Source organism: Algoriphagus zhangzhouensis (genome assembly GCF_900148515.1).
GTDB lineage: Bacteria > Bacteroidota > Bacteroidia > Cytophagales > Cyclobacteriaceae > Algoriphagus > Algoriphagus zhangzhouensis.
In genome coordinates this window covers 1-57,671 of sequence record NZ_FRXN01000005.1, presented here as the reverse complement: position 1 = coordinate 57,671, position 57,671 = coordinate 1, and the positions used below count along the sequence as shown (strand labels likewise).

The window sequence follows — 57,671 nt, the reverse complement described above, 5'->3', positions numbered from 1 at the left end:
GGAAATTCTTTTATGATCTCGGAATAGATCTCAGGATCGTGCTGCCCACTATCTCCAAATAGGATGAATTTCATCTCTGGATAAAAAGATAATAGGAACCGGATTTTGTCAGATTTATGATGATGACTACCTCCTCCCGACTTCCAGATATTTTTCAGATTGATATGCTTGTCTTTGAGCAAAATCGGTCCCAAAGGTATATTTCTATATTCCAGAAAGTCCTGAATCAAGTCAAATAGAGACCAATCGCTACTACTTACATAAAAAACCTCGTTTCCTCCTTCGACTTTCAATCTGTGATAAAATTCAGAAACACCTGGAAAAGGTCTTCGCGTATAGGCGTTTTTGGAAATGGATAGCCAGAACTTCTTTCCAATCTCTGTCGCATGAGAAATCAGAATCGTATCATCAATATCTGAGATCAAAGCATGATCTGCCTCGATCAAATCAACTTTTAGCTGTGTAGGAACCGCATTGTATTCATCTTCTTTTGAATCAATGTGAAAATTGACTTTTCTTTCCCCGTCGTAAGGCAAAAGGCACTCAAATACACCATCATGATCCGTCATTACATTCGACTCTTTTCCACCTGAAGAAACGACAACTTGAATCCCCTGAATACTGGTTACTGAGTACCTTCGAATCGCAGCCCAAATATTTGAAAGAGAATTGTTTTTGGCCTTAGGAAGGCTTTGCTTTTGCAAAGTGATCACTCTTCCCTTCACAAAGACCTCTTTCCCATTAGAAATAGCCAAAAATGGCTCAATTTCAATCTTTGAGGTTGTTCCGAATAAGCTGGAGAGAGGATTTAAAAAAGACATACTAAAAAGGTAATAGGAATAAAAGAAACAAAAAAGCCCTGAGTATGTTTCAGGGCCTTTAGTTTCTTTTAATGTTTCCAGTCATATTTATCGACCTGTTCCAAACAGGCCACTAAAAGAGATATTGAATCTGCTATATCTTTTTTGTGAGCCATTTCAATCACTTGATGAAGGTGTCGGGTTGGGATAGAAATAGCCCCTGCTATTGCTCCTTGTTTCCCCATTCGCTGAACTCCAGCAGTATCTGTACCTCCTGCAGTCAAGATTTCTGGCTGCCAAGTGATGTCAGCTTCATTTGCTGTTTGCTTCATAAATTCCACCATTCTATAATCACAGATGGTACTAGCATCCATGATCTTGATGGCAGTTCCTTTACCCAACTCTGTCACTTTCTCATGAGCCTGAGCTCCAGGCACATCAAACGCAATGGTAGTATCCAATGCAATCCCGAAATCAGGGTTAATGCTATGCGCTGCTACATTTGCGCCGCGAATCCCAACTTCTTCCTGCACTGTAAATGTCGCATAAACATCGTATGGAGGGTTTTCTAACTTTTTCAAAGCTTGAATCAAAATGAAAACTGCCACACGATTGTCAATGGATTTACAATTAACGCAGTCACCCATTTCTATCAACTCTCTATCACGGGTAACAGGATCACCGATTGAGATGTATTTTTCAACCTCCTCTTTGGACATTCCCAAATCGATGAAAAAGTCGGTTGTCTTTGGTAATTTGGTTCTTTCTTCCGGACTCATCACGTGAATAGGCTTAGATCCCATCACTCCGACCAAATCCTTTTTCCCATGAACAATCACTCGCTGAGCAGTCAATGTTTTGGGATCAAAACCTCCCAAAGTATGGAAACGCAAAAAGCCATTGTCATTGATATGGGTAACAATAAATCCAATCTCATCCATATGGGCAGCTACCATGACTCTTTTGCCATCAGGGTTGCTTTTCCCTCTTTTGATTGCAATCACATTTCCCAAATTATCTGTCTTGACTTCATCGGCCAATGGTGTCACCAAATCCACAACCAAGTCACGAACTCTTTTTTCAAATCCCGGTGCACCGGCTATTTCACAAATCTGCTTTAAAAGGGCTACGTCAATATTCATAATTCACTAATTAGATGCTCTAAGTTAAATTTTCCTTTGGTCTTTGCTAGGCCTAAAAACACAAAAGGCGCAAAGTATTCTCTGCGCCTTTCAAATATTATATCAATAATTAATATGCTCTGACAGTTTTGCCTTCCATGAAGTTGACAAAAGATCTGTTCACTACTCTTGTACCTCCTGAAGTCGGATAGTTACCGGTGAAATACCAGTCACCAATATGATCAGGGGTACATTTATGAAGATTATCTACAGTTTGGTAAATCACTTGAACCTCTGCCTCGATCTCAGGGTTAGTTACAATCTCCCCGATTTTCGCAGAAATCTCATCATCTGTAAATTGCTTATAAACCCATTTTACAAAATTCTCTGATCCTGCAGGATTTACTAAACAAGCTTCATATGTTTCATCCAAGATATTATCCAACCCTCTTTCTTTCAACAAAGCAAGAGCAGCTCTAAAGGCAATAAATTCCTTCATTCTGGACATATCGATACCGTAGCAATCAGGGAATCTAATCTGAGGAGCTGAAGAAACGATAATGATTTTCTTTGGCTTCAGTTTATCCAAAGTCGTCAAAATACTCTTTTCCAAAGTGGTTCCCCTTACGATACTATCATCAATCACAACCAAAGAATCAATTCCTGGCTTGATCACTTCATAAGTCGTATCATACACAGAAGAAACCATCACATCTCTATCATCATCATTGGTGATAAAGGTTCTCAATTTCACATCCTTGGAAACCAATTTCTCAACTCTTGGACGGAAGTTCAAAAGATCTTCCAAATCACCCATATGAGGTTTTCCTTCCAAGAAAACTTCTTTTCTTTTGGCTACCAAGTAGTCTTCCAAACCTTCGATCATACCCAAGAAGGCAGTCTCAGCAGTATTTGGAATGTAAGAAAATACAGTGTTTTTTAGGTCGAAGTCGATTGCTTTCAAGATTTGAGGAATCAAGGCTTTACCCAAATTCTTTCTTTCTTGATAAATCGCCGGATCAGTACCTCTTGAGAAATAAATTCTCTCAAATGAGCAAGAAGTCTTCTTTCTTGCAGGCATGATCTCAGATTCAGCATAAGAACCATCTTTATTGATCACTAATGCATGACCAGGCTGAATCTCTTTAATAGCGTTGAAATCTATATTGAAGGCAGATTTGATAGCTGGCTTTTCGGAAGCTACCACAATCACCTCATCATCTGCATAATAATATGCTGGTCTAATTCCGGAAGGATCTCTCACAACAAATGAAGATCCGTTACCGATCAATCCAGCCATTGCATATCCTCCATCGAAGTCTCTGCAAGATCTTCTCAAGATTCTGGCAACATCTAATTCATTTTCGATCACGTGAGTGATCTGCTCATTGGAATATTGATGCTTGTACTTGTCAAAAATTCTTTGGTTTTCCTCATCTAGGAAGTGACCGATTTTCTCCATCACAGTGACTGTATCGGTTTTCTCTTTCGGGTGCTGACCCAATTGAACCAATTTGTCAAACAATTCCTCCACATTGGTCATATTGAAGTTACCTGCCATCACTAGGTTCCGGCTTCTCCAATTGTTCTGCTTTAGAAAAGGGTGACAGGTTTCGATACTGTTTTCTCCGTGAGTACCATATCGAAGGTGTCCCAACCAAACTTCACCTGTGAAGGCAATGTTTTCTTTCAACCAACTAGCATCACTCAAAGCATCATGACCACCTAGTTTTTTGGCCTTTTTATACTTCTTGTTGATTTTGTCAAAGATAAAATTGACTGCTGAAGGCTCGATAGAACGATATCTGGAGATATATCTCGTTCCCGGCTGGGTATCGATTTTCACATTTGCGACACCGGCACCATCTTGACCTCTGTTGATTTGCTTTTGCATCAGGACATACATCCTGTTTGAAGCATAAGCGGCCGTACCGTATTTGTCAATGTAATATTGAGGAGACTTACGGAGCCTTACCATGGCTATCCCGCATTCATGTTTGATCGCGTCGCTCATTACCTGGGTGAGTGTTTAATAATGACAGTTCAAAGTTACAGGTTTTTAGAAGATATTTTGGGTTAAAAAAGTTCGCTTTCCTATAATTTACCATTCCTTTTTGATTTAAAGCAAGTTATAGTCACAAATCGAACGATTTATGATTTTTTAGGACCATGTTGACCAGCTAATCCTCAACATTTCCTCAATCAAATCTCCCCAAAATTGCTTTCAGGAGCTATTGAGCCAGATGGCACACCAATGGCAATTCATATATCAGCCGACACTAAAATCGGTGAACGGGTCCAGACCCTACCATTTACTTTAACCAATTTAATAAAACCACAATGATTATGAAAAAGTCAATGTTAATTGCCGCAATGTTCGCTGCAGGTGTAGCCTTTGCAGCCCCTCTTCAAGCTTCTAATCTGACTCCTGTAGGAATCGAAATCCAAGAGGGAAAAGTCAAAATCGAACCGGATACATTACCTGACCCTGTCAAGACAAGCATCGCAAATGACGAGGAGGTCAAATCCTTGACAATAACAGAAGCTTGGCAATGGACTTTGCCAGATGGCAGCTTCCAATTTGAAGTAGTCTTCGATAATGGAACCGAAGAAAAACTAAGTAAGAAGTACGATAAAGATGGAAATGAAATAAAAGATTAAGTTGTTCAATCCCCCTAATTTGAAAGCACCGGAATCATGTCTGGTGCTTTTTTTGTTTTAATTGGCATAAGAAAAAATTCCTATGAAAAAGATACTACTGGTAGAGGACGATTTGACCTATTCTAGAATTGTCAAAACCTTTTTAGAAAAGAACGGATTTCAAGTAGAGACCACCACGAAGGTCAAGGAAGCGCAACAAATGATGGGAGGAGGAAAATTTGACCTCATCATTGCCGACTTCCGACTTCCTGATGGCACAGGCATGGAGCTTCTCCAATGGTCCAAAAAGGAATTTCCTCAGACTCAGGTCATTTTGATTACTCATTATTCTGACATCAGAATTGCAATCAAAGCCATGAAGCTGGGAGCCTTTGAATACATCACCAAGCCAATCAATCCAGATGAGCTTTTGGCGACTGTCAAAGAATCTCTTTCTTCTCAACCTGAAGCCCCAACTAGCTCTTTTTCAGAAGTAAAACAGGAGTATTCTTCTCCTAAAATTAGTCAAAAAACTACTTCTCCCAGCCCTTCCTTTTATGTAGTAGGAGATTCTCAGGAGGCTGAAAAACTCGAAAAACATATTCATCTGGTGGCCCCAACCGATCTGAGTGTTTTGGTACTTGGCGAAACTGGAACCGGTAAGGAATTCATTTCCAGAAGAATCCATGATAATTCTGAAAGAAAAGATGGCCCATTTATCGCAATTGACTGTGGAGCATTACCAAAAGATCTTGCTGGAAGTGAGCTATTTGGACACGTAAAAGGTGCTTTTACAGGCGCTTTGGAAAATAAGACAGGCCACTTTGAAATGGCCCACGGCGGAACCATCTTTTTGGATGAGGTAGGAAACCTTAGCTATGAGGTTCAAATTCAGCTTTTGAGAGCGATTCAGGAAAGAACTATTCGAAAAATCGGAGGAAATAAGGAAATTAAAATAGATGTAAGAATCATCGCTGCTACAAATGAAAACCTCTTGCAGCAAGCTGGAGAAGGTGCTTTCAGGGAAGACCTTTATCATCGATTGAATGAATTCACATTGAACGCAATTCCTCTTCGCAGAAGAAAAGACGATTTGGAAGTCTTTGCAGATCAGTTTTTGGAAGAGAGCAATGAGCGCCTCAACAAATCCGTAAAAGGCTTTACATCAGAAGTTTGGGAAATATTTTTAGGCTATGATTGGCCTGGAAACCTTCGCGAATTCAAAAACATCATCAAGAGGGCAGTTCTTTTGACCAATGGACCTTTGGTAGAAAAAGAGGCTTTACCAGCTGATTTACACGATCCAGAGCAAGCTTTTGCAACTCATAGAAGTGTGGCAGTTAGCCCGGTTGGGTCTGATTTACCTTCTCCGAGAGATTATAAAAGTCAGTGGATCGAGCAAGAAAAAGAATTGATTCAGCAAGTGCTTCAGGACACTAAATTCAACAAGTCCAAGACTGCCAGAATCCTAAAAATGGACCGCAAGACATTATATAGCAAAATGGAAAAATATGGCCTAAACTAGGTCTTTGCAGGGGCTTTTGATTCGATGAATTTATTCAACTCGGTCAAAAGCTCCTTTATTTTTTCTTCCAAAACAACCAACTGAGAACCAACACCTTGCTTGTTTCCAATTTTTAAACTGTTCTCTATTTTTCTCGCCATATCTCCTGTTTCGGATTTGATCTGACCCAATCGACTGCCTAATTGATGGCAAATCTCCAAAACAACATCATACTTCTCGTTCAATCTGGCTTTTTGAAGTTGATCCACATTCTTCTTCGTTTCCTGGATAAGGTCCTTCAAAATATCCTTCAACAAGGACTCATCACCCATACAGAATCGATTCAAATCTCTCAAATCGAAAAGCTCTGTATTGACCACTTCTTCCTCTGATTCATCAGCCTGAATCTCAGTAACACATTCTGGGAAAAAGCGGCCCAAAACGCCCACAAGGGACATTTCTTGAAATGGTTTGAACAAAATATCACTAAATCCAATCTGCTTCATCTTCTCTTTTTCCTCTACAAAGACATTGGCTGTCATAGCCAAAATAGGCTGACCAAGGTAAGTTTGATGATTTTTCAACATTTCAATGACATCAAAACCCGAGAACTCAGGCATCTGAATATCCAATATTGCTAAGTCAAAGTCCTCACCATTAAACTTATCCCTAAAAGCAGCGCCACCATCATACAAAGAAGTCTCTGCACCGAAGTAGTTCAAAATCTGAGAAAGGTATTGGATCCCTACAGGATCATCATCGACCAACAATATCTTTTTGCCAGTCAAATTCAACACAAACTGTTGATTATAAAGTGGTTTTGTAGACAAAGCTTCAACACTTTCCATTGGAAGGACAATCTTCATGGAAGTCCCCTTCCCCTCTTCGCTTTTCGCTTCGATGGTACCTCCCATCAACTGTGCAAGCCTGTGAACGATCGCCAAACCTAGCCCTGTACCTCCATATTTTCTGGAAATAGAGGTGTCTGCCTGATCAAACTCTCTGAACACTTTGGACAAAACTTCCTCACTCATACCTATCCCACTGTCCTCAACTTCCACAGATAGTGTATTTTCTCCCCAATCTACTCTCACCTGAATCCAGCCATGAGAAGTAAATTTGAAAGCATTACTCAATAAATTATTGACGATTTGTTTTAACCTCAATTGATCTCCTACCAACCATTTTCCTTCAGGGAGATTGAGTTTCCATTTGAAATCCAAATCTTTTTCCTGGGCTTTCAGATCAAAAAAATCTTGAAGAGCACTGAATAATTGCTCAGGATCAAATGGCTCAGTTTCTAACTTCAATTTTCCTGCTTCGAGTTTAGAAAAGTCCAATACCTCATCAACAATCTCCATCAAGGTCTCAGAGGCAAATCCAATCATTTTCAGTTGAGACTTTTGTCGATCATCCAGTTGAGTCTTTTCCATCACAGATCGATAGCCCTGAATGACGTGAAGCGGATTTCGGATCTCATGGCTCATGTTTGCCAAAAACTCCTGCTTTGATCTAGCCAATTGTTCTGACTTTAATCGAGAAGCTTCCAAGTTTTCTTGGTATTTACGATTAAGTCTAATCTCTTTCAAGATAGAATAAACCATAAACCCACTTCCCAAAACGGCCAAAACCACCATGATCACCAAGAAGAATGTTACATCATTTGCCAGACCCAAGGCTTGGCTATTTTGCTCTGTGGATTCTTCCAAAACCCTTCTTTGCAACAAAGTCAAAAGGTCCTGAATCGTAGTAATTACATCACTCTGCTTAATGGAAAGGTCCGTTTCTATCTGAGCCAGATTCTCCCTCTGCCTTCTTTCTTCTCTATAGATTCGATTGATCACCCCACGGATATTGAAAAGAATGCTATCCAATGTCCCTGAACCGGAATTGGAACTGGTACTAGTCCCTTGTTGAAGGGAACTGATCAATTTATCCAATTCTGGAGTTTGGGAAATCGGTAAGCTTGGGGTTGGCTCCTCGATTGGAGTCGGAGTAACTGGTACTGCTTTATCCTTTTTTCTGGAGCTGGACTTTGATGTTTCTACTTCAGCCGTGGGAAGAGTTGTTGTAACAGACTTGACGGTCGTTTGTTGCTTGATATCATTGATGATGATATCTCTGGGATTCAATTCATGAAGCGGCTGATTTTCCAATATCTCAGCTCTTCTCCTGATCCCGATCTCTACATTTCGAAGTGCTTCTCTAGTAAAATTTCGATTGGCTAGATTTGTTTTTACCTCATAGAGATTTTCATATCCAGCTATTAAAGAATCTAAATTGGTGCGGATCAACTCGATATCATCCTGCTCCTCATCATCGGCGGCAAGAGATTCTAATTCGTCTAGTTTCCCTTCAAGATAATTCCGGGTAGAATCCGTAACCCTAAAATCTCCCTCAGGACCTAATCTATCAATTTGAGTGATTTGGATGATTTCAGCCTGCAAATCATTGAGAGCATCCAGCTTTTGATTAGGCGCAGACAGCTGACTCATCGTGTCGAGGAGCCGATTTAGCGTATAGTACGTCAACCCAGCTACCCCGACGAGGAATATAGCTGCCAGAAAAAAGCCTAAAACGACTTTGATCGCGGCGGTGGTATTGGGAGTATTTTTTTTCATAGAGATGCCCCCAAAATCCCCAATAATTATTCCAAGTCCTTAGAACTTGAGCAAAACGTATCCTTGGGGAACGTAGGTGGTAAAGGTAGTCAATGCGGAATGGGCAATTTGAGCACCTTCCCAAATATCTTCTTTCTTCAAACTTCTAGCTCTCATAGATTGGCCACAAACGTAAAATTCCACGCCTGCATCCTTCAATGCCTCATAAACAGGAATATTCGGATTATCCACTTGATGCCTTTCTTTGTATTTCGCATCACCAAGAGCAGTATAGATTGCTCCTCCATGAACGACTACTTTCACATGAATGTTTTCTTGTGACACTCCTGCCAAAGCATGCAAATTCACCATTCTGGCGATATTATCCACCCATCTGCTGATCTGAGCAGGGTCATCTGGACCGGAAGTCATATCAACAATGATCTTATATTCTTTAGTAGGATCCGGTCGCTCTGTTGCTTCAGGGATTTCATAGATTCCCCCATACTTTTTGATGATGGGAAACTGAGGTTGGTTTTGAGCAAATAAAGCGGTAGTACCTAGGAAAAACAGGAATAGAAGGGAAAGCAGATTTTTTCTCATTTTGAAATATTATTAAGCTTGAAAAGTAAGGAAATAATCTGCGAATAGGAGTCCGTTGATGGAAAAAAATACGATTGATCCATGGAGAATTGTCAAGGATCAATTTTCAAAATCAAGGATAAAAAGGCTTCCTCCGTCATTTGTGACTTTACAAATGCGCGTTTCTGAAAATGCAGATGGAGATTAATCCTTCTTTATTCTGCTTATGCAAATAAAATAAGGGAAGGCTGAACCCTTTTGAGCCAACTGGTCTTGAAGTTTAGCCTGAAATTCAGAATTAAAATTGGAGTCGAAAAAGACATCTGACCCCAATTTTTCACCATAGATAGGGAAATAAAGTTTATTATCCTCTGTTAGAACCTGAGGACTATCAAAAAGCCTGAAAATCGGATTTTCAGAACTGTAGGCAAACACTTTAAACTCAGAATCCTGCTTATCCAGAATCCCAGATTTGAAGGTAGAATAATCCAGAAAATTAAAGACAACAAATCCATCATTTTCCAAATAAAAGTTCCCGTTCATCGATTCCCCTCCTCGTACAGATTTAACCAAAGTTTCTGGAGATGCTAAAGCCTTAAAATCCCTTTGATTTTCTTTCATAAAAGGACTTAACAAATCGGTATAATACCTGGCTTTAAAATCTTTCCCTAATGGATCGTAAGTATAAACGGTATCATGAAAAGGTTTTGAAAAACTCACATTTTGGCCTGTCCTATCTAAAAATCCAGAAATAGTTATAATACTTTTTTCTTTTTCAGGATCATAGATAAAATAAGAATCCAATATTGCACCATCACTCCCAATTAGATGGACATTGAATGAACCCTTTGCAGAATTATGATTCACATAAATCAAAAGCTCCCCATTCCCGGCAGAGACTAACTTGTCACCAAACAAACCGGTATTAATTTTTTCCACAAAATTACCCGACTCGACATCATAAACGAATACCGCCCGACTTCCCCTTGACATCAGGTAAACTTTACCATTATCAACCTCAAAGTCTGAAACATCCAAGAACTCCCCAGGCCCTTCACCTTTAGAACCAATTGTTCTCACAAACTCTCCTGATTCATCAAAAAGGAAAACATTAGACTGTTTTTTATCCAAAACCAAATAATCATCTCCTACCAACTTGACTTTTGAAATTGTGGATAAAAAAATTGAATCAGGAACAGCTAACGGAATCAAGTCTTCAAATTCAAATAAATCATCAATTTGATTGATAGGATTCGGCAAATCATCATAAATAAGAAGAGGCTGAGGTCCTGCTATTTCATTTTTAACTTCTTTCTTTCCTGCTGTACACGAAATCAAAAAAAGGAATACCACCCATTTAAAAAACTTCATAAATGCTCAATTTAAATTTGAATTAAAAATCAACTAGAATGCATTAAGGAACAACTTCTAAGACGTAACGCTTTAAACTGGGAAAAATTGAACAGTAAAAAAGCTGAAACAAAAAAAGCCCTGAATTAATCAGAGCTTTCCGTGCGCACGAGAAGATTCGAACTTCCACACAACTTAATGCACCACCCCCTCAAGATGGCGTGTCTACCAGTTTCACCACGTGCGCGGCATAGGGTCAGCAAAAGTAGAAAGCGAATCCTTTCTACGCAAACCCTTTTTTAGGCTTTTTGGCCTTAATTATAAACTTTTTTCTCAGCAGCTAACAAGGTATTGTATAGCAATGACGCAATAGTCATCGGACCAACACCACCCGGAACCGGAGTAATCGCTGAAGCTTTGGCAGATACCTCTTCAAACTGCACATCTCCTACCAATCTGAATCCTGATTTCTTGCTTGCATCTTCGATTCTGTGAATTCCCACATCAATCACCACTGCCCCTTCTTTCACCATATCTTCTGTCACAAAATGAGGCTTACCCAATGCAACGATCAAAATATCCGCAGTCTGAGCAATCTCTTTCAAGTTCTGAGTACGGCTATGAGTCAAAGTCACAGTAGCATTTCCTGGATATCCATTTCTAGCCATTAGGATACTCATTGGACTACCTACGATATGGCTTCTTCCGATGACCACACAGTGCTTTCCGGAAGTTTCGATATTATATCTCTTCAGCAATTCAACGATACCGTAAGGAGTTGCGGCTACATAAGCCGGCCAGTTCAAAGCCATTCTTCCGACATTGGCAGGAGTAAATCCATCCACGTCTTTCTCAGGCTTGATCTTATCGGTTACCTTCTCTACAGAAATATGCTTAGGTAAAGGAAGCTGAACGATCAATCCATCTATATCAGGATTTTCATTTATATCCTCCACAACTTTTAGCAATTCCTCTTCAGAAACCGTTTCTTCCAATCTTACCAAAGTAGATTCGAAGCCGATCTCATGACAAGCTTTTACTTTTGCTCCCACATAGGTTTGGCTCGCCCCATCATTTCCTACCAACACAGCAGCCAAATGAGGAATTTTCCCTCCCTCCTGCTTGATTTCCGCTACTCTCGCAGCAATTTCAGATTTGATTTCAGCAGAGGTTTTTTTACCGTCGATTAGTATAGCCATGTGTTTACTTTTTATTAGATCAAACTTCGGATTTCATCATTCGATGTTCGACATTCATTATTCAATAATTATTTCTACCCGCAGTTTCGATACTTTTAACAAAAATCGAAATCAACTGGTTGCATTCATCGATTAGCTTCTCAATTAAACTTGGATCCTGATGTAGCTTAGATTTTGATATTATTTTCAAAGCCACTCTACTTTCACGAAGCTCTTTAAGTACTATTTTCAGTTTATGAATAAAGTCTTTTCTAGATTCTCCCGACTGAGCCTCTCCATAATTCAAGGCTGGGGAAGTTCCACTTCTCAAAAGCTGATTAGACATGTGATTTCCCGCTTTTGAGGAAATCATAGAATCCGTAAACGAGATCACTTCAGAAGCGAAAGTTATCAATCTGGACTCAAGGTCATATTTCCTTTCCATTCAACATTCCAATTATTAGTAATCTTTTAAACTAATAATTTCTGAAGTCATATTTTTAAAATAATGAACATCGAATGATGAATATTGAATAGCAAAGGACCTACATTAATCGAGCTTCAATACCGCCATAAACGCTTCCTGAGGCACCTCGACGTTACCGACTTGTCTCATTCGTTTCTTACCTTTTTTCTGCTTTTCAAGCAATTTTCTCTTTCTGGAAATATCACCTCCATAACATTTCGCCAATACGTTTTTTCGTAGAGCTTTCACTGTTTCACGGGCAATAATTTTCTGACCGATAGCTGCCTGAATAGCGATTTCGAACATTTGACGAGGCACCAATTCTTTCAGTTTCTCACAAAGTCTCTTACCCCATTCATATGCTTTATCTCTATGTACTACAGCCGAAAGTGCATCTACAGGTTCACCATTCAACATCACATCCAATCTCACCATGTGAGAAACCTGGTAACCAATCAGCTCATAATCCAATGAAGCATATCCTCTGGAAATGGTTTTCAATTTATCAAAGAAATCAAATACGATCTCAGCCAAAGGCATATCGAAAGTTAGTTCCACTCGCTCAGCAGTCAGGTAAACCTGATTTTTAATCTGACCACGCTTCTCCATACAAAGGGTAATCACAGAACCCACATACTCCGCCGCCGTGATGATGGAAGCTTTGACATAGGGCTCCTCGATATGCTTCATCTTGGTAGGGTCTGGCATATCAGAAGGTGCATTGATAACCTGATAGGTATCATTAGTCATCAAAGCCTTGAACTGCACCGATGGAACAGTGGTGATGACTGTCATATCAAACTCACGCTCCAATCGCTCTTGGATAATCTCCATATGAAGCATTCCCAAGAATCCACATCGGAAACCAAAGCCCAAAGCCGCAGAAGTCTCTGGCTCCCAAACCAAGGAGGCATCATTCAGCTGAAGTTTTTCCATGGAAGCTCTTAACTCCTCATAGTCAGTAGTATCTACAGGATAAATACCCGCAAAAACCATTGGTTTTACGTTTTCAAAGCCTTGGATTGCTTTTTCGCAAGGTCTCTTGATATGCGTGATGGTATCCCCTACTTTGATTTCTTTGGCAACTTTCACCCCAGAAATCAAATAGCCTACATTACCCGCAGACATGGTATTTTGAGGAATTTGATTCAAGCCCAAAATCCCGATTTCATCAGCCTCGTATTCTCTACCCGTATTGACAAATTTGATTTTATCTCCTTTGCTAAAGGTTCCGTTGAAGATTCGGAAAATCACCTCCACTCCTCTAAATGGGTTGTAAACCGAGTCAAAAATCATCGCCTGAAGTGGCGCTTCAGGATCACCGGTTGGTGCCGGGATTCTGGTCACGACAGCTTTTAGGATATCATCGATCCCAATCCCCGTTTTGCCAGAGGCCAAAATAATTTCTTCACGATCACAACCGATCAAATCGATAACCTCGTCTGCCACAGATTCAGGATCTGCTCCAGGAAGGTCAATTTTATTCAATACTGGGATGATTTCAAGATCATGTCCCAAAGCCAAATACAAATTGGAAATGGTCTGAGCTTCGATACCTTGGGAAGCATCCACGATCAATAGAGCTCCTTCGCAGGCAGCAATAGATCTGGAAACTTCATATGAAAAATCCACGTGTCCAGGAGTATCGATCAAGTTCAAAGTATAATCCTCACCCTCATGGGTATATTTCATCTGAATCGCATGAGACTTGATGGTGATCCCTCTCTCACGCTCCAGATCCATATTATCCAACAACTGATTCTGCATATCTCGGTCAGCGACCGTCTGAGTTTCCTGCAGTAATCTATCCGCCAATGTACTTTTCCCATGATCGATATGGGCGATGATACAGAAATTTCTAATGTTTTTCATAAGCTTTCGTGCCGCAAAAGTAGTAAAAATTAAGGTTCTGTCTCTTTGTTTTTTAAATGCATTCCTGAATAGAGACATAATACTCCAAAAGCACCTTGAATTTTTCTCTTTTAACTCATGCTAATTGGATTTTGTCGCATCAAAATGTGGGGAATCTCCCATTGTATGTGTACTTAAAACCTCTTAAAACTGGGGGATTTCTCCACAACCCTACTCAATTATTAAAATCCGCCATCTTTTAAAAAGAGAAAAAATTGACCGCAATCGATTGAATTAAAGTTAATTAAGAGTAACGCATCCCATGGTATGATTATTTCACTTGGCTAGCATAATTCTGGATTTATTCAGAACAACCAATCACACTCATGAAAAAGAGATCGTTACTAAACCAACCCCTAAAAGCTATTCCCGGATTTTTGCTTTTGGCCATTGCCTCAATCGGATTTACTGGATGCGAAGAAGAAGTGGTAGAAGACGAAGGTATACCATTGCCGGTCTTGACACTTAAAAAAGAATCTGCTGCGCTAGAATTCAAATATCTTGGATCTATTGAAGGAGTAGAAAACGTACAGATCAGACCTCAGGTAGACGGCGTATTGGAGGAGATATATGTAGATGAGGGACAATATGTCAAAAAGGGTCAGCCACTTTTCAAAATCAATGGCCAGCCTTATGTAGAAGACTTGAAAAATGCCTTGGCAAATGTTGATTTGGAGAAAGCCAAGCTAAGAAAGGCTCAGACTGAAATTGACAGATTGAAACCATTGATTGAAAACGAGGTGATTTCTGCAGTCAGAATGGAAACCACTCAAGCAGATTATGAGGTTGCTCAATCCTCTCTTGCAAAAGCAGAAGCGGAAGCGGCTAATATGCGAATCAACCTTGCCTTTACAACCATCAAAGCACCCGTGGATGGTTTGATGGGTAGAATACCGAAATCTATCGGAAACCTAGTAAAGAAAACGGATGGTGAACCTTTGACAGTTCTTTCCAACGTACATGAGATTTATGTCTATTTCTCCATGAGTGAATCTGACTATCTCTACTATGAAAGGATGAAAAAAGATTCCACTTCCAAAAAGATGAACCCGGATGTAAAATTGGTTCTCGCAGACGGAAGTGTTTATAACAAGGTAGGAACCATCGATGCTAACTCAGGTCAAATTAACCGATCAACAGGCTCCATCACACTTAGAGCCCATTTTCAAAACCCAGACACATTGCTTAGAACTGGGAATACAGGTAAAATCCTAATGGAGCAAATTTACCCGAATGCGATTTTGGTACCACAGAGTGCCACCACTTCCATTCAGGACAAGCGATTTGTTTTCCTTTTGAAACCAGATAACACGGTGGAAAGAAAGGAAATCACTATTGAAGGTCGTACCGGCAATCAGTTTATTGTCAGCGGAAAAAGCCTCAATGAAAATGACAGAATTGTCACTGCAGGCTTAGAAAAAATCTCCGAAGGGGTGAAAATCAAGCCTCTGGAGCAAGGACATCTTTTATCCCAAAACTGAGCAAAGCCCATTTCTGGCAACAAAGGTTTCCAGTCCTTTCAATCCCGAAATTATTTCAAAGAATTAACTCCTTTTCGAAGGAGAATGGGAGGCCAATGGCTTTCCAGAAAAATTCATTCCGAAAAGCAGACCATCCATGATCAAAAATATCATCAAACGCCCTGTACTTGCTCTGGTCATTTCCATTCTATTGGTTTTGGCAGGAGCTGCAAGTATGAGCGTACTTCCAGTTGAGCGATTCCCAGAAATCGCCCCTCCAAGTGTCAGTGTGCAGGTTTACTACCCTGGAGCAAATGCTGAAACGGTTGCCAAATCCGTCCTTCTGCCTTTGGAAGAGGCCATCAATGGCGCAGAAAACATGAGTTATGTAAACTCAACTGCTACCAACTCTGGTCGTGGTAGATCTACGGTCTATTTCGAACCGGGAACCGACCCCAATGTAGCGGCTGTCGAAATCCAAAACAGAATCTCCAAAGTCATGGAACAAATCCCTGCAGAGGTTCGCGAAGCAGGGATTGTGGTTTTAAAGAGACTTAAAGGTTCCTTGATGACCATTAATATCTACAGTGAAGATGGCACCTATGACGAGACTTTCTTGAATGCCTACACTCGGATGAAAATCCGAAGAGAACTAAAGCGTGTTGGAGGAATTGCGGAAGCATCCATTTTGAGATCCCGAGATTATGCGATGAGGATCTGGTTGAATCCTGAGAAATTAGCCCTTTATGGATTGACTCCTAGGGAAGTTTACACTGAAGTTCGTGACCAGAGTTTCGAAGCGGCTCCGGGAAGATTTGGTGAAAACTCCGAAGAGGTTTTTGAAATTGTACTAAAACACAATGGCCGATTCAGTGAGCCTGAAGAATATGAAAACCTGGTCATCAAGACTGAAGAGGACGGCGCCCAACTGAAATTGAAAGATGTAGCCAGATTGGAGTTTGGAGCATCGAATTATGCCAGTGAAAACAAATTAGATGGCAAATCGGCAGTTACCATTGACATCGTTCAACAGCAAGGAGCCAATGCGGTGGAAATCGACAAAGCTGTTCGGGAAATAATGGAAGACCAAGCGAAAGCCTTCCCTGAAGGAATGAAATACAACATTTCCTATAGTGTTCGCGATCAGATTGATGAGTCCATGCACCACGTTCAAAAGACTTTGATTGAGGCTTTTGTACTGGTTTTCTTGGTTGTTTTCATCTTCCTTCAAGACTTCCGTGCGACAATCATTACAGCGATTTCTATCCCAGTTTCCTTAGTCGGCACATTCTTTTTCCTCCAATTGATTGGAGCGACAATGAACGTATTGAGTATGTTTTCAATCGTACTTGCCATCGGGATTGTGGTCGATGATGCGATTGTGGTAATCGAGGCGATTTATGAAAAAATGCATGAACAGGGACTCAAGGTTTTAGACGCTGTAAATGCCGCTTTATCAGAAATCACTGGAGCGATCATTTCTATCACGATTGTAATTGCGGCCGTATTCCTTCCTGCTGGATTCTTGGATGGGCCTGTTGGAGTCTTTTACAAAGAATTCGCTTTCACCATCATTTTCGCAGTATTGATCTCTGCAATCAATGCTTTGACATTGGTTCCAGTATTGAGTGCTTTGATTTTGGGTAAAAAGAAGAAAGCTGAGGATGAAGAGACGGAGGATGAAAACCTTTGGAAAAAAGTCAAAAACTCCAAACCTGCTGACAAGCTCAAAACTATCAAAGGTAAAGGCTTGAAGAAATTCGACACTGTTTTCGACCGGTTCACCAATTGGTATATCGGAATTGTCAAACTGGCGATCAAAGGAAAATGGTGGACAATTGGTGGGTTGGCTTTGGTTTGCGCTGGAACCTATTTTATGGCCTCCACCACCCCAAAAGGCTTTATCCCAACAGAAGATGACAACTTCTTGATTTTCTCTTTGACCATGCCAGAGGGATCTTCCCTTCACAGAACCAATCAATTGTTGCGTGAAGCTGACTCACTATTACATTTGGAGCAAGCTGTTGCCAGTGTCAACACGGTTTCGGGTTACAACATTGTAGATGATTCAGAAAGTGCCTCCACAGGTTTGGGCTATATCAAATTGAAGCCGGTTTCTGAAAGAGGTGATATTTCTGCTCTCAACGACGTAGTGAAGCATTTGACAGAAAAGCTTTCAGTTCTAAATGAGCCAAAAATCAACATGTACCCTCGACCGACCATCCAAGGTTTCGGTAATTTTGATGGGGTTCAAATCGTCCTTCAGGATTATTCAGATGGAGATTTGGCAGAGTTTGGTGTTTTGGTCAATGAATTCCTTGCGGAACTAAGTAGACAAAAAGCCATAGAAAAAGCCTTTACCTCTTACAATACCAATTTCCCGCAGTTCAAGATTGACATCGACTACGAAAAGGCAAAAGCTTTGGGCGTCTCTGTCAAGGACATGATGTTTACCATCCAATCCAATTTTGGTAGAACGCGAGTTGGGGACTTTAACCGATTCACTCGTCAGTACATGGTTTATATGCAGTCTGATATTGAGTATCGTGAAAATCCGGAAGCGATCAATTCCATCATGGTCAAAAACAAAAAGGGTGAAATGGTTCCTTTGACTGCCTTCGTCAAACTTGAGCCCACCTATGGTCCTGAGACAGTTTTTAGATACAATCTCTACAATGCTGCTCGGATCAATATTACTCCTGCCAAAGGTTACAGTACCGGAGATGTCATGAAGGTGATTGAGGATTTGAGTGAACAAAAACTTCCTGCAAACCTAGGATTTGAATGGACCGGGATGAGTTTGGAAGAGAAAAAGTCAGGCTCCGACACCACCTTGATCTTTATCATCAGCATCATCTTGACCTACTTTATTTTGGCAGCCCAATACGAAAGTTTCTGGCTGCCTATGGCAGTGATTCTATCACTTCCTGCAGGGATTCTTGGGATTTTTGTTTCAATCAATCTCGTAGGAATCGATAATAACATCTATGTACAAGTCGGCTTGATTATGCTCATCGGTTTGCTGGCCAAAAACGCCATTCTGATAGTGGAATTTGTGGCCCAAAAAAGAAGAGCAGGATTGAATATTCTTGATTCTGTACTACAAGCCTGTCAGCAAAGACTTCGTCCTATCATGATGACTTCTTTTGCCTTTACAGCCGGATTGGTTCCGTTGATGTTTTCAGTAGGATCGTCCGCCGAAGGGACAAAATCAGTCAGTATTGGTACGGCCGGAGGAATGATTTTCGGGATTTCACTAGGCCTCATTTTCATTCCTGTTCTAGCTTACCTTTTCCAGGATCTTCAAGATCGATTTGCACTTAGTATCACCAAAGACTCAGATAAATCATGAAAATGATCAAATATATAGTTCCTTTCTTTTTGATTTTGGCGGTTGCAAGCAGCTGTAAAGTCGGGGAAAGCTATACTCGTCCCGAGACAGATATTCCTGAGGAATTCTATGGAGGAGAAAAGCTCCAAGACAGCATTTTTGTTGGTGAAAAGCAAATAGCACACATCAGCTGGACGGAATTTTTCAAAGATTCCACCTTGAATTCATTGATTGAAGAGGCTTTGGATCACAATTTTGATTTGCAAAAAGCAGCCAAACAAATTGAAATCTCCAATGAAAGCTTCTTGCAATCCAAAGCTAATTTCCTTCCAAGTCTAGGTGCTACACCTGGATCATTTAGAAGAGAATACTATTCGGAGAACTTCAATAATTATGGTTCCAATAGATCCAGAAGAAACCATCCGGATGGAGTACCAACGACCCTTTATACTGAGAATTTAGCTTATGCTGTTTCTCTGCAAAGCAGTTGGGAATTGGATGTATGGGGCAAATTGGCTTGGCAAAAAGATGCTGCCTTGGCTAAATACCTGCAAACTCAGGAGTTTCAAAAGGCTCTTCAAACAGCCATCGTTTCTGAAATTGCCAGCACTTATTTCAATATGCTGATGCTTAAGTCTCAGCTAACTGTTGCCCAGAGAAACTTTGCTTTGAGTCAGAACACTTTGAAAATCGTCAAACTTCAATACGATGCTGGGGAAATCACCGCTTTGGCGATTCAACAAACAGAATCCCAAATGCTCCGCGCCAAGGCTTTGATTCCTCAATTGGAGAAAGCCTATACTCTTCATGAAAACAGACTCAATAATCTTTTGGGAAAAACACCGGGAACGATTGCCTTGAGTGGTGTTTTGGAAGATTTGGCATTAAGCAATAGCTATAGTACTGGAGTTCCTTTGGAATTGATTCAAAACCGACCAGATGTTTTGGCGTCGGAATACAATCTGGTTGCCAGCAATGCTAGAGTAGGTATTGCTCAGGCGATGAAATACCCATCTTTGACGATTAGTGCTGGAATGGGATTAAATTCAATGCAGTTGGGAACAGTCCTGGATCCGATTGGGTCTGGATTTGCACTTCTAAACGGAGCTCTTTTTCAACCTATTTTCCAAAACAGAAAACTAAAAACCAATCATCAAATCGCCATCAAACAACGAGAAATTGCGGAACTGGATTTCAGAGAAAAGGTGAATACAGCTGTGACTGAAGTGTCAGATGCTTTAGTAAACATGGAAAAGCTTCAAGAGGAATATGAAATTGCACAAACTCGGATGCGCACGACTACCAAAGGCATGACCAACGCCTTCTTGCTTTTCGAAAGTGGTTTTGCAAACTATCTGGAGATTATCAATGCTCAGGAAGATGCGCTTCAAAACCAATTGGAAGTAGTCCAGCTGAAAATGCAACTAGCCTTGGCCAAGGTGGAATTGTATAGGAGTTTAGGAGGAGGCTGGAGAGAGGAGTCTGTAGATACAGAATCCACCGAACAATAAGAGATAAGGGAGTCTTCAAATTCAAGACTCCCTTTTATTTTATGTTTTTTACCTTTGCAGCACATTTAGAAAACTATGAAGTCAATCGCTGCCAAAAAGAAGCTTAACAATATTGCCGAATACATTCTTTACCTCTACCAGATGGAGGATCTGATTAGATCTTATCAGGGAAATCTGGAAGAAATCAATCAATATGTGGTTTCACATTATCCAGTTGAGGAACTGGAAAAATCAGAGATTTCTTCATGGTTTGAAGAAATCAAATCCAGAATGGAACAAGAAGAAATTCTTGAGAAAGGCCATTTGGAAGAAACTCGCAAATTGGTTGATGAGCTTTCAAAAATCCATTGGCAATTACTTAAAACCGATAAAACCTACTTCGAATCCTATCAAAAAGCCAAACCACATATCGTACAGGCAGTGATGGATGCGGAAGGACAGGACTTGGGTAATGAAATCCAGATTTGCCTGAATGGTGTTTATGGTTTATTACTTTGTAGACTTTTAGGCAAAAAGGTTTCTGATGAGCAATTGAAAACTGCAGAGTCTTTTGGAGAGGTACTTAGCCTTCTCAATTTGGTCTATCAACAAGAAATAATTTCTAGAAACTAATCTATGAGCAATACCGGGATCATTATCGTCGTCAGCATCGTTGCACTACACTTTGTGATCGGTATTGGTTATTTGGTATTTAAGCTTTCTGGGAAATCGGAGGATGAAAAAGACTCTAAGAATCCATAAACTCCCAAACACTTCTATATCGACCCGTCTCTTCAAAATATTGAAGAATGGAGTCAAAAAAGGGATTGATAGCCAAAGTGCTACTATCACCTACTAGAACCAGTTTGCGTTTGGCACGGGTTAAGGCGACATTCATTCTTCTCTCATCCGCCAAAAAGCCAATTTCACCCCGTTCATTGGATCGAGTCAAAGAAATCAGCATCAAATCTCTTTCCTGGCCTTGAAACCCATCCACCGTATCGATGGTAATCAAATCAGAGAAAGCTTTAAGATTCGGGTAATCATAGGATTCAAAAATCAGACTTCTCAAGTACCGAACTTGCGCTGAATAAGGCGCAATCAATCCAATAGTCCATTCATTCTCTTTGAATTTCCCGACTCCAATCCGTTTGATCAAATCTTCCAAATAGCGGCAAGCAAAAGCAGCTTCCTCAGGATTGAATGTACTTAAGCTATCCTCTTCCTGTCTATCGGTATATCCTGCCCCGGCAGTATCAATCCATTCCAAAACAGGTTCATTTTCAAAGAAATGATCTTCCGTATTCGGGGCAGCTTCTAATTTCCCTTTGTAGAAATATGAATTGGAAAAGCCCATGATTTCAGATTTCATCCTATACTGAACCTGCAGTAATTCGGCTGCTTCTGGCTTTCTGGATATCACTTTCTCCATCAGTGTCTCGGCCAATCCAGATTGGGAAGCTTCGTAGGATTTGATAGTTGGTGGAAGTTGAAGGTGGTCTCCTGCAAATACAATCTTTTTTGCTTTCAAAATCGGAATCCAAGTAGCAGCTTCCAAGCCCTGAGCGGCTTCATCAATGAATACCACATCAAAAGTCATCTCTTTCAACTGGAAATGAGAAGCACCCACCAAAGTACAGGCAAAGACCTGTGTTTTTTGGAAAATGTCATAGGAAATGTATTCCTCCAAATGTCTAGCCGCTTCACGTATTCTACCCACTTCATCAAAAAGTAATTGGCGTTGCCTTCTTTCTTCTTTACCAAAATTCCTTTTGTATTGCTTGGCCAGTTTAAGGTACTGATCTATCTCTTTTCGGAGCTTCTTAAGGTCTCTGTAGCTGTCATGCTGGACAGTTTTGGCGTCCAAGGTCTGATTGAGGATTTTTTCCTCCACTCTTGCCGGATGTCCGAGACGAAGTGTAGAGACTCCCTGATCTGTTAATTTCTCCACCAATAAGTCAACAGCTGCATTACTTGGTGCAGAAACTAGGATAGACTTCCTATCCTCAACCGCTTCCAGAATCGCCTGAATCAAGGTAGTCGTTTTCCCTGTTCCCGGAGGTCCATGGATGATAGCTACATTTTGAGCTTCGGATATTTTCTGGCAGGCTTGATTCTGTGAAAAGTTTAGATTAGCCTTTTCTATTCTGTCTTGGGAATTGAATTTTGGAGCCTGATCACCCAGGAGAATTTCTTTGAATTCTTTGATTCTGGGAGTATCGCCTTTGATCACTTGCTTAAGGGCAAATTCCATTTCCCGATAGCTTGCCTCATCAAATAGTAAATCAACTCCCAGTTTGCTTCCCTCCATCCATTCTGGCAATTCATCTGCTTGAAGTGTGACCACCATCATGTCTTTTTTGACGGTATTGATCACACCATTGACTCTAAATTCCGCAGACTGGTAGCCTTCTTGATTGGAAAAAAAAGAAACAGATTTTCCGGATTGAAAAGAGGAAGCCTGATGATGGTCCAATTTTTCTATTTCCACCAACAACCTCTCTCCCATTCCGATTTTGGACTTTTTCACTTGCACAGGGTACCAAGTTATTCCTTCTTTCTTCTTGGCAACCAGAGAAGTATTCAAAAATTTCTTCTTGTACTGGGCCAGATCCTCCTGCCATTCCAATTTCAAAAGTTTCAGACCTTTTTTTAATTCCTCAGTGACTTTGTCCATCAATCCGTATTTTAGGCGAAACTAATCAAAAGTCTTAGAGTTTCTCCCTTATGAATTTTCTTGCTCATGCATTTCTTTCCTTTCAACAAGAAAAAATTCTGGTCGGGAATTTTATAGCTGATTTTGTCAAAGGAAAGCAGATTAATGACTTTGAGGATGGCATTATGATGGGGATTTTGCTCCATCGAGAAATTGATTTCTTTACTGATTCCCATCCACTTGTCAAGGCAGGACAATCCTATTTGAGACCCAAGTTTGGACATTATTCTACTGTGATCACAGATATTTTTTTCGATTACTTTTTAATTAAACATTGGAAGGAGTTCAAAGATATTCCTCTGAAGACCTTTATTCAGGAAACTTTTGAAACCCTTGACTCTTATGAAGAGATATTTCCTCCACGCTTTGCAAACATGTATTATTGGATGAGAAAGGACAATTGGCTTTTGGCCTATGGAAGCGTAGAGGGTATTCAAAGTGCGCTTACAGGAATGTCCAAAAGAACCAAATTCAATTCCAAAATGGAAGAAGCTCATTCGGCTTTAGTAGAAAGAGAAGAAGAATTTGACGTGATTTTCTTAGCTTTTTTCAAAGAATTAGAGACTTTTGCGTTCGAAAAACTTCAAGAAATTCAACAAGCACATGGTCGTCATTAAACCGAAAAGTTCCACTTATTTTTCACTGGGAATCATCGTAGTGGCTCTTTTGGCAGGCTTAATCCTGATTTTGAGGGATTTCGCTTACAAAGGAAGCTTTGGCTTTTGGTTTTATCTGATTGCTGCTACGATTATCACCTTGGTTCTTTTGATGCTATTGGTGAAAATGTTGGCGGGTTTTCGATTTATCACTGCGGGAAGAGATCAGATCATCATTAAGATGCCACTTCGGGGATTTCATAAAGCATATCCCGTTTCTGATATTTTAGCCTGGGAAGAGGAAGTGGTAATGGCCAATAAAAAAGAATTCAAGCAATTGACCATTGCATTTTCGGACAAGCAGTCCATTTCGGTTTCCAATCACGAGCACGACGCTTATACAGACCTAATCAAATATTTGATCAAAAAAGCTCCGAAGCAACGCGTAAAAAGCAAAAAAGCCTGATTTCTCAGGCTTTAATTTTTTATTGGTTTCTGAAGTTCTTGTCGTAAAGATCAATACTCTCCCTGATAATTCTAAGAGCATCTTCTTTGCCTAAGAAGTCTTCTACTTTCACTTCTTTGTTTTCCAACTTCTTATAGTCTTCAAAGAATCTGTGAATTTCCTTCATCAAGTGAGGAGGAAGTTCGTCGATGTCATTGATATAGTTTACGGATTGATCACCTGCAGCTACAGCGATGATTTTATCATCAGCCTCACCACCATCGACCATTCTCATAACACCGATCACCTTTGCTTCAACCAAGCACATAGATGGGATATCAATTTGAGAAATAATCAAGATATCCAATGGGTCATGATCCTCACAAAAGGTTTGAGGAATAAATCCATAATTAGCAGGATAGTGAACCGCAGAGAATAATACCCTGTCCAACATCAACATCCCTGATTTTTTATGCAATTCGTATTTGCCTTTACTTCCTTTGGGAATTTCAACAACTCCCATTACAATTTCAGGAGATTCTTTCCCAATATTGACATCATGCCAAGGGTTAATCATAAATTTTTCTTTTTGTTAATAAAAAGTTGGTCCGCAAAGATACGCTTTCCGATTAAAATCCCCACAAAGAAGGGGTTATTTCAATGAAGGTAGAGCGACTCTAAAGGTCGTTCCTTCATCCAATATAGATTCCAATTCAATATTTCCGCCCAATTGCTCCACGGCTTCTTTTACCATATAAAGGCCCAGTCCTGTACCTACATTCTTTTGAGTGGCACGTGTAAATAGATTAAACACATCAGAACGATGACGTTCATCAATCCCTATCCCATTGTCTTCCAACATTATAAGAGCTTGACCTTCTCTCACATCAACAGTAAGACTAATCCTTTTCTCACCTTCTCCCCTTTTTTGGAATTGAACAGAATTGCTAAATAAATTATTCAAGATCACTCGGATTTTAGATTCATCCGAATAGAATACATCTTCTTGGGTGATTTGTACATCAATATGGAAATGCTCCAGATTAAATTTAGCATGATAGGCTTCCATTTGTTGGGCTACTACTGCTTTAAAGTCAATCTCAGCAACTTTGTGATCAATTTTAGTAGATCTATAAAAGTCCAACATTTTGTAAATGAAGTCATCCAACTTGGTAGTTGCAGAATCAATCATTTCAAAATACTCCATGATATTCGGATCACTCACCTCCATTTTGGCGAGTTTGGATACTCCTGAAATACTCATCAATGGCCCTCTCAATTCGTGAGAAAGACTATAAACAAATTGATTCATTTCTGTATGCAACTTCTTTAGCCTGATGTTTTTTTCTTTGAGCTCCTGACGCATAAAGAAAATATCCGCTGCGTTTTTGATCGAGTTTTTGATCTGCTCAATATTCCATGGCTTATCGATAAAACGGTAAACTTCACCCTTGTTGATCGCATCGATTACAGAGGCAATATCAGAATATCCGGTCAGGAGGATACGGATAGGATCTGGATTGATTTCAATCAGTTTTTCAAAAAACTCAGTACCGGTCATTCCCGGCATTCTTTGGTCAGCGATTACAACATGAACATCTTCTTCTTGAGCTATTTTAAGCCCTTCTTCTGCATCAATAGCTGTAAAAATCTTAAAATCCTTTCTTAAAGTAGCTCTAAAAGATTTGAGGTTATTATCCTCATCATCTATGTAGAGCACATGAATTTTGCTATTCATATTTGGCTGTGCTTTGGTAAACAGGTAGCGTTATAATAAAAGTAGTTCCTTGACCTTCTTCAGATTTTACTTCCAGAGTCCCTTTATGGTTCTCAATAATAGAATAAACTATTGAAAGGCCCAAACCTGTACCCTTCCCTACTGCCTTTGTAGTAAAGAAAGGTTCGAAAATTCTTTGCTTGACACTTTCTGGCATTCCAGGACCATTATCCTCAATTTCCACAACCACCTGATCACCTTCATTCTTGGTCCTTAGTGTTATTTTAGGATCACTAATGGTATCTAAATTATCACTTAATGCATGAACCGCATTATTGATAATATTCATAAATACCTGGTTGATTTTACCTGCCAAACACTCCACTAAAGGCAATTCTCCAAACTCTCTGACAATTCTTATTTTTCCAGGAATCGAACTATTCAGCAAGATAATAGTACTATTGATACCATCATGGAGATCCACTTTCTTCACGTCTTGCTCATCAACTCTAGAAAACAATCTTAAGCCTTTCACAATCTCCACAGTTCTTTTTGCTCCTTCTTCCATCCCTTTCAGAAGCTGATCAACTTCATCAAGCACATAGTCCAATTCCAAGTCTTCTTCCAGATCCAAAGCTTTCTTCTTAGACTCTTCTTTAAATTCTTCTTTTCCAGTCTCTCTGTAGAACTCTATCACTTCCATAATGTCCGCAATGTCTCGCTTAAGAGGCATAATATTGGAACTCACAAAGTTGATTGGGTTATTGATTTCGTGAGCAATACCAGCTGTCAACTGACCTAAAGAAGCCATCTTCTCCTGGCTTACTAATTGGCTTTGGGTATTTTGAAGATTTCTAAGAGCCTGTTCCAATTCATCGGTTCTTACTCTTACTTTATCTTCCAAAAGAACATTTTGCTCTTTGATCAGCTGCTCATTCTCCTTCAATACTCTTAAACGCTCTGACTGCTCACGCTCTTTTTCCTTTTTCAGGATGTTGATTTTATCTGCCAATGCGAAAGCCAACAAAATTGTCTCAAACGTCACCCCAATTGTAAATACGTAATTGGTGAAAAAATTATGAGGTAGGAAATTCAGATATCTAAGAAGGAATATCATCATACTACCGATCAATAATGACCAGGCAAATAAGAAGAATTTAGCAGGGCGATACCCTTTCCTTAAGCTGAAAATTGAAATTGATAGTAAGTAGAATGACACAAAACCCAATAAGCTTTGCATGATTTTGATATTGAACTGACCGATTCCAAAATCAATAAAGAATGTAATCAGTACAAAAAAGTAAATTACAATAACTCCAAACCCAACATTATAAACTCTCTTATTGAGATTCTTAATATTCAAAAACTTCAATGAATAATAAATACCCGTCATTGAAACCAAAATGGTGGTGATATAGAAAGCGTGTTCTTTTAGGTAAATATTATCGGGCCAAAAGTAGGCATCAATATAGCCCGCCAACACACTTTGGTTGAGTCCTTCCAAAAGGATATAAAAGATGAAAATCCCATAGAGGTAATCCTTGGTTGAAGACCATAGGAAGAGATTGTAAAAAAACATAGCCAACACAATCCCGAAATAAATCCCAAAAAGCACATTCTTTTGATCCAATTTAAGTGCATAGGTGGATTCCGATTCATGATTGATTTCTATCGGAACTACGATATTTCCCAGACTTTTCACCTTGATGAAATAGGTCAAAGCCTGGTTAACTGGGATCATATCTTGATTAAAGAGTGAATTGAAATCACTTTTGGTATAATTCACCCTCCCCAATTTGGATAGAAGTGCTCCATTTTGATCATAAACCTCTATTTCATTGAGCATTGGATTTTCAAATGAAATATCAACTAGATTTTCCTCTAAAAACCTAGAATTCAAGACGACTTTGATCAAAATCACCGAATCGCTATATCCTAAGAAAAGGTTTGCATCATCTTCTTCTTTCCAAGAAATATTATCCAGATTGAGATTACTTAATCCTTCTCCCATTTCGGAAAGCATGGTGTAGCCTACATATTTAAAATCGTCCTCATTCTTTTCTGTACAAGAAATGGTAAAGAATGCAGCTATAAATACTATTACTAATGTTCTTATCATTCTAAAAAAGATGTGTACTCTAATGTGACATGTCTGTTTCTATAAACTTCTTCAATGATCAGTGATCTATTGTTTCGTATTCTAAAAATCGGTTCTCGGTGTTCCTCTGCTGTCATGGGAAGATTGACCACATCATGAAGTTTCATTGCAGTGGCAATCAAATCCAATTTGGGATAATAAAAAGTACCGTTATTCCCCACCTCAGACAAAACTTCGTATCCTATTTCAAGTCCAAGTTTCACTGTAGTAGGTGCAAATAATGCATATAGTGAATTTAAGCCAATTTTTGGTGCCAATGCCAAACAAGCTTTAACCATAAAAATAGCACCTATCCCTAATCCAGTGATTTTTCTAGAATTCCAAAGACCACAAACCTCACCGGTTCCTGCATCGAGGTCCTTAGCGATTACATCCCTGATTGAACTATCTAGATCTTGAATTGCCTCCACCATCGGCAGCGGGGAAATTTCATTTGCTTTATGAATTCGTGCACCTCCGTAGATCTGCCCATCCTCGCTGGATTCCACAATTACCACTATGACATCAGGGTTTTGAGCCCATGAATTATTAGCAGATGTGACTTTTTTGACTCCAATACTTTCCAATACTTGTCGATGCCCCTCAATGAACAATTCACACCTCTCTGGATAATCTACCGCCTTGAACGCAATCAACTTATACATAATCCTACAACACTATTAGGCTTGTCCACACATCCCGACGATAGGAGCGCATACTTGGTTCATCTGCTTTATTAAGGCGAATCATAAAGATTTCTTTCTTCTTAAGATCTTTATTGAAAATTTCATTCAGGCCCTTTTTCAATCCTTTTATACCTTCTTTTTCTTCTGGAGAAAACCCACTGTTTTCTTCACATTCTACCCTATGAAAGATAAACAGGGATGCGGAAACGGGCTGAATACTAATGCCCAATATATTAGCTTTCAACCAAATTCTCTGAAGAGTAGCACCAGCTTTTAAGATCGAAATAGGATCATAAGAATCGCTTTCAATCATCAAAATGGCTGAGGAGCTAAGTATGGTATCATCAGAAATTTTAGAAAGGCCAAAGCCCAAATCATGTTTCCTGAAAAATTCTACCGTACCAGGATCTCTAACTAAGCCCATGGCAGCTCTGGAGGAAGGATCCATTTCCAAAGTTGCAATATCTATTCCATCGCCTGTGCTTTTAGCTTCTTCATCTGACCATCGGATTTCATTCATAAAATCCTGATATCCTTGCTCGTGAAGCAATCGATATCGATCCATACCCCCAATAATACCCGCAAGTTGTTTCAAGTCTTCATTGGAAGAAACTACTTCTATTGAAATCTCTTTTTCTTTAGTCCCTATGGTCTTCAAAATCTCAAGAACCTCTGACTTTAATTCTTCTTTTGGACCGTTTTTCCTATTTGTGCATCTAAGAGAAATCCCTTGGGAAAGTTCTCCAAATGGAACAGAAATGCTTTCAGAAGATTTTGAAAGGAAACGAACCTGTGCAATGTAATCTTGTTCAAATTCAGAGATTTTATATTCTATCTCAACCTGTATACCCATATCTGCAGAAGCAAGACGAATATTTTCAAGAGCAGCTCCAAAGGCTAAAAGGGAGCCTGAACTTTTATAGTCCAACAGGGAATTGCTCAAGGACTTATCTTCAAACAAGTGGAGAACTCCATTTTTATCAAAAACCCACTTCCATGGTTGAGAATTTCCACCTGAAGGAGCCAAATTGGCTAATCGAACCAAATGCTCCAACTCTTCAGGCAACAACTTATATGTAGAACCTTCCTTGTAATCATAAATTGATTCATCAGACCAACTTTGACTTAATCCTTCGGAAGGGGTTTGTTCTACTTTTTTAATCTTTTTGGAAGGAATCAATTCATCCAAATCCACAAAATACCTACCCGACTCAATATCTTCTCCCAATAAAAAATTTCGTGCAACATGCCCAATGGAAGCACCTCCCAAAAATACAGAAGAAGCTAATTGAGGCCAAGATGTGATACTCTGAGTCACTTCCAGTAGAGAAGCTTTCATCCGAGTTGAAAGGGTATCTTCACCTGTAATCTTCAGTACCATAGGTACTTTCTGCTTATTGGTCAGGTTTTTCAATGACTTCAAATTGAGATCGCCCAAATACCCATGAAACAATGGTCTATCTGGTTCATCATCAAAACGCTCCACATCTAGCATCCCTCTGTCTGAAGTCTCCATCATCAAAGCCACTTTTTTACTCCTGGCTTTTTCTCGAAGTAATACCTTTATATCCAGACTGTCACATTCATCAATTATCAGATCCAACATCCCCCCATCCTCAAAAAACTCATCAATGTTATCCTCAGAAATACCTCCTCGGTAGAGCTTTAATTTGAGATATGGATCCATTTCAGAGATCTCCCTAGCAGCAATTACAACTTTCTCAGTTCCCAAATTTGTCACCCCCGCTCTCAGACGATTAAGATTACTCAATTCCAAGGTATCGAAATCTGCAAGACGCAATTCCCCAAAACTTCTCTCAAGAGACATGACCAAAGCAATACTTTGCCCAACTGACAAGCCGACGATTCCAACTTTCTTTTGAGCCAGTTCAGCTTGTTCCTGTGGCGTGATCTTATAATTGTTTCTTAGTGTTCTAACTTTGATAAACTCCTCTTCCGGCAAAAGGTGAACTAAAGTATATTTCCATGGGTAATAAACCCAATTACCATAATCTTCCTTGATTTGACCTTCGAAAAACTCTTCTATTAGTCTGTCTAATTCTTTCTTTGATAATGCTTTAGTCGGATGACTAGACTTTATCAGGTCTGCAACCTGACTCTCAATTTGATCAACAATAGATATTTGAGGATTGTGAAATAGGTCCACCAGCTTTTCTTTATCACAATAATTCTTAGGATCAAGAATTACTGGATAAACCTGATCAGCCAAGGCAGATTTGGATGAAATAAGCATTTTTGGTAAGAAAGTGTAAAGGTGACAGTAGGTAAAGTTAATTTTTGATTTTATATGTCAAATCAATTGTATCAATTATTTATTCTAATTCATTGAAAAATCTAATGCGCTATTGATTAAATACATAAAACAAATTGTTTGGTTTTGATAAAAAAATACAATTATTTAGAACTAATTTCACATACCATATTAGTTTGGAAAATTAATGGAAAAGAAGTCTGAAGAAAAAATAAGAATTTTATACGTGGATGATGAAGAAAATAACCTTCAGGCATTCAAGGCTACTTTTCGCCGAGATTTTAAAATTTTCCTTGCTATTTCAGCAAAAGAAGGCAGAGAGGTTCTAGAAAAAGAAGAGATAGACATCATCATTACTGACCAAAGAATGCCTGAGCAAACAGGTGTCGAATTTCTTGAATCAATCATCCCTATTCACCCAAATCCAATTAGAGTTTTATTGACTGGATATACAGATATCCAAGCAGTAATTGATGCTATTAATAAAGGTCAAGTATATCATTACCTAACCAAACCTTGGGAAGAAGATTATTTGAGAACAGTCATTAAAAATGCCTTTGAAGTATATACGCTTCGTAAGGAAAACGAACGTTTGACACAATCATTGATCAAAGCAAATGATCAATTAGAATTCTTGTTAAGACAAAACCTTCTTTCCTAAGACTAATCAATATCTAGCAGCAAGGAGTAATTGTAATTCCTTGTGAGTAAGATCAAATTTCCTAGCTAAATATGCATTGGTTAGGCTACCACGGTAAGTGTAGACACCTCTCAAGAACCATCGGTAATTAAAAATCATTTCTTCTGGGCCTCCCAAATCTGACATTTGAAGGACAATCGGAGTAAAAATGTTACTCAAGGAATAGGAAGCTGTTCTAGAAACCCTAGAAGCTATATTAGGAACGCAATAATGAATCACATCATGGACTGTGAAAGTAGGTTCACTATGTGTCGTCATGCTTGCAGTCTCAATACAACCTCCCTGATCAATCCCAACGTCAATTATGATACTTCCATGCATCATATTGGCCACCATTTCTTCACTTACTACAATTTTATTCCTCCCTTTTTCTGCTCTTAAGGCCCCAATTACAACATCCGCTTCAGATAAAGCCTGAGTCAAAGTCAAATTGTCAATTGTAGAAGTATAAACTTGTTGCCCAAGTAATTGCTTTAGTCTTCTAAGCTTATAAATATGATTATCAAACACTTTGATATTTGCCCCCAAACCTAGAGCTGTCCTTGCAGCATATTCGGCTACTGTTCCTGCACCAATGATGACCACTTGAGTTGGGGGAACTCCAGTTACACCTCCCATGATCAAGCCTTTACCATCGTTTACAGAAGAAAGGTATTCTGAAGCAATTAGCATTACGGTGCTTCCGGCAATTTCGGACATAGCCCTAACAACTGGCATCCCTCCCACTTTATCTTCTAAATATTCAAAGGCAACAGCTGTAATCTTTTTAGTATTCAAAGCCTGGATCAGCTCTTTACTTTGATTTCCAATTTGTAAAGCAGAAATCAAACAAGCTCCCAATTGCATAAAGCCTATTTCTTCAATGGTTGGAGCATCTACTTTCAAGACCAAATCGACTTCAAAGGCTTCCTTAGAGGAATAAACAACTTTAGCCCCGGCGTCTGAATAATCTTGGTCAGAAAACTTGGATGCAACACCGGCTCCTGTTTCCACGATCACATGCATTCCATTGTTAGTCAACAATCCAACTGCCTCAGGAGTCAATACCACTCGCTTTTCTTCCGATGATTTTTCCTTTGGAAGACCAATGCTTAACTCTTTTCCGTCTTTTTTTACTTTGACAGGAGATTCTTTAGGAATCAGCCCAACAGCTGCTATATCTTTCATCTCAGTGGACATCCTCAATTAATTGAAGCGTGATTTTTCTACTTGAAGCAGTATAATACTCAATTTTTACCAATAAAAATTGATCGGGGATCAATCCACCTAAATTTTCAGCCCATTCCATCCAACAATAATCTCCACTATAGAAATACTCTTCTATCCCAATGTCCAATGCTTCGGCAGGGTCATCTAGTCTATAAAAGTCAAAATGATAAATTCTATCACCACTGGCAGTCTCGTATTGGTTGACTATTCCAAAAGTAGGGCTACTCATTGGATCAATCACGCCCATTTTTTCTCCAAGAGATTTGACTAGGGTTGTTTTACCGGCACCCATTTCGCCTTGGAACACCCAGATTTTTTCATCTCCTGCATTTGCAAAGACCCAATCAGCAACGGAGGCAAGCTCCGACATTTCATAAATTCTGCTAAGCACTAAGCTGTCTATTTTGATGTAAGGTGAACGATCGGTATGATCATTTCCTCCAAAGATACACCACCGTGTTGAAAAGTATCTTTATAATAGTTGACGTAGTAGTTGTAATTATTAGGATATGCGAAGAAATAATCCTCCACAGCAAAGACATAACTTGAGGAAACATTCAATTTTGGAAGCTTTGCATCTTCAGGTTTTCTAATTTCAAAAACCTTCCCCGCTTCAAAGTTCAGGTTCTTCCCTTGCTTATATCTCAAATTGGTGGTCACGTTTTTATCACCAATAATTCTATAAGGCTTATTTACACGCTTAGTACCGTGATCAGTAGTGATAATTACGTCCGCGTCGGCACTTTGAATCTTCTTGAGTAAATCGAATAAACTACTATGCTCAAACCAACTTTTAGTTAAGGATCGATAAGCAGACTCATCAGGAGCCAATTCTCGGATCATTTTCATATCGGTTCGGGCATGGGAAACCATATCTACAAAGTTATAAACCAATACATTCAGCTCATTTTGAAGCATGGCGTGAAATTGATCTAAAGCCGCTTTTCCCTGGTTTGCCTGAAGAATTTTATGGTAGGTGAATTTTCCCGCGATTCGATTTTTCTCCATGTTGATTCGGATCCAATCCTCCTCAAAATTATTTTTCCCCTCATCTGAATCCTCATCTTCCCAAAAATTTGGATAAAACCGAGCCATGTCCATTGGCATCATCCCACTGAACAAGGCATTTCTGGCAAAAGCAGTGGTGGTCGGTAGAATACTATAATAGGTCTGTTTCTCTTTAATATTGAAATAGGGCGAAACCAAGCTTTCGATCTCTTCCCATTGATCTAATCTTAGATTATCAATCACAATGAAGAAAAGCGGCTTCCCTTCGCGCATCTTTGGAAAAACCTTCTTTTTCATCACCTGATAGGAGAGCAAAGGCTTTTCCTGATTTTTCTCTTGCATCCAATCCAGATAATTGTCCTTGACGAACCTTGCAAAAGAGGAATTGGCTTCAGTTTTTTGAGACTCTAAAACCTCCAACATATTTTTGTTTTCAGTCGAATCGATCTGGAGTTCCCAATAGGTCAGCTTTTTATAAATATTAGCCCAATCTTCATGATCCTCAGCATCTCCAAAGGCCATGCTGATATTCATAAATTCTTGCTGATAATTGAGTGTAGTCTTTTCGTCTATCAATTGGCGATTTTGAAGAATCTTTTTGACAGATAACCAGATTTGACTTGGATTGAGAGGTTTAATCAGATAGTCCGCAATCTTTCCTCCGATCGCATCATTCATGATATGCTCCTCCTCACTTTTCGTAATCATCACCACAGGAATCTGAGGCTTGATTTGCTTGATTTGCTGCAAAGTTTCCAGACCTGTCATCCCAGGCATCATTTCATCTAAAAAGATGACATCAAAATTATTTTTTTCCACCTCCTCAATAGCATCTACACCAGAATTGACTGTAGCTATATCGTAGCCTTTTTGCTGCAAAAAAAGAATATGTGGTTTGAGCAGGTCGATTTCATCGTCTGCCCAAAGGATCTGTGGGTTTTGCATTGTTATGATTCCGTTTCTTTTAAAATTATAATTACTTTTGGGTAAACAAAAGAGGCCTCCTTGAAAAGCCAGAAAATACTCAACGACCCCGTCTATGGTTTCATCACCATTCCGAGTGAGCTGATTTTTACTATCATTGATCACCCTTACTTCCAGAGATTACGCAGGATCAAGCAGTTAGGACTGACAGACTTCGTCTATCCAGGTGCTCTTCATACGCGTTTTCATCACGCTTTGGGTGCCATGCACCTGATGAGTATCACTTTGGATAATCTCAGAAACAAAGGCACTGAAATCAGCAATGAGGAATATGAAGCAGCGCTTATAGCTATCCTCCTTCATGACATTGGACATGGGCCGTTTTCCCATGCTTTAGAATATAGTCTCCTAAAATCTGTTCCTCACGAAGAGCTTTCTCTGATGATTATTGAACTCTTAAATGAGGAATTAGGTGGCAAATTATCCCTCAGTTTAAGAATCTTTAAGAATCAATACGAAAGAAAATTCTTCCATCAATTGGTTTCCAGCCAGTTAGATATTGACCGCCTGGACTACCTTCAGAGAGATTGTTTCTTCACAGGAGTTTCCGAGGGAACAATTGGAGCTGACAGGATTATCAAAATGATGGACGTCAAGAACGATCAAGTAGTAATTGAGGAAAAAGGGATTTATTCCATTGAAAATTTCTTGAGCGCTAGAAGATTGATGTATTGGCAAGTTTACCTCCACAAGACCACGGTAAGTGCTGAGAAAATGCTGATCAACTTGATCCAACGTGGAAAGGATCTAAAAACTCAAGGAGCTCAATTCCCGATTTCTGATGAATTCGACTATCTCTTGGGGCATGAATTGACTTTGGAGGATTTCAAAAAGAATCCAGATCTTCTCAAAATCTTTTTGGAACTAGATGATTTGGATCTTTGGGGAGCTATCAAGCTTTGGAAAAAGTCAGATGACTATGTCTTGAGAAATATCTCACAGATGTTTTTGACAAGAAATCTTTTCAAAATCAGCCTAGATAGTGAACCTTTTTCTCCGGAAGAGATTTTAAAATCCAAGGAAAAAACTATTGCCAAACTTGGCATACCTGAATCTGATTTGGATTATTTCTTTTCGCAGGGAAAAGTTAGTAATTATGGATATCTAATTCGCGACCGAATCAACATCCTCACCAAAGGTGGAAAGGTGATTGATGTTGCTCAAGCTGCTGATTTACCAAACATCAAAGTGATGAGTAAAATCGTGGAGAAACATTATATATGTAAAGCCAAAAGTCTAATTTAGATTTTCATTCTTTTTGCTGTATGGAATTTACACTAGGGCAATTAGCCCAATTATTAGAAGGAAAAGTCGAGGGAGACGAGACTCAAAAAGTTTCTCGATTGGATAAAATCCAAGAGGGAAAACCTGGGGGAATCAGTTTTCTTTCCAATGAAAAGTACGAGCCTTTTATTTACCAAACTGAAGCTACAGCTGTTATCGTTTCGGAAGGATTTAGGGCTTCCAAAGAGCTCAAGACGAATATCATTCGGGTAAAAGACGCTTACCTAGGATTTACAGCCCTTTTGGAAGCTTATGCCCAATTCACCAAATCGGCTTTGGTTGGAGTCGAAGAACCAGCCTATATGGATTCCAGCAGCACTATTGGAGAAAATGAATACCGAGGTGCATTTTCTTACATTGGAAAAAATTGCCAAATCGGCCAAAATGTGAAAATCCACCCACATGCTTACATTGCCAACAATGTGAAAATCGGAGATAATTCGATAATCCATTCGGGTGCTAAAATTCACGCTGAAACTCAAATCGGAACTAATTGTGAAATCCATTCTGGAGCTGTAATCGGCGCAGATGGATTTGGTTTTGCTCCACAAGCAGACGGAACCTACAAGTCTATCCCTCAAATTGGAAATGTAATTATAGAAGACAATGTTTCCATAGGAGCCAATACAACAGTGGATTGCGCCACTATGGGTTCGACTATTATTAAAAAAGGAGCAAAGATTGATAATCAAGTTCAAATCGCTCATAACGTAATAATTGGGGAGAACACGGTAATCGCAGCACAATCTGGAATCTCTGGCTCCACAGAAATCGGAAAAAATTGCGTAATTGCTGGAAAAGCAGGGATTGTCGGCCATATAAAGATTGCTGACAACACGACTATCGGAGCCAATACTGGCATATCAAAATCAATAAAAAAATCGGGTGAGACCCTTTTCGGATACATGGGAATGGATCTGAAGCAATTCTTAAAGTCTTATTCTATTTTTAAAAATCTGGAAGACCTCGAAAAGCGGCTTAAAGAACTCGAAAAAAAGCCCTAATTTTGCGGCCCCAAGCATTTAAATGGCTGAAGAAATAATGAAAGTAAAACAACATACCATCAAAAAACAGGTAGAACTATCTGGAGTTGGACTTCATACCGGAGTCATTTCCAATATGACTTTCCTACCTGCACCTCCCAATCATGGGATTAAGTTTCAAAGAATTGATTTGGAAGGCAGTCCTACTGTTGACGCAGATTGTGATTTGGTGGTAGATGTTTCCAGAGGAACTACTTTGGAGCAAAATGGAGCTAGAGTTTACACTGTAGAGCACGTTTTGGCAGCTTTGGTAGGTTTGGAAATAGACAACGTTTTAATCCAACTGGATGGACCTGAGCCTCCAATAATGGACGGATCTTCCATCCAATTTATCGAAGTTTTAGAAGATGCTGGTTTTGAAGAGCAAAATGCATTAAGAAGATTTTTCGAAGTTCAAGAAAGCATCCAATACAAGGATCCTGCTCGCGAGGTAGAAATGGTTGCTCTACCGACTGACAATTACAGAGTAACTGTAATGGTAGATTACAACAGCCCAGTCTTAGGAAGCCAGCATGCTTCTATCACAGATATCGGTCAATTCAGATCTGAAATCGCATCTTGTAGAACTTTCTGTTTCCTTCATGAGCTTGAAATGCTTTACAACTCCAACTTGATCAAAGGTGGAGACTTGAATAACGCAATCGTAGTAGTAGACAGAGTTGTTGAAGAAAAAGAATTGGCTCATTTGGCTAAGATGTTCAACAAACAACACGTTGAAGTCAAGAAAGAAGGAATTCTTAATAACGTAGATCTACGCTACAGAAATGAACCAGCAAGACATAAACTTTTGGACGTAGTAGGTGATTTGGCTTTGGTTGGAAGACCATTGAAAGCACAAATTTTGGCTGCAAGACCTGGTCATGCCGCAAATGTTGCTTTTGCTAAAAAATTAAAGAGAGCGATGGAGAAAGCTGGAGCTTCTCACATCCCTCATTATGATCCAAAGCTACCTCCGGTGATGGATATCAATCAGATCTCCAACATCCTTCCTCATAGATATCCTTTCCAATTATTGGATAAAATCATTTATTTGGACGACACTATAGTAGCTGGTGTGAAAAACGTAACTATGAATGAACCATTCTTCTTGGGACATTTCCCTGGTAACCCTGTAATGCCAGGTGTATTACAAGTGGAAGCAATGGCTCAAACCGGTGGTATTTTAGTATTGAGCACTGTAGATGATCCAGAAAACTACTGGACTTATTTCTTGGGTATCGAAAGCTGTAAATTCAGAAAGATGGTTCTTCCAGGAGATACTTTAATTTTTAAATGTGAACTATTGGCTCCAATCAGAAGAGGTATTGCGAAAATGAGAGGAGAAGCTTATGTAGGAAACACTTTGGTGTGTGAAGCGGTGATGACAGCCAGTATAACCCGTAAAGAATCATGATCAGCCCTCTAGCGCATGTAGACCCAAAAGCTCAACTTGGAGAGAATGTCCACGTTGACCCATTTACAATGATTCATGGAGATGTCATCATTGGTGACAACACATGGATTGGCCCAAATGTAACGATTTTCCCTGGAGCTAGAATAGGAAAAAACTGTAAAATCTTCCCTGGTGCTGTTCTTTCCGGCATTCCTCAAGATCTGAAATTCCAAGGTGAAGAATCCACAGTTATGATCGGTGACAACACCACCATCAGAGAATGTGTAACAATCAGTAGAGGTACAGTTGACAAACAAACAACCGTAATCGGAAGCAACTGCTTATTGATGGCCTATGTTCACGTAGCACATGATTGTGTGATCGGAAGTAATGTAATCATCGCAAACTCAGTGCAGATTGCAGGTCACGTTTCCATTGACGACTGGGCAATTGTTGGTGGTTCTAGCGCCATTCATCAATTCGTAAAAGTTGGAATGCATTCCATGATATCTGGCGGTTCTTTGGTGAGAAAAGACGTCCCTCCATTTACAAAAGCTGCGAGAGAACCTCTCTCCTATGCCGGCGTAAATTCATTGGGATTGAGAAGAAGAGGTTTTACTTCAGAATCTATTGCACACATTCAGGAGGTCTACAGATATCTATTCTTAAATAGCTTGAATAACAGCAAGGCATTGGAAGAAATCGAAGTAAACCTTCCTGCTACCAAAGAAAGAGACGAAATCCTAAACTTCATCCGCTCTTCTGAAAGAGGTGTGATGAAAGGTTATTTCAATTAATCATGCTGAAAATCCAGATCGAGGAAGCTTCAAAGCGTTTTCAATACGAATGGATTTTCAAAAATCTAAATCTCTCCCTTCAAAGTGGAGATAGACTTGCTGTTACCGGAAGTAATGGTTCCGGCAAGTCTACACTTTTAAAATGCCTAGCCGGTTCCATCCCTTTGTCTTCAGGCAAGGTTTCTTACAATCTGAATGGAGCAGAGATCCCAGACACAGATTGGTTTAAGCAATTAACTATTGCCGCCCCCTATTTGGAATTACCTGAAGAATTTACCCTCGAAGAATTACTGGATTTCCATTTCAAATTCAAATCCCCAAAACAGGGATTAGACATTTCTGAAATGTTGGAAATTCTGTATTTGAGTGATCATAGAAATAAGTTGGTTTCTCAGTTCTCTTCTGGAATGAAACAACGAGTAAAACTCGGAATTTCCCTTTTTTCAGATGTATCGATCGTTTTTTTGGATGAGCCAACAACGAACTTAGATAAAAAAGGCGTTAGCTGGTATTTAGATTTGGTGGAAAAATACACCAAAGATCAAATTCTTATGATTTGCTCCAACGAGCCTCGAGAATTTGAATTCTGTCAGGAAAAACTCGTTCTTGAGGATTATAAATAAAAAGCTACTTTGAACTTAACCTGATATGGTTAATTTTAAGTTATTAATATCAAATCCATGAAAAAAGCACTTCTGTCTTGGGCTTCATTCGCATTTTTCACACTTTTTCTCATGTCTTGTGGAGGCGATGATCCAACTCCAACACCTCAGCAAACTCCAGAGGAAAAAGCCATAGAGGCTTTGACAGGAACTGGTTCATTAACTTGGACTGTCGCAGGAGGTGGGTCAGTAACAAGAAGTGGTTCGACAGTAACAGATTTGTATTCTTCATTCGAATTGAAATTGAATTCTGGATCTACCAAGACCTATACAACGACCAATAATAATGACCTTTATGATAGTTCGGGGAACTGGGTCTTTGCAGGAAGCAACTTTGACAAATTTACATTAACGGGAAGCCAACCTGCAGCTGGAAGGGAAATATCATTTACTCGAACTGGGGATAATCTAAGGCTAGAATTCAATATTCCGGCTCCTGGTGGTCGATTGAATGGAACACAAGTTGTCGCTGGAAGCTATGTCTTCAATTTGATTAAAAAATAAAAGGAAAGAATAATTCGATAAACAAAAAGGGAGCATTTCATAATGCTCCCTTTTTGTTTATTTCAATGTTACTAAAGTAACTCCAGCTCCACCTCTGTCGGCATGTTCATCTTCCATTTTTTTTACAGGTTGCATGGTTCTGAGCAGATTTCTCGTGATATCCCGCAGTATTCCATCGCCCTTTCCATGGACAATCCTAAGATCCTTTACCCCTAACATATAGCCTTCATCAATGAAATTTTGGACTAAAGAAAATATCTCTTCTCCACGCTTTCCTCTCAAATCCAAGTTTGGTGAAAAGTCCATCATTTTTTGATTTGAATTGAATCCGGAGGTGGAAGACATTGCTTTTTTCTCCTTTTTCACCTGAGTCTGTGAAATCTTTTCCACTCGGGATAGCTTCACTGTGGACTTCAATTCTCCAATAGATATATCCAATTCTTTGTTCCTTAATTGAAGTACTTGACCTATCGCTCCATTATCCTTTAATCGAATCCAGTCACCCTCTTCGATCTTTCCACCAATCACCTTAATCCCGGGCTCTTTTACCACTTGTTTTTCAGGCTTCACTTTCTCCTTGAAGGTTTCCAATTCCTTTCGGATTTGTTTGGTCGCCTCCTTCTCAGCATTCCCTTCTTTGATCTCCCGAATGGTGGATTCTATCTTTTTATTGGTTTCATCCAAAAGCCTTTTTGCTTCTTGCTTTGCTTCTTGGATGTATTTCTTTTTGGTCAGTTCAAGTGTCTCTTTCAACTCGTTGTATTCTTTCAATCGAGTTTTAAGAAGCCTTTCTTTACTCTGAACTTCTGTTAAAAGCCCTGAATACTGATTCTTCTCGTTTTCAAGCTGAGTCAGCAATCTATCATAACGAACTCGCTCATCTCCAATCTGACTTTTGGCATAAGCCAGAATTTCTTTGGAAATCCCTATTTTAGAAGCAATTTCCAAGGCAAATGAAGATCCCGGTTTCCCAATCTCCAATTGGTACATCGGTTCCAGTTTGTCCACGTCATAGCGCATGGCTCCATTGACCAAACCCTGATTCTTATTGGCAACTTGCTTTAGATTTCCATAGTGAGTGGTTACCACACCATAAGCACCTGCTTTATTGAGAGAAAGTAAAATAGATTCTGCTATCGCACCGCCAAATTGAGGCTCAGTACCCGTCCCAAATTCATCAATAAATAGAATGGTCTTTTTATTGGCAAATTGGGTAAAATACTTCATGCTCATCAAATGCGAGCTGTAGGTACTCAGGTCATTCTCCAGATTTTGCTCATCCCCGATATCGATAAAGAAATTATCAAAAAGCGAACTCTTGGAATCAGCTTGGACTGGAATCAAAATCCCACATTGCAACATGTATTGCAACAAAGCGACTGTTTTCAAGGTAACGGATTTACCACCTGCATTAGGTCCTGAGATAACTAACAAGCGGTTATGTCCTTTCAGCTCAATATCAAGCGGTATGATATTTTTTCCCTGAGATTTCAATGCTAATTGCAAAAGTGGGTGTCTCGCTTTGCTGAAAGAAAGAACTCTTTCTTTGACAATTTCTGGTTTTACAGCATCAATCTTTTGGGCAAATTTTGCTTTTGCTCGAATGAAATCTATTAACCCTAAGTAATTGGTAGCTTTTCGAAGAGCAGGGATGGATGGGCGGAGTCTATCTGTCAGTTGAGTGAGAATCTTGATGATTTCTCGTCTTTCCATGTATTCGAGATCCCGGATTTCATTATTGATATCCAACGCTTCTTCGGGCTCCATGAAAACCGTTTGTCCAGTTGCTGATTCATCATGGATAAAACCTCGAAGTTTCCTTTTGTTTTCAGCTGCAACAGGGATTACCATTCTTCCAGATCGGATCGTGATAGAAGAATCCTCAGGAGTCACCCCCTTTGCTCTAGCTTCCTTAAAAATCCGGTCCATCACCTTTCTAAGCCTACCTTCCTCAAAAATGATCTGATTTCTAATCAATTGAAGCTCGCGGCTTGCATTGCTTCGCATGATCCCTTTCTCATCGATGATCAATTCGATTGCTTTGAGCAAGCCCAAATCCAACTCCATTACCAATCCTAACAATTGGCTTAAGGCAGGATATTCATCTCCAAACTTTGAGAAGAAAGTCAGACAGCCTTTTAAAGTTTGAAGGGAAAGTTTGATTTCATGAAATTCTTCTTGATCAAGAAATGCTCCTTCCAGCTTTGCTTTCTCCAAATATGGATTGAGATTCGTAAAATTGGAGGCAGGAAAAATTTCTCCAGAAACCAAAATATCCAAAAACTCCTGAGTTTGATCCAGAAGCTTGGTGACCAATTTGATATCAGAGGAAAATGCAACTTTGTCAACAAACTGAGCTCCTAAAGTTGAGGAACACTCCTCTTTTAGTAGCTCTTTGATTTTTTGAAAATTGATCTTTTGTTCGAGATTCGAAGGGTATAGCATTAGTTGTTTTCTTCACTCATCGGGGTTGTCTCCCAGACCACCAAAGTATCAATTACTCTGGCGTATATTTTATCCATAATGCCTGGGTACTGCAGGTAGTAGCGCATACTTTCTGTGAAAAGAGAATCGCTTACTTGATGTTTTACAAAGACATCTTTCTCCAACAAAGTGTAAAGCACTTGAGAAGAATCATAGGAAACCGGCATAGCGCTGGCAATTCCTTCCGTCAAATGGATATCGGCAAGGACACTGACCATTTTATCCTCCGAAAGCAAATTCTTTGGAGTATCCTGATTATTGCATGAAAAAAGCAATAAGAAACTACATGTAATCGCAAACAATCTTTTCACAATTCAAAATTAGGTTTTTTTAACTGAAATTCTCTCTACCCTTCCTGTAACTGAAATTTTATAATTGGACTTAGTACTATAAATTAGTCCGTTCAAATCACCCATACATGAATCAACTGTTCAGCAAGCTCAGAAAATACGAAATCATGATCCGTAAGGTGGCCAACAATCACCTGCAAGGTGAGTACCAATCCATCTTTAAAGGCTCTGGTTTAGAGTTTGATGACTTGCGCCCATACCAATATGGTGATGATGTACGGACCATCGAATGGAAAGTTTCTGCAAAAGGGCATGGGACATTTGTTAAGACTTTCAAAGAAGATAAAGACCAATGTGTTTACTTTTTGCTGGATATTTCCGGATCTCAGGATATCGGACAACCCGGTCATAAAAAAATTGATCAAGGAAAGATCGTTGCAGGGGTATTGACTTTAGCAGCTATTTTTGATGGAAGTCAGGTCGGATTGATCAGTTATTCGGACCAAAAGGAAAAAATAATCCTTCCGGGTAAAGGAGGAAAGCAAGGAGTCAAAATGGTCCGGGGAATATTTGATCATGAAAACAATTCACTGAAAACAGACTTGAATTCAATGTTTACCTTTACTCTAAACTTGGTAAAGAAAAGAAGTGTAATTGTGGTTATTTCTGATTTTATTGACGAGGGCTATGAAAGACCTTTCAGGGCTTTGGCGGAGAAGCATGATTTGGTGGCAATTCAATTGACTGACCCTAGAGAATCTGCTTTACCTGCTTTGGGAATCATTCCTGTTTTCGACAAAGAAAAAGGGAAAACCACTTGGGTAAACACGGCCTTTGGAAGCTTTTCCAAAAAGATTTCGGAAACCTTTACCTCTGAAAGAGAACATTTGAAAGAAATTTGTAAGAAAAACCAGATTAACTATTTGGCTATCGACACCACCCAAGATATTGTAATGCCCCTGATTGAATTATTTAAGTACAGAAATAAAAGCATGAAGCGTGGCTAAAAGATTACTTTTTATAGTTGCCTTTCTGTGTTCGTTTGCTTCAATTGCGCAGGAAGTTCAGGTTAACGCCTATTTCATGCAGGACTCTGCGAAATTGGGCGAACGTGTGGGCTATGTCCTAAAAGCTCAATATCCGCAGGAAAAACAATTGATTTTCCCGGATTCCACATTTGATTTTACTCCATTTGAGCTTTTAGAAAAGAAAACCTATACCTCTTATACTCGCGAAGGTATTACTCAAGACAGTGTAGTTTACTTTGTCTCTAATTTTGAGTTAGACCCTAGCTCCTATTTGACTCTACCTGTTTTTGAATTAAGCAGATATGATAGCATCACTTATTTCCCTTTGGATGCAGAGCTAAAGCTAAAATTGACACTTGACAGTATTCCTGAGCAGCCTGTTTTCCAAGAAAACAATGTCTATCAATCCATAGAAAAAAAGTGGAATTGGATGTTGATTGGAGGAATCGCAGTAATTGTTCTGCTGATTTTGGGAGCTCTTTACTGGATGTTTGCTGATCAAATCAAGAAAATTCTTATTGAGCAAGGAATCAAGCGTCGCTGGGGTAGATTCCAAAAAAGATGGGCTCAAGCTACTTCAGAATTGGAAAAAGAAAACTCCATGGAAGCTGCAGATGAGCTACTGGGACTTTGGAAAGGTTATATCGAAAGTCTTACAAGCCTACCTGTCAGAGAATGGACTTCAAGTGAGATTGGAGAAAAGCTGGGAGACATGAAAATCTTTAGCTCTTTGAGAGCGGTTGAAATGATCATTTATGCCGGTAAAAAAGCCGAAATCAAAGAAGCTACAGACTACTTACTACAAGTGGCTCAAGAAAAATATGTTGAAAAATTAAGCAAAAACAAGGATGCTAGAGCAACTGTCTGAGTTCTTCAGCTGGTCTTGGTTTTTGCCTGAGACCTTCAATACCTACGAATGGGAAAACCCGATCCTTTTGAATTTGATTTGGATTATCCCTTTGTTGATGATCATTCGAAAGTTCATCAAATTCCTTAAAAATCCAGTTTTAGAGCTTTCTCTTCCAAAAAGAGCTAAGCAAAACAATCCTTGGACTTACCTAAGATTATTGCCAACAGGCTTCTTTTTATTGGCTTTGGCTATGATCATTATAGCACTTGCCAGACCTCAGAGAAGTAACGAGCGAGTAGAACAATACACGGAGGGGATTGACATCATGTTGGTGATGGACATTTCGGAATCCATGGATTTGCAGGACTTCACCCCAAATCGTCTTGAAGCTGCCAAAGCAACCGCAATTGACTTTATCAACGGTAGAATGGGTGACAGGATCGGCATGGTAGTTTTCGCCGGTGAAGCTTATTCCTTAGCTCCTCTGACCAATGATTACAAGCTACTGACAGATCTGATCAGCGAGATTTCCTTCGATATGATGGAAGCGAAAGGTACTGCCATAGGTTCCGCTATAGCTGCCGGAACCAACCGAATGAAAGAAGCAGAATCTGTTTCCAAGGTCATGATCCTTTTAAGTGATGGTGAAAGCAATGCAGGGAACGTAGATCCGATGTTTGCCGCTCAACTGGCTTCTGCCTTGGGTATTAAAATTTATACTATCGCTGTTGGTAAAGACGGCATGGTACCGTATGGAACGGACTTTTTTGGTAGACCTCAGATGGTAGAAAGCTACTTAGATGAAACTACGCTCCGAGAAATTGCGAAATCGACTGATGCTGAGTTTTTCCGGGCATCCGATGGAAATGCACTTCAGAATATTTTTGATCAAATAGATATCATGGAGAAGACAGAGGTGGAAGAAAACCGATATAGAGAGACCACAGATTATTATCGGGTTTATCTTTTCTGGGGAATTCTATTGTTCTTCTTCTGGATGACTATGAAGAGTAGCTTCCTCAATAATTTCCTTCTGGATTAAAGCTCTGCTTAAATATTCCTGATTAAAATCAGCTTTTAAGCTTATTTAGGTCAAGACTTTCAGCGATTAGCAAGTTGATCTTTGTAAAAAGAAGATTGCTATGAAGTTGAGCCCTGAACTGATCCAAAAATACAATACTCCAGCTCCTAGATATACTAGCTATCCTACTGTTCCCCTTTGGGAAAACAATGTGGATGGAAAATCCTGGGAAGGTCTTGTTGAAAAAGCATTTCAACTTTATGGAAAAGAGGAAGGAATCACACTTTACATTCACCTTCCCTTTTGTGAAAGTCTTTGCACCTATTGCGGCTGTAACAAACGGATCACCAAAAACCATGGAGTAGAATACCCATATATTTTAGCATTGCTCAATGAATGGAACAAGTATCTAAAAATCTTGGGAGAAAAGCCCAAATTGGCGGGTATTCATTTGGGCGGGGGAACTCCAACATTTTTCTCTCCCGACAATCTATACTTCTTGCTAGGTACAATCATCGATGATTGTGAAGTACTTCCGAACAAAGAATTCAGTTTCGAAGGACATCCAAACAATACAAGCTATTCTCATTTGGAAAACTTGGCCGAACTTGGTTTTGACCGAGTCAGCTATGGTATTCAGGATTTCGATCCACAAGTTCAAAAAGCAATTCATAGAATTCAACCGCTAGAATCTGTAGAAAAAGCTGTTTTTAATGCTCGGGAACTAAGATATCAATCGATCAATTTCGATCTGATCTACGGGTTGCCATTTCAAACTATCTGCACAATGACTGAGACATTTGAAGCTGTAAAGTCTCTTCAGCCGGACAGGATAGCTTTCTATTCGTATGCTCATGTGCCTAGTTCTTTTCCAGCACAAAAAAGCTATGAAAAGGACCTTCCAAACGAATTAGAGAAAAGAGAGATGTATGAATTCGGCAAGGAAATGCTACTTCAAATGGGCTATGTAGAAATTGGAATGGATCACTTTGCCAAGCCGAATGACAGCTTGAATCTTGCCAAAGAAGAAGGAGAACTTCACCGAAACTTCATGGGATACACTACCTCTCCTTCCAAAATACTTTTAGGGCTTGGCGCAAGTAGTATTTCAGATATTCACATTGGCTATGCCCAAAACACAAAGTCGATTGAAACTTATCAATCAGAGCTTAAAGATTCCGAATGGTCCATTATCAAAGGTCATCAATTAACTGAGCTAGACGTCAAAGTGAAGGAGTTAATTTTGGACTTGATTTGCAATCATGAGGCTGTAATTGAGGATGAAATCTGGGATTCTATTCCTTTTGAGAATCAAGAAACTATTCGGGATATGGAAACGGAAGGACTTTTGAATTTTAATAATAAGTTGCTTTCCATCACCGAAATGGGAGTAGCTGTTGTCAGAAATATCTGTATGCAATTTGACTTACGAATGATTGCTAAAAAGTCCGAAAAACTGGTTTTCAGTAAATCGATTTGAGGATCATCGACACATGGTGATTTCTATTTGCTCAGATCCATAGTTAAAAACCTGTAGGTCTGGGCTAAAGCCATGAATTCCCAAGCCAAGACCTCGGACAATAAAAATCAATCCAACCAAGACACCCACATAGGGAATTATTTTTTGGACTGTGACACGAGATTTCGCAGGGATTATCTTACCTGAGTACATCAAAGCTAAAAGCAATGGAATTGTACCAATTCCGAAGAAGAACATGTAAGTAGCTCCTAAAATTGGATTTTGTAAACCTAAAGCCGCAACCAGTGCTAAATAAACCATACCACATGGCAAAAGGCCATTAACCAATCCAGTTGCAAAAAACGCTGCCTTTCCTCCCATTTTCAGGAAATAAGACAATTTGGATTTGACCCAATTGACTGGCTTCGCAAAAACAGAATACCCAAGCAGGTTCTCAGAGCCCTTTACGCCAATGGCCACTAAAATAATGACCAAACCTATGGCAATGGAAAACCCTTGTTGGATTCCTGCCATGGAAAAGGTGAACCCAATGGAACCGACAATCAATCCAAGCAATGCATAGGTGACGCTTCTTCCTAGGTTGTAAAGAATTTTATTAATTAGAAATTGATTTGAACCTGAATTACCGACAGCCAGGGCAATAGGTCCGCACATTCCCACACAGTGGAATGAACCTAGAAAACCTAAAACCAATGCTGTCCAGATCATTACAAGTTGATTTTTTTCTCTTGATAGTAAGATTCTCCGTTTTCCTCCCAGCTCAATTGAACTTTCCAATACCCAGCTTTCAAATCACCGATATAAACAGACTTTTCACCAGCTTCCAAAATCTCTACTGGCAGCTCCTGATCCAATTCAATATCAGATGGTCTAAACAAATTCAAAGTGCCTTTTGCACCGATTGGCAAATCCAGTATCAAGGCTTTTGTGCTTCCATCGAACTTCAGGGCTTCCCTATCTAATGCTAATGTGGAAACTTCCTTATCGATTTGCTCTTGATATTTAATTTCCTCCTCATAATAGTTTTCCGTCACTAGCTCAATCCCTTCCATTCGGACAGAGATAATTACCATGGTAACCATGATGGCAATGAAGGCAATAAATGTGATAACAATTCCTTTTCCCCAGTTCATAGTAAATTATTTAGTAGCTACAGGTGCCATAAAACTCGTATTGATTTCATCAATTTCTTCTCCATTATGGAGTAATGATAGATTCACTTTTTGTTGTGGAGTAAGTACTTCATTTTGATTCTTCACCAAAAAGAATCTTCCTTCCACCTTGGATTGAGGTTCCAAAACCCAATGTTGATCCCCAACCATTTCTACTTCAAAGCCAGGCACTAAAGACTTCAAATCTACAGTTTGAGGTTTAAAAGTTTTATTGATCAAGGTAATCTGATACAAATTGGAAACAGTCCCATTATCCCTCATCTGATAAGTCATCCCAGGAAATCTGGTTATCGTAGCAGACAATTCATCACGTGTTGCAATCAATGAAATGAAACCCGCAATCAATAGTACCAATACTATGGAATAGGCTTTGACCCGGCCAGTAAATAGTTCTTGGAAACCTTCCTGAATACTATTTTCAGATGCATACCTGATCAATCCTTTCGGTCTTTCCACTTTCTCCATCACATCATCACAGGCATCAATACAGGCGGTACAATTGACACACTCCATTTGGATTCCATTTCGGATATCAATTCCTGTCGGACAAACCTGAACGCAAAGATTACAATCCACGCAATCCCCCTTCGGAGCCTCTGCAACTTGATTTTTGCGAATAGGACCTCTTGGTTCCCCTCGCACATAATCGTACATCACGTTGATGGAATTGTTATCCAACAAAACTCCCTGAAGTCTACCATACGGACAAACCACAATGCATGCCTGCTCTCTAAACCAAGAAAACACAAACATGAAAATCCCAGAAAAAGCCACCAAGCCAATAAATCCTGCCAGGTGCTCTGAAGGTGGCTGTGTGACGATTTGCTTTACTTGATCTACCCCGATCAGATAAGCCATGACCAAATGGCCAATCATCAAAGAAATAATTCCAAACACCACTAGTTTGATCCCCTTTTTGGTGATTTTCTCAGTGGTCCAAGGGCCTTCATTTAAAGCTCTTTGCTTATTCGCATCACCCTCTATCACATATTCGATTTTACGAAAGACCATCTCCATAAACAAAGTCTGGGGACAGGCCCATCCACACCAAATCCTTCCAAAAATTACAGTAAACAGGATAATGAATACAAATAAGATAAGAAGAAGGAAGATCAACAAGTGCGTATCCTGTGGCCAGAAAACGGCTCCAAAAATGATAAACTTCCTTTCGAAAATATTGAAAAGAAGCCATGGCCTACCATCAACTTTAATAAATGGCCCCACAAATAAAATAGCCAATAAAACCCAGGATAAGTAGGTTCTGTATTTGTAAAAGATTCCGGATACTTTTTTGGGATATACCCAAAATCGCTTGCCATCATCCCTAACGGTACCTAATGAATCTCGAAAAGTTTCAGGATTTAAATGAGGATTCTTTTTAGCCATAATAGTGGAGTTTAAGTCGCCGGAAAATTTCCGGCGACTTGAAAATATTAAAGTACAGCTACAACCGCTGTGCTATCAGTCACAGTAGGTTCAGTTTCTACTGGAGCTGCTCCTGCAGGAGAATACAATTCACCTTGAGGATCTTTAGGGTTAGCAGGTGTAGTTCCCTTCAGACTTAAAATATAGCTCGCAACCTCTTGGATTTCCTGAGGAGCCAATTGATCTTCCCAAGGCACCATACCTTTGCTGATCACACCATATTTGATCACGGTAAACACATCCTTGATATCTCCTCCGTGCAACCAATAGTCATCAGTCAAGTTAGGTCCTACTCCCCCACCACCATCTTGGGCGTGACAAGCAGCACAATTAGCTTCGAAAATAGATTTACCTGCAGCTAATGAAGCACCAGAGTCATCCACAGTCACATTGGTCTCATCAATGGAAGCAGCCATATTGGCTTTTCTCGCTTCGGCGGCAATTGCTTCAATTCTCAGTTCCTCCTGATACTCTTCGATTCCAGTTTTTCCATATCCCAAAACAGAATAATTGATGAAATAAAGAATACCAAAACCGATAGTACAAATAAATACCCACTGCAACCAAGGTGGCATGAAGTTGTCCAACTCAGTAATTCCATCGTAGGAGTGGTCCGTCATTAGTTTCTCTTGTTCTGCTTTTCCTCCGACCTCATCCATTTTACCGGTTACAAATCTTTCCTTAAAGCTATCCCACCAACTAGGCTCATTTGCCAATTCAGGATTCTCTTTACGGAATACCGCAACCATGAAGGACATTAGGTAAACCATCAAGAAAAGAAGGATGATGATCACAAAGAGAACAATTCCCAAAATGATCAATAATGTCAACTCCCCAGAATCCATGGCTTGCAACTTGGTATACCAATTCGATTCCTCTGTTTGTGCCCAAGCCGGAAAGGAAAGGGCTATCATTGCTAAACTTGTAAGAAACTTTTTCATGGCTGGTGTTTGGTTAATTCTTCATCATTCTCCATTGGCAAGGATTTCATATGGTCCACCAAATCCTTTGGCATACGGATTACCCAGATTGCTACTCCCAGAAAAAACAGGACAAAAATCAACAGGGAAACCACCGGATAGATATCTATATTTTCGATTGATCTTAATACGTCTTTATACATGATTTCTGGGGTTTAATTTCCTGCTGTTGCTTTGATATCTGTACCCAAACGCTGCAAATAGGCAATCAATGCTACTATCTCAGTATTAGGAAGCGTCTCAATACCTGCGTCTTTCAAGTTGGCAGTGATTTTACTTGCCTGATCACTCAAATCTGCCAAGGCTTGCTCATCATATCCCTCCGGATAAGGAACACCCAATTTTTGGAGGGTTCTGATTTTCGCAGGTAGATCTGCGTAATCCATTGTATTCTCAAGCATCCAAGGATAAGGAGGCATCAAAGAACCTGGAGACATAGATCTTGGGTCTTGCATGTGGAAATAGTGCCAAGAATCTGGATACTTACCTCCAACACGGTGCAGATCTGGCCCAGTCCGCTTAGATCCCCACAAGAACGGTCTGTCATAAACAAACTCTCCAGCTTTGGAATACTCACCATATCGCTCGGTTTCGAATCGGAATGGACGAATCATTTGGGAGTGACAGCTGACACAACCATTTTTGATATACAAATCTCTACCTTCCAATTCCAATGGAGTATAAGGCTTCACTGAGGAAATAGTTGGTACGTTGGATTTCACCAAAATAGTAGGAATGATCTCGATTGCCCCACCAATTGCAATTGCAACTGTAGCCAAAATGGTGAAGAATACTGGTTTTCTTTCCCATGCTCTATGCCAGAACTCACCTTTAGGATTGTAAGCTTTTGCCAAAGCAGGAGCTTGATCCTCTTCGTATTCCTGGAAAGTACCTTGCTGAGCAGTTTTATACATGTTGTAAATCATGATAATTGCACCAGATAGGTAAAGCAAACCACCAAATGCTCTCAACATGTACATTGGAACTAGTTCCACTACAGTTTGCAAGAAGTTTCCGTAAGCCAAGCGACCCATATCATCAAACTCTCTCAACATCAAGAATTGAGTTAAAGCTGCCACGTACATAGGAAGCGCATAGAATACGATACCCAATGTTCCAATCCAGAAGTGAACATTCGCCAGTTTTGTTGAATAGATAGTGGTTTTGAAAATTCTTGGCCACATCCAGTAAAGCACACCGAACGTCAAGAATCCATTCCAACCCAATCCACCGATATGAACGTGAGCTACGATCCAGTCAGTATAGTGTGCAATTGCGTTGACATTTTTCAAAGAAAGCAGAGGTCCTTCAAAGGTTGCCATACCATAAGCGGTCACAGCTACCACCATGAATTTCAAAACAGGATCTTGTCTTACTTTATCCCAAGCACCTCTTAGTGTCAATAGACCATTCACCATACCTCCCCAAGATGGAGCAATCAGCATAACAGAGAACACCGTTCCCAACACCTGAGCCCATTCAGGCAAGGCGGTGTATAACAAGTGGTGAGGTCCTGCCCACATGTAGATGAAAATCAAGGACCAAAAGTGAACGATAGAAAGTTTGTATGAATAAACTGGTCTGTTTGCAGCCTTTGGCAAGTAATAATACATCAATCCCAAGAATGGAGTGGTCAAGAAGAATGCAACCGCATTGTGACCATACCACCACTGCACCAAGGCATCTTGAACCCCTGCATAAGCAGAGTAACTTTTGAATAAGCTAACTGGCAATTCAAAAGAATTGAAAATGTGAAGCACGGCAACTGTTACAAATGAAGCGAGGTAAAACCAGATCGCCACATACATATGACGCTCCCTTCTTTTGATCAGGGTTCCGATCATATTGGCTCCAAAAGCTACCCAAACCAATGCAATGGCAATATCAATTGGCCATTCTAGCTCAGCATACTCTTTGGATGTGGTCAACCCCAGCGGAAGGGTGATGGCAGCAGCCAAAATAATTAATTGCCAACCCCAAAAGTGGAACCAGCTCAGGCTTTTATTCCACATCGGAGTTTTGAGCAATCTTGGCATGGAGTAATAGACTCCCGCAAAAATTGCGTTTCCGACAAAGGCAAAAATCACCGCATTGGTATGCAAGGGGCGAATTCTACCAAAAGTCGTGTATGGGGTTCCCATATTAGCTTCGGGAAGGAAAAGCTGAGTAGCGGCTATAACCCCTACCAACATTCCAACGACACCCCAGATAATCGTAGCGGCTCCAAAATATTTGACAATCTTATTGTCATAATAGAACCTCTCCAGTGTAGCATCATTCATAGGACTTCGGTTTTGTTGATTGATCTTTAGTTGATTTTTTATGTGTATCGAAAAGCATTCGGATGGATGGCGTGTAGTCATCATCAAACTGTCCATCTTTCATAGCTTTGAAAAAAAGCCAAAGAAAGGTGACGGCTAAAATGAGACTGACTCCTATCAATAGAAATATCACTTCCATTTTAAGTATGGTTTTTAGTTAAAAGTCCTTTTTTCCAGGCGACTGCATTGGTCGCTAATGTGGTGAAAACAACCACTGAGATACTACTTAAAGGCATCAGAATCGCACAAACGACAGGGCTCAAAATCCCCTGTACCGCCAAACTGATTCCTACAATGTTATAGAGAAAGCTTAATACAAAGCTTGCTTTGATTATTGCTCTACTGTCTTTTGCAAAAGATAAAAAGCCAGGGATTTTCGAAATCGAATCAGCACTAAGTATCGCATCACTTGCAGGGCTAAAGTGAGATACTTGATCTGTGACAGCTACTCCTATTGTACTCTCTCTCAAAGCGCCGGCATCATTCAATCCATCACCGATCATCATGGTGCTATTTTCTCTCTGATTTAGCTTTTTGATATACTCCAGCTTATCCATTGGACTTTGTAAAAAATTATAAAGCATGGATGTTCCCAATTTTCCTTGTAGAGAATCATATTCATGAGGATGGTCTCCTGAAAGCAAGTGCAATTGGTATTCATCTTCTAAATCTCCAATAAGTTTTTCAGCCCCATTTCTTAGTCCAGATTCTATATGAAACACTCCAATCTCCTCTCCTTCGATTGTGAGATAAACCATGTTTCCAGAAGAAGTTTCAATGTCTGAATTGAAGTTTGCAAAGGTTTTCGATCCGAGAATTATTTTTTGCCCCTTGAAGCCCGCAATTATTCCATTTCCTTTTACCTCTTTTACCTGATCAATCTTTTTAGCCTCTATTGGCCCTAGCCACGCATTGATACGATTACTCAAAGGATGTGTGGATCTTGAAACCATACTTTTCAAAATCTGCTCGGTTTCCATAGTCAATGGCTCACCTACATAGTTGATAGTTGCCTCACTAGGATCTGTCAAAGTCCCTGTTTTGTCAAAAACGATGGTATCCACCAAAGCAAGTCGTTCAACTACTGCAGCATTTTTAAGGTAAAACTTTCCTCTTCCAAAAATCCTTAAGGTATTTCCCAAAGTGAAAGGAGTTGACATGGCCAAAGCACAAGGGCAAGCAACTATCAACACAGAAGCAAAAGCTTTGATGGCTAATGAAATATCCTGAAATGCCCAGAAAATGAAAGTAACTGCGGCAATGGCCAGAACTGTCCAGGTGAAGACTCCTGAGATTTTGTTGGAAAGAGGTTCTAATAAACCGGTCTTTTCTTTCTCAAAAGATTCATTATTCCACAAATCAGTCAAATAGCCTTGAGAAGGCGATTTTTGGACAGTAAGTAAGACAGGTTCTCCACTTTGTCTTCCACCTGCATAAATCAATTCGCCTTTTCTTTTTGGAACAGGAATCTCTTCACCAGTTACAAAACTGTAATCAATATTGGCATCTGAACTTAATAAAAGAGCGTCCGCAGGAATCAATTCTTCATCTCTGACCAGAATAACATCTCCTACATCTAGTTTACTCAAAGGAATTACCTCTTCTCGATCCTGATTTAATCGGGTAACAGCTATTGGAAAATAAGACTTGTAATCCCGATCAAATTCTAAAGTTGCGAAGGTCTTTTGTTGGTAAACCTTTCCTAAAAGAAGGAAAAAAAGAAGGCCTCCCAAACTGTCCATGTATCCGGCGTTCCCATAAGTCAGGACCTCCCAAAGGGAATAAAAAAACAAGGAAATGATTCCCAAAACAATTGGCACATCCATGTTGATGCGTTTTTGTTTTAGAGAATTCCAGGCAGAGAGATAGTAGTCACTCGCAGAGTAAATAACGACTGGAAGAGCGAGCAATATGTTTAAATAGTTGAATAGGCCCCTGAAATTTTCAGCAATTAAAGCCGTTTCAGAAAAGTATTCTGGAACGCTAAAGAGCATCATATTTCCAAAGCAAAATCCAGCAACTGCTAACTTTGTAATAGTTCGTCTATCTGTATGGTGAACAGGCTTCTCTTCAAGGTTTGAAAGGTTAATTTTAGGTTCATATCCAATGGTGGAAAGCAATTCAACCACAGCTTTCAAGCTGATTTTATCATGAAGAAATTTGATTTGAACCTTTTTCTTAACAAAATCAACTCGACTAAAAGTGATCGCGGCATTGATGTGGTAAAGGTTTTCCAACAACCAGATGCATGATGCACAATGGATAAGAGGGATATAAAAAGTAACGTGACTTTCTTCTTGATTTTTGAAATCTAATAAGTTGGACTCGGTTTCAGCATCATCCAAATAATCAAATCTATTTCTTAGGGAGGATCTCTTCTTTTGGCTTTCTCCGGGAAAGGATTCAAGATTATAATAATCGCATAAATCTTTCTCAGCCAATACCTCATAAACCAATTTACAGCCCTGGCAGCAAAAGACTTTATCCTCAATTTTCAAAGAGTCAGACTCACAATTCTCACCACAGTGATAGCATTGAGTAGCTGTTGAATTTGAAGTTGAGGACATGATTATTTTTTGATAAAATTAGATTATAGAATAGCCTACAAACATGACATAAGTCAGTTTTGACAATGACTTACATCGATAGGTAAAAAGATAATTTATCACTCCATAGAGAACCTTTATAGAAATGAAAAAGCACTTTAGCCAAATCTGATTGGTAAGACTTTGTGGTTACCAACAGGCTACAATCATGTTTCACAGCATAAGACCAAAAATCACCTATCCTCTGAAAATTAAACTTAATAAAGCTGGTCTCTCTAGTAGACTGGGAAACCAGTTGAATCAATTCTTGCTCCTCTTTTATCTTCGACTTAGGGATAAAACTTGGAGAAATTATAGTGGCTTTACTATCCCCAATTTGATGGCGAAATAAGCCTATAAATTTTTTTATCAAATTGGCTGAAGCAGGAGTCCCATCGTAATGAAAAAGCAAATGGGAAGTAGAATATTCCGGAACAAACAATAAAACAGGAATATCACATGCTTCTTTCTCTAGAGGTCTTGGAAGTTCATTTTCATGCAACCAGTCCAAAACCTTTAATAAGTCGACACTAATTAGTGCAGGATCATCAATACTTTCTTCACACCCTTTGTTTTCACCCTTTTGCGGTTGGAATCCAGATTCCAATGTCCGACAATGAAATTCCTTTAGAAATTCCTCAGGCAGATGAAATTTAGATGCAAGAGACGTCTTCAGTTCCATAGTCTTGATGTTTATTCAAAACTATAGGATGTACCAGCATTAAATTCTGATCAAAACCACGAGCCAATATGATAAAAGTCAGTTTCCCTTAAACTCAAAAATCCTACTCCTAAGAAACTTACTTTAAAAATTTAGGCAGAAAAACTACAATAATCAAGGTATATAGAAAGTAAATGGAAACTCTATAAATTACAAAAGCCTCAACTGTGAAGCTAAGGCTTAAATATTGTGGTTGCCCCCGATACATTTCACGGGCTACTCTACCGTATACCGAATTGAATTGGAATGGGAAAATTTTATAAGTACCCAGTGATCAGTCTGCTGGAATCAGTCTGATTCAGTTACCTCTACTTTATAGTTCTTGGCTCTTGATACTTGTAACTTAATTGAAAAGGGTATAAACCACAAAAGCCCTTTGGTGTGAACCAAAGGGCTTGAATAATGTGGCGGCGACCTACTCTCCCGGGTGTAACCCCAGTACCATCGGCGCAGCAGGGCTTAACTTCTCTGTTCGGGATGGGAAGAGGTGGGACCCCTGCGCTAGGCCGCCTAAATCTTGATACCTGTTCGGTATGTAATATTTTATTGTTCTTGGTACCCTGTACATCGTACCTGGTACTATCCCGATTCCTATCAGGATAACATATATCGTAGAAACTGTAACACAGCGTAAGTAAGCTTTCGGGCAATTAGTACTGCTCAGCTATGACATTACTGCCTTTACACCTGCAGCCTATCAACCTCATCGTCTCTGAGGGCCCTATATGGAAGTCTCATCTTGAGGGGAG

50 protein-coding genes, 1 tRNA gene and 2 rRNA genes (1 of these 53 running past the window's edge) are annotated in these 57,671 nt (G+C 39.6%); 21 read left to right on the top strand and 32 right to left on the bottom strand.

Annotated features, from left to right (window positions below; genetic code table 11):
* The 3 genes from BUF13_RS16450 to BUF13_RS16440 all read right to left on the bottom strand — a co-directional run.
* On the bottom strand, positions 1-821 hold the 5' portion of the coding sequence (locus BUF13_RS16450; RefSeq protein WP_073572919.1) for an App1 family protein phosphatidate phosphatase. Its footprint begins 157 nt before the window's first position; only the first 821 of its 978 coding nucleotides appear in the window; the start codon lies at positions 819-821; its stop codon lies beyond the left edge, outside the window.
* A gap of 68 nt (positions 822-889) precedes the next feature.
* The gene (locus BUF13_RS16445) at positions 890-1,942 is read right to left on the bottom strand and encodes a M42 family metallopeptidase (protein WP_073572918.1); all 1,053 of its coding nucleotides are present in this window, start codon (positions 1,940-1,942) and stop codon (positions 890-892) included.
* A 109-nt stretch (positions 1,943-2,051) separates the two neighbouring features.
* A complete protein-coding gene (locus tag BUF13_RS16440; RefSeq protein WP_073572917.1) occupies positions 2,052-3,935 on the bottom strand; it encodes an amidophosphoribosyltransferase in 1,884 nt (627 codons plus the stop codon).
* 332 nt (positions 3,936-4,267) lie between these two features.
* Between BUF13_RS16440 and BUF13_RS16435 the strand changes: the two genes are divergently transcribed.
* Together BUF13_RS16435 and BUF13_RS16430 are read left to right on the top strand one after the other, a co-directional pair.
* On the top strand, positions 4,268-4,582 hold the full coding sequence (locus BUF13_RS16435; protein WP_073572916.1) for a hypothetical protein: 315 nt from the start codon (positions 4,268-4,270) through the stop codon (positions 4,580-4,582).
* Between the two features lie 82 nt (positions 4,583-4,664).
* A complete protein-coding gene (locus BUF13_RS16430) occupies positions 4,665-6,086 on the top strand; it encodes a sigma-54-dependent transcriptional regulator (RefSeq protein ID WP_073572915.1) in 1,422 nt (473 codons plus the stop codon).
* Here BUF13_RS16430 and BUF13_RS16425 read toward each other — a convergent pair.
* Positions 6,083-8,686, bottom strand: a complete 2,604-nt coding sequence (locus tag BUF13_RS16425; protein ID WP_073572914.1) for a hybrid sensor histidine kinase/response regulator — start codon at positions 8,684-8,686, stop codon at positions 6,083-6,085. The two genes, BUF13_RS16430 and BUF13_RS16425, sit on opposite strands and share 4 nt — an antisense overlap.
* A 39-nt stretch (positions 8,687-8,725) precedes the next feature.
* The gene (locus BUF13_RS16420; RefSeq protein ID WP_073572913.1) at positions 8,726-9,268 is read right to left on the bottom strand and encodes a DsrE family protein; all 543 of its coding nucleotides are present in this window, start codon (positions 9,266-9,268) and stop codon (positions 8,726-8,728) included.
* Between the two features lie 58 nt (positions 9,269-9,326).
* Between BUF13_RS16420 and BUF13_RS20845 the strand changes: the two genes are divergently transcribed.
* Positions 9,327-9,455, top strand: a complete 129-nt coding sequence (locus BUF13_RS20845) for a hypothetical protein (RefSeq protein WP_262710388.1) — start codon at positions 9,327-9,329, stop codon at positions 9,453-9,455.
* Here BUF13_RS20845 and BUF13_RS16415 read toward each other — a convergent pair.
* The 5 genes from BUF13_RS16415 to lepA form a co-directional block, all read right to left on the bottom strand.
* Positions 9,452-10,618: a 6-bladed beta-propeller gene (locus BUF13_RS16415; RefSeq protein ID WP_073572912.1), complete on the bottom strand. Its 1,167-nt coding sequence runs from the start codon at positions 10,616-10,618 to the stop codon at positions 9,452-9,454. The genes BUF13_RS20845 and BUF13_RS16415 overlap by 4 nt on opposite strands.
* 142 nt (positions 10,619-10,760) lie before the next feature.
* Positions 10,761-10,844 (bottom strand) — tRNA-Leu (locus BUF13_RS16410).
* 67 nt (positions 10,845-10,911) lie between these two features.
* Positions 10,912-11,796, bottom strand: a complete 885-nt coding sequence (locus BUF13_RS16405; protein WP_073572911.1) for a bifunctional 5,10-methylenetetrahydrofolate dehydrogenase/5,10-methenyltetrahydrofolate cyclohydrolase — start codon at positions 11,794-11,796, stop codon at positions 10,912-10,914.
* A 61-nt stretch (positions 11,797-11,857) separates the two neighbouring features.
* Positions 11,858-12,220 (bottom strand): four helix bundle protein, encoded by a 363-nt coding sequence (locus BUF13_RS16400; protein WP_073572910.1) that lies wholly within the window; start codon positions 12,218-12,220, stop codon positions 11,858-11,860.
* A gap of 105 nt (positions 12,221-12,325) precedes the next feature.
* Complete coding sequence (lepA, locus tag BUF13_RS16395; protein ID WP_073573154.1) at positions 12,326-14,113, bottom strand: translation elongation factor 4; 1,788 nt, start codon at positions 14,111-14,113, stop codon at positions 12,326-12,328.
* A 365-nt stretch (positions 14,114-14,478) separates the two neighbouring features.
* Here lepA and BUF13_RS16390 point away from each other — a divergent pair, with 365 nt between their 5' ends.
* The 5 genes from BUF13_RS16390 to BUF13_RS20840 all read left to right on the top strand — a co-directional run bounded on the left by BUF13_RS16390 (position 14,479) and on the right by BUF13_RS20840 (position 21,195).
* Complete coding sequence (locus BUF13_RS16390) at positions 14,479-15,633, top strand: efflux RND transporter periplasmic adaptor subunit (protein WP_073572909.1); 1,155 nt, start codon at positions 14,479-14,481, stop codon at positions 15,631-15,633.
* Positions 15,634-15,769: 136 nt separating this feature from the next.
* Positions 15,770-18,964, top strand: a complete 3,195-nt coding sequence (locus tag BUF13_RS16385; RefSeq protein ID WP_073572908.1) for an efflux RND transporter permease subunit — start codon at positions 15,770-15,772, stop codon at positions 18,962-18,964.
* Positions 18,961-20,454 carry an efflux transporter outer membrane subunit gene (locus BUF13_RS16380; protein WP_083586488.1) on the top strand — a complete coding sequence of 498 codons (1,494 nt, stop codon included), beginning with the start codon at positions 18,961-18,963 and terminating at the stop codon, positions 20,452-20,454. Before BUF13_RS16385 ends, BUF13_RS16380 begins: the two co-directional genes overlap by 4 nt.
* Positions 20,455-20,529: 75 nt before the next feature.
* Positions 20,530-21,066 (top strand): DUF4924 family protein, encoded by a 537-nt coding sequence (locus tag BUF13_RS16375; protein ID WP_073572907.1) that lies wholly within the window; start codon positions 20,530-20,532, stop codon positions 21,064-21,066.
* 3 nt (positions 21,067-21,069) lie between these two features.
* The gene (locus tag BUF13_RS20840) at positions 21,070-21,195 is read left to right on the top strand and encodes a hypothetical protein (RefSeq protein ID WP_262710387.1); all 126 of its coding nucleotides are present in this window, start codon (positions 21,070-21,072) and stop codon (positions 21,193-21,195) included.
* On the opposite strand, the gene BUF13_RS16370 is transcribed toward BUF13_RS20840, so the two are convergent.
* Positions 21,182-23,110, bottom strand: coding sequence for an IGHMBP2 family helicase (locus BUF13_RS16370; RefSeq protein ID WP_073572906.1), 1,929 nt, complete (start codon positions 23,108-23,110; stop codon positions 21,182-21,184). The two genes, BUF13_RS20840 and BUF13_RS16370, sit on opposite strands and share 14 nt — an antisense overlap.
* A gap of 50 nt (positions 23,111-23,160) precedes the next feature.
* On the opposite strand from BUF13_RS16370, the gene BUF13_RS16365 reads away from it, so the two are divergent.
* Positions 23,161-23,766 (top strand): acyl carrier protein phosphodiesterase, encoded by a 606-nt coding sequence (locus BUF13_RS16365; RefSeq protein WP_073572905.1) that lies wholly within the window; start codon positions 23,161-23,163, stop codon positions 23,764-23,766.
* Positions 23,753-24,211, top strand: a complete 459-nt coding sequence (locus BUF13_RS16360) for a hypothetical protein (RefSeq protein ID WP_073572904.1) — start codon at positions 23,753-23,755, stop codon at positions 24,209-24,211. Before BUF13_RS16365 ends, BUF13_RS16360 begins: the two co-directional genes overlap by 14 nt.
* 19 nt (positions 24,212-24,230) lie before the next feature.
* On the opposite strand, the gene BUF13_RS16355 is transcribed toward BUF13_RS16360, so the two are convergent.
* From BUF13_RS16355 to BUF13_RS16335, 5 genes are all read right to left on the bottom strand, one after another.
* On the bottom strand, positions 24,231-24,767 hold the full coding sequence (locus BUF13_RS16355) for an inorganic diphosphatase (protein ID WP_073572903.1): 537 nt from the start codon (positions 24,765-24,767) through the stop codon (positions 24,231-24,233).
* 75 nt (positions 24,768-24,842) lie between these two features.
* Entirely contained in the window at positions 24,843-25,928 is a 1,086-nt protein-coding gene (locus tag BUF13_RS16350; protein ID WP_073572902.1) for a hybrid sensor histidine kinase/response regulator, read from the bottom strand.
* Complete coding sequence (locus BUF13_RS16345; RefSeq protein WP_073572901.1) at positions 25,921-28,026, bottom strand: 7TM diverse intracellular signaling domain-containing protein; 2,106 nt, start codon at positions 28,024-28,026, stop codon at positions 25,921-25,923. The genes BUF13_RS16350 and BUF13_RS16345 overlap by 8 nt, the downstream gene beginning before the upstream one ends.
* Positions 28,023-28,709: a hypothetical protein gene (locus tag BUF13_RS16340; protein ID WP_083586487.1), complete on the bottom strand. Its 687-nt coding sequence runs from the start codon at positions 28,707-28,709 to the stop codon at positions 28,023-28,025. The genes BUF13_RS16345 and BUF13_RS16340 overlap by 4 nt, the downstream gene beginning before the upstream one ends.
* Positions 28,710-28,713: 4 nt before the next feature.
* Positions 28,714-30,984, bottom strand: a complete 2,271-nt coding sequence (locus tag BUF13_RS16335) for an Rv1355c family protein (RefSeq protein WP_073572899.1) — start codon at positions 30,982-30,984, stop codon at positions 28,714-28,716.
* A gap of 205 nt (positions 30,985-31,189) precedes the next feature.
* Here BUF13_RS16335 and BUF13_RS16330 point away from each other — a divergent pair, with 205 nt between their 5' ends.
* Positions 31,190-31,663 carry a response regulator gene (locus tag BUF13_RS16330; RefSeq protein WP_073572898.1) on the top strand — a complete coding sequence of 158 codons (474 nt, stop codon included), beginning with the start codon at positions 31,190-31,192 and terminating at the stop codon, positions 31,661-31,663.
* A 6-nt stretch (positions 31,664-31,669) separates the two neighbouring features.
* Here the strand turns inward: BUF13_RS16330 and BUF13_RS16325 are convergent, their stop codons facing one another.
* Genes BUF13_RS16325 through porX form a run of 3 tightly spaced genes read right to left on the bottom strand, consistent with a single transcriptional unit; the run spans position 31,670 to position 34,864 of the window.
* Complete coding sequence (locus BUF13_RS16325; protein WP_073572897.1) at positions 31,670-32,881, bottom strand: alanine dehydrogenase; 1,212 nt, start codon at positions 32,879-32,881, stop codon at positions 31,670-31,672.
* Positions 32,871-33,281: a tRNA (adenosine(37)-N6)-threonylcarbamoyltransferase complex ATPase subunit type 1 TsaE gene (gene tsaE, locus BUF13_RS16320; RefSeq protein ID WP_073572896.1), complete on the bottom strand. Its 411-nt coding sequence runs from the start codon at positions 33,279-33,281 to the stop codon at positions 32,871-32,873. The genes BUF13_RS16325 and tsaE overlap by 11 nt, the downstream gene beginning before the upstream one ends.
* Before the next feature lie 29 nt (positions 33,282-33,310).
* Positions 33,311-34,864: a T9SS response regulator signal transducer PorX gene (gene porX / locus BUF13_RS16315; protein WP_073572895.1), complete on the bottom strand. Its 1,554-nt coding sequence runs from the start codon at positions 34,862-34,864 to the stop codon at positions 33,311-33,313.
* Positions 34,865-34,924: 60 nt separating this feature from the next.
* Here porX and BUF13_RS16310 point away from each other — a divergent pair, with 60 nt between their 5' ends.
* The 6 genes from BUF13_RS16310 to BUF13_RS16285 are packed head-to-tail and all read left to right on the top strand — an operon-like array spanning position 34,925 to position 40,565.
* Positions 34,925-36,148 carry an HD domain-containing protein gene (locus BUF13_RS16310; protein ID WP_073572894.1) on the top strand — a complete coding sequence of 408 codons (1,224 nt, stop codon included), beginning with the start codon at positions 34,925-34,927 and terminating at the stop codon, positions 36,146-36,148.
* Between the two features lie 20 nt (positions 36,149-36,168).
* The gene (gene lpxD / locus BUF13_RS16305; protein WP_073572893.1) at positions 36,169-37,191 is read left to right on the top strand and encodes a UDP-3-O-(3-hydroxymyristoyl)glucosamine N-acyltransferase; all 1,023 of its coding nucleotides are present in this window, start codon (positions 36,169-36,171) and stop codon (positions 37,189-37,191) included.
* A 37-nt stretch (positions 37,192-37,228) separates the two neighbouring features.
* Positions 37,229-38,623, top strand: a complete 1,395-nt coding sequence (locus BUF13_RS16300; RefSeq protein ID WP_073573152.1) for a bifunctional UDP-3-O-[3-hydroxymyristoyl] N-acetylglucosamine deacetylase/3-hydroxyacyl-ACP dehydratase — start codon at positions 37,229-37,231, stop codon at positions 38,621-38,623.
* Positions 38,620-39,399, top strand: coding sequence for an acyl-ACP--UDP-N-acetylglucosamine O-acyltransferase (gene lpxA / locus BUF13_RS16295; protein ID WP_073572892.1), 780 nt, complete (start codon positions 38,620-38,622; stop codon positions 39,397-39,399). Before BUF13_RS16300 ends, lpxA begins: the two co-directional genes overlap by 4 nt.
* 2 nt (positions 39,400-39,401) lie before the next feature.
* Positions 39,402-40,022 (top strand): ABC transporter ATP-binding protein, encoded by a 621-nt coding sequence (locus tag BUF13_RS16290; protein WP_073572891.1) that lies wholly within the window; start codon positions 39,402-39,404, stop codon positions 40,020-40,022.
* 57 nt (positions 40,023-40,079) lie between these two features.
* On the top strand, positions 40,080-40,565 hold the full coding sequence (locus BUF13_RS16285; RefSeq protein ID WP_073572890.1) for a hypothetical protein: 486 nt from the start codon (positions 40,080-40,082) through the stop codon (positions 40,563-40,565).
* 57 nt (positions 40,566-40,622) lie between these two features.
* Here BUF13_RS16285 and BUF13_RS16280 read toward each other — a convergent pair whose 3' ends face one another.
* Both BUF13_RS16280 and BUF13_RS16275 read right to left on the bottom strand, forming a co-directional pair.
* The gene (locus BUF13_RS16280) at positions 40,623-43,010 is read right to left on the bottom strand and encodes an endonuclease MutS2 (RefSeq protein ID WP_073572889.1); all 2,388 of its coding nucleotides are present in this window, start codon (positions 43,008-43,010) and stop codon (positions 40,623-40,625) included.
* The gene (locus BUF13_RS16275) at positions 43,010-43,360 is read right to left on the bottom strand and encodes a DUF4296 domain-containing protein (RefSeq protein ID WP_073572888.1); all 351 of its coding nucleotides are present in this window, start codon (positions 43,358-43,360) and stop codon (positions 43,010-43,012) included. Before BUF13_RS16275 ends, BUF13_RS16280 begins: the two co-directional genes overlap by 1 nt.
* 107 nt (positions 43,361-43,467) lie before the next feature.
* On the opposite strand from BUF13_RS16275, the gene BUF13_RS16270 reads away from it, so the two are divergent.
* The 4 genes from BUF13_RS16270 (at position 43,468) to hemN (ending at position 47,718) form a co-directional block, all read left to right on the top strand.
* Positions 43,468-44,346, top strand: coding sequence for a DUF58 domain-containing protein (locus BUF13_RS16270; protein WP_073572887.1), 879 nt, complete (start codon positions 43,468-43,470; stop codon positions 44,344-44,346).
* Positions 44,339-45,235 (top strand): hypothetical protein, encoded by an 897-nt coding sequence (locus BUF13_RS16265; RefSeq protein WP_073572886.1) that lies wholly within the window; start codon positions 44,339-44,341, stop codon positions 45,233-45,235. The genes BUF13_RS16270 and BUF13_RS16265 overlap by 8 nt, the downstream gene beginning before the upstream one ends.
* A complete protein-coding gene (locus tag BUF13_RS16260; RefSeq protein WP_073572885.1) occupies positions 45,216-46,259 on the top strand; it encodes a vWA domain-containing protein in 1,044 nt (347 codons plus the stop codon). The genes BUF13_RS16265 and BUF13_RS16260 overlap by 20 nt, the downstream gene beginning before the upstream one ends.
* 100 nt (positions 46,260-46,359) lie before the next feature.
* Positions 46,360-47,718 (top strand): oxygen-independent coproporphyrinogen III oxidase, encoded by a 1,359-nt coding sequence (gene hemN, locus BUF13_RS16255; RefSeq protein ID WP_073572884.1) that lies wholly within the window; start codon positions 46,360-46,362, stop codon positions 47,716-47,718.
* A gap of 3 nt (positions 47,719-47,721) precedes the next feature.
* Here hemN and BUF13_RS16250 read toward each other — a convergent pair whose 3' ends face one another.
* From BUF13_RS16250 to BUF13_RS16200, 11 genes are all read right to left on the bottom strand, one after another.
* Positions 47,722-48,426: a sulfite exporter TauE/SafE family protein gene (locus BUF13_RS16250; protein WP_073572883.1), complete on the bottom strand. Its 705-nt coding sequence runs from the start codon at positions 48,424-48,426 to the stop codon at positions 47,722-47,724.
* Positions 48,426-48,851, bottom strand: a complete 426-nt coding sequence (locus BUF13_RS16245) for a FixH family protein (protein WP_073572882.1) — start codon at positions 48,849-48,851, stop codon at positions 48,426-48,428. The genes BUF13_RS16250 and BUF13_RS16245 overlap by 1 nt, the downstream gene beginning before the upstream one ends.
* 6 nt (positions 48,852-48,857) lie before the next feature.
* Complete coding sequence (gene ccoG, locus BUF13_RS16240) at positions 48,858-50,276, bottom strand: cytochrome c oxidase accessory protein CcoG (protein ID WP_073572881.1); 1,419 nt, start codon at positions 50,274-50,276, stop codon at positions 48,858-48,860.
* A gap of 47 nt (positions 50,277-50,323) precedes the next feature.
* Positions 50,324-51,256 (bottom strand): cbb3-type cytochrome c oxidase N-terminal domain-containing protein, encoded by a 933-nt coding sequence (locus BUF13_RS16235; RefSeq protein WP_073572880.1) that lies wholly within the window; start codon positions 51,254-51,256, stop codon positions 50,324-50,326.
* Complete coding sequence (locus BUF13_RS16230) at positions 51,253-51,438, bottom strand: cytochrome C oxidase Cbb3 (RefSeq protein WP_073572879.1); 186 nt, start codon at positions 51,436-51,438, stop codon at positions 51,253-51,255. The genes BUF13_RS16235 and BUF13_RS16230 overlap by 4 nt, the downstream gene beginning before the upstream one ends.
* 12 nt (positions 51,439-51,450) lie before the next feature.
* Complete coding sequence (gene ccoN / locus BUF13_RS16225) at positions 51,451-53,577, bottom strand: cytochrome-c oxidase, cbb3-type subunit I (RefSeq protein WP_073572878.1); 2,127 nt, start codon at positions 53,575-53,577, stop codon at positions 51,451-51,453.
* Positions 53,570-53,755: a cbb3-type cytochrome oxidase assembly protein CcoS gene (gene ccoS, locus BUF13_RS16220; protein WP_073572877.1), complete on the bottom strand. Its 186-nt coding sequence runs from the start codon at positions 53,753-53,755 to the stop codon at positions 53,570-53,572. The genes ccoN and ccoS overlap by 8 nt, the downstream gene beginning before the upstream one ends.
* Before the next feature lies 1 nt (position 53,756).
* Complete coding sequence (locus tag BUF13_RS16215; protein ID WP_073572876.1) at positions 53,757-56,183, bottom strand: heavy metal translocating P-type ATPase; 2,427 nt, start codon at positions 56,181-56,183, stop codon at positions 53,757-53,759.
* A 70-nt stretch (positions 56,184-56,253) separates the two neighbouring features.
* Positions 56,254-56,883 carry a hypothetical protein gene (locus tag BUF13_RS16210; RefSeq protein ID WP_073572875.1) on the bottom strand — a complete coding sequence of 210 codons (630 nt, stop codon included), beginning with the start codon at positions 56,881-56,883 and terminating at the stop codon, positions 56,254-56,256.
* Positions 56,884-57,324: 441 nt separating this feature from the next.
* A 5S ribosomal RNA gene (rrf, locus tag BUF13_RS16205) occupies positions 57,325-57,436 on the bottom strand.
* Positions 57,437-57,552: 116 nt separating this feature from the next.
* Positions 57,553-57,671, bottom strand: a 23S ribosomal RNA gene (locus BUF13_RS16200); the annotation flags it as partial.

Bases quoted from the DNA above. Each gene is read 5' to 3' on its own strand.
- BUF13_RS16290 (WP_073572891.1), top strand. From the start codon at position 39,402: ATGCTGAAAATCCAGATCGAGGAAGCTTCAAAGCGTTTTCAATACGAA.
- BUF13_RS16250 (WP_073572883.1), bottom strand. From the start codon at position 48,426: ATGATCTGGACAGCATTGGTTTTAGGTTTTCTAGGTTCATTCCACTGT.
- BUF13_RS16210 (WP_073572875.1), bottom strand. From the start codon at position 56,883: ATGGAACTGAAGACGTCTCTTGCATCTAAATTTCATCTGCCTGAGGAA.
- BUF13_RS16370 (WP_073572906.1), bottom strand. From the start codon at position 23,110: ATGGACAAAGTCACTGAGGAATTAAAAAAAGGTCTGAAACTTTTGAAA.
- BUF13_RS16420 (WP_073572913.1), bottom strand. From the start codon at position 9,268: ATGAGAAAAAATCTGCTTTCCCTTCTATTCCTGTTTTTCCTAGGTACT.
- ccoG (WP_073572881.1), bottom strand. From the start codon at position 50,276: ATGGCTAAAAAGAATCCTCATTTAAATCCTGAAACTTTTCGAGATTCA.
- lepA (WP_073573154.1), bottom strand. From the start codon at position 14,113: ATGAAAAACATTAGAAATTTCTGTATCATCGCCCATATCGATCATGGG.
- BUF13_RS16385 (WP_073572908.1), top strand. From the start codon at position 15,770: ATGATCAAAAATATCATCAAACGCCCTGTACTTGCTCTGGTCATTTCC.
- lpxD (WP_073572893.1), top strand. From the start codon at position 36,169: ATGGAATTTACACTAGGGCAATTAGCCCAATTATTAGAAGGAAAAGTC.
- BUF13_RS16425 (WP_073572914.1), bottom strand. From the start codon at position 8,686: ATGAAAAAAAATACTCCCAATACCACCGCCGCGATCAAAGTCGTTTTA.
- BUF13_RS16285 (WP_073572890.1), top strand. From the start codon at position 40,080: ATGAAAAAAGCACTTCTGTCTTGGGCTTCATTCGCATTTTTCACACTT.
- BUF13_RS16350 (WP_073572902.1), bottom strand. From the start codon at position 25,928: ATGAATAGCAAAATTCATGTGCTCTACATAGATGATGAGGATAATAAC.
- BUF13_RS16330 (WP_073572898.1), top strand. From the start codon at position 31,190: ATGGAAAAGAAGTCTGAAGAAAAAATAAGAATTTTATACGTGGATGAT.
- BUF13_RS16365 (WP_073572905.1), top strand. From the start codon at position 23,161: ATGAATTTTCTTGCTCATGCATTTCTTTCCTTTCAACAAGAAAAAATT.
- BUF13_RS16260 (WP_073572885.1), top strand. From the start codon at position 45,216: ATGCTAGAGCAACTGTCTGAGTTCTTCAGCTGGTCTTGGTTTTTGCCT.
- BUF13_RS16280 (WP_073572889.1), bottom strand. From the start codon at position 43,010: ATGCTATACCCTTCGAATCTCGAACAAAAGATCAATTTTCAAAAAATC.
- BUF13_RS16325 (WP_073572897.1), bottom strand. From the start codon at position 32,881: ATGTCCACTGAGATGAAAGATATAGCAGCTGTTGGGCTGATTCCTAAA.
- BUF13_RS16360 (WP_073572904.1), top strand. From the start codon at position 23,753: ATGGTCGTCATTAAACCGAAAAGTTCCACTTATTTTTCACTGGGAATC.
- BUF13_RS20840 (WP_262710387.1), top strand. From the start codon at position 21,070: ATGAGCAATACCGGGATCATTATCGTCGTCAGCATCGTTGCACTACAC.
- BUF13_RS16230 (WP_073572879.1), bottom strand. From the start codon at position 51,438: ATGTATAAAGACGTATTAAGATCAATCGAAAATATAGATATCTATCCG.
- BUF13_RS16215 (WP_073572876.1), bottom strand. From the start codon at position 56,183: ATGTCCTCAACTTCAAATTCAACAGCTACTCAATGCTATCACTGTGGT.
- BUF13_RS16345 (WP_073572901.1), bottom strand. From the start codon at position 28,026: ATGATAAGAACATTAGTAATAGTATTTATAGCTGCATTCTTTACCATT.
- porX (WP_073572895.1), bottom strand. From the start codon at position 34,864: ATGCAAAACCCACAGATCCTTTGGGCAGACGATGAAATCGACCTGCTC.
- BUF13_RS16375 (WP_073572907.1), top strand. From the start codon at position 20,530: ATGAAGTCAATCGCTGCCAAAAAGAAGCTTAACAATATTGCCGAATAC.
- BUF13_RS20845 (WP_262710388.1), top strand. From the start codon at position 9,327: ATGGAAAAAAATACGATTGATCCATGGAGAATTGTCAAGGATCAATTT.
- BUF13_RS16445 (WP_073572918.1), bottom strand. From the start codon at position 1,942: ATGAATATTGACGTAGCCCTTTTAAAGCAGATTTGTGAAATAGCCGGT.
- BUF13_RS16300 (WP_073573152.1), top strand. From the start codon at position 37,229: ATGAAAGTAAAACAACATACCATCAAAAAACAGGTAGAACTATCTGGA.
- BUF13_RS16405 (WP_073572911.1), bottom strand. From the start codon at position 11,796: ATGGCTATACTAATCGACGGTAAAAAAACCTCTGCTGAAATCAAATCT.
- ccoS (WP_073572877.1), bottom strand. From the start codon at position 53,755: ATGGAAGTGATATTTCTATTGATAGGAGTCAGTCTCATTTTAGCCGTC.
- hemN (WP_073572884.1), top strand. From the start codon at position 46,360: ATGAAGTTGAGCCCTGAACTGATCCAAAAATACAATACTCCAGCTCCT.
- BUF13_RS16235 (WP_073572880.1), bottom strand. From the start codon at position 51,256: ATGAAAAAGTTTCTTACAAGTTTAGCAATGATAGCCCTTTCCTTTCCG.
- BUF13_RS16390 (WP_073572909.1), top strand. From the start codon at position 14,479: ATGAAAAAGAGATCGTTACTAAACCAACCCCTAAAAGCTATTCCCGGA.
- BUF13_RS16435 (WP_073572916.1), top strand. From the start codon at position 4,268: ATGAAAAAGTCAATGTTAATTGCCGCAATGTTCGCTGCAGGTGTAGCC.
- BUF13_RS16400 (WP_073572910.1), bottom strand. From the start codon at position 12,220: ATGGAAAGGAAATATGACCTTGAGTCCAGATTGATAACTTTCGCTTCT.
- BUF13_RS16440 (WP_073572917.1), bottom strand. From the start codon at position 3,935: ATGAGCGACGCGATCAAACATGAATGCGGGATAGCCATGGTAAGGCTC.
- ccoN (WP_073572878.1), bottom strand. From the start codon at position 53,577: ATGAATGATGCTACACTGGAGAGGTTCTATTATGACAATAAGATTGTC.
- BUF13_RS16430 (WP_073572915.1), top strand. From the start codon at position 4,665: ATGAAAAAGATACTACTGGTAGAGGACGATTTGACCTATTCTAGAATT.
- BUF13_RS16380 (WP_083586488.1), top strand. From the start codon at position 18,961: ATGAAAATGATCAAATATATAGTTCCTTTCTTTTTGATTTTGGCGGTT.
- BUF13_RS16245 (WP_073572882.1), bottom strand. From the start codon at position 48,851: ATGAACTGGGGAAAAGGAATTGTTATCACATTTATTGCCTTCATTGCC.
- lpxA (WP_073572892.1), top strand. From the start codon at position 38,620: ATGATCAGCCCTCTAGCGCATGTAGACCCAAAAGCTCAACTTGGAGAG.
- tsaE (WP_073572896.1), bottom strand. From the start codon at position 33,281: ATGTCGGAGCTTGCCTCCGTTGCTGATTGGGTCTTTGCAAATGCAGGA.
- BUF13_RS16340 (WP_083586487.1), bottom strand. From the start codon at position 28,709: ATGTATAAGTTGATTGCGTTCAAGGCGGTAGATTATCCAGAGAGGTGT.
- BUF13_RS16270 (WP_073572887.1), top strand. From the start codon at position 43,468: ATGAATCAACTGTTCAGCAAGCTCAGAAAATACGAAATCATGATCCGT.
- BUF13_RS16355 (WP_073572903.1), bottom strand. From the start codon at position 24,767: ATGATTAACCCTTGGCATGATGTCAATATTGGGAAAGAATCTCCTGAA.
- BUF13_RS16335 (WP_073572899.1), bottom strand. From the start codon at position 30,984: ATGCTTATTTCATCCAAATCTGCCTTGGCTGATCAGGTTTATCCAGTA.
- BUF13_RS16415 (WP_073572912.1), bottom strand. From the start codon at position 10,618: ATGAAGTTTTTTAAATGGGTGGTATTCCTTTTTTTGATTTCGTGTACA.